Below are 57671 nucleotides of genomic sequence, written 5' to 3'. Positions count from 1 at the left end.
ACCTTGAGGGCTGCTTGCGGGCTGATCGATCGGTAAGCGGATTCGGATCAGGCAGCCTTCCGACACAGGTACAGACTCAATGAGCCCCTGGTGCGCGGTGATAATGCCTTTCGCAACAGCCAGACCTAAGCCAGATCCTGAATCTGCCGTTTTCTTGGTAGCGCTTGAATAAAAGAGATCAAAGATCCGCGCCGCTTCATCGCCCTTGATGCCGACGCCTTTGTCCTGAATATTAATCACAATAAAGGTCGATTCCTGAAACAGCGTGACCACCACGGATTGATGTTTTGGTGAAAAACGTAATGCATTATCCAATACATTAAACAGGGCTTGTTCAATGAGTACGCCGCTCACCAAAATACGGGATAGCTGGCCTTGTACCTGCACCCTGACCCTGTTCCTGGCTTCAGGTAATCGCAAAATGGCCTGATGGACAATATCAGCCAGAGACTCATCATTTCTGGTGATTTTCAGCGCACCATGTTGCAGCTTGGTCGCTTGCAAAAGGTTCTCAATATACTGATGCAAACGATGACTTTCTGCCGTGGCGCTGTTAAGCAATTCACTTTTTTCACCCTCACTGAGTTTGGGCATATATTCATTGAGCGTTGTGAGCGTACCGATAATAGTCGCTAAAGGCGTTCGAAGATCATGGGAAACCGAGAGCAAAATACTGTTGCGCAGTTTGGCTTTTTTCAATTCATCCTGCTGGCGCCGATAATGTTCAGCAAGCTGGCTGGTTGTCAGTGCCACGAGAATAAAAACAACCAGATTAATAATATCTTCCGCATGGAACATCTGAAGTGAATAACGGGGTGTGGTAAACAAGAAATTGAAGCTCAAGGCTTCTATCACCGCAAAACCATAGGCAAAACGCGATGTGCATTGCAAAGCCACCACCACAACGGCAAGTTGTAGAATCAGCAGAACAGCTATCGTAGAACCAAGCGCCAGATCAATCAGCCACGAGGCCAGCAACGCACTCGCCAACACCATGAAAGAAAAAAGAAAATAGCTGTTTCGCCAGTGAGTAAACATAGTTCAGAGTCAATCAACAATCAGTGGGGACACTCTAGCAAATGGCCCCTGAGAGTTCGCGTAAAAAAAGCGTAAAAAGATCGCATTCAGGCTTAGCGATATTGTTTCTCGAAATACAGTGGATTTCGGTTCATAAGCAGAGCGGGTTCATTATTTAACGCGATGCTTTCCCCTTCTTGCGCAAGCCGTCACGCTTAATGAGCCAACTGAGCAGTATGATTCCCGCCAGAGCAGAGAATAAAGAAGCGGATAAAATACCAAGCTTTGCAACATCCACCAGCGCGGGACTCAAGGCCAGATGAGCAATAAACAGCGACATAGTGAACCCGATCCCGGCAAGCATCCCCCCTGCCGCAAGATAGAGCCAGGACAAATCAGGCGGCCGCACTGCTAGTTTGGTATACGTTGCCAGCCCGCTGAATAAAATAATGCCGACGGGCTTGCCAATGACAAGACCGGCAAAAATAGCCATATACAACGAGCCGGACTGCTCTGAAAAAGAAATGACAACACCAGCATTAGCAAAGGCAAAAAGCGGCATGATGACAAAACCGACCCAGGGATGCATCAGCATTTCCAACCGCTCCAGCGGGGAAAGGGCCTCACGCGCCGCCGCTTCTGCGGTCTTTAAGATTTGGCGATCGTTCACATTCACATCATGCTGGTTTGCCAAAGGCAAGGGCACGACACATTCCATAATTGTCAACAAACGCTCTTCGTTGACCCACCGGCCTGTAGGCGTCATCAGCCCCAGGATCACGCCGGTAACAGTTGGATGCACGCCTGACGCATCCACCGCCAGCCAGATAAGGCCCCCCATTAACGAATACACAGCGATACTGCGTATACCGAGCGCAGCCATCACCCTCACCGCGATAAACCCGATCACTGCAAGCCCAATATAATAAAAACTGATGTTTTCCCCGTAACCGACAGCCACGACTACAATGGCACCAATGTCATCAATGATCGCTAAAGACAGCATAAATACCCGCAGACTTTTCGGAACGCGTGGCCCGAGTAAAATGAGGCAGGCAATAACAAAGGCGGTATCTGTCGCCATCACTATTCCCCAACCATTTTGCCCGGGCTGGCCCTGTAGAAAAGCCAGGTAAATTAATGCCGGAACCAGCATGCCACCGAGTGCCCCTGAAATAGACAGCATCGCTAAACGCGGATTTTTTAATTCTCCCAGTACGATTTCACGTTTAAGTTCCAGTGCAACCAAGAAGAAAAACAATGTCATAAAAGCGTCATTGACCCATTCCTGAAGTGAACGCTCAAACTCGACTGACCCCAGTGTTATCCCTATGGATATGTCCCACAGGGACAGAAAAGCCTCCCCCCAGGGGGAATTTGACAGGGCAAGAGCAACCAGAGTAAAGAAAAGCAGAACAGCACCAGCGGCAGCCTCAATGCGTAGAAATCGGGTTATCGGTTGCGTGATCCAATCGACATATTCTTTGGGCAGTTGAGTCGGATGCCCTCGCTCATGGGGCCGAAAAGCGGTTTTCTTCATGGGCTTTCCATCACAATGGGATCGCGTATAAGGAGTGTATCCTGTCAAGAAACTTAAATAAGTTACCTTAAGCGGACAGTTGCAACGTGATATTGTCTGCTTTCACCGCTCGGCAGACTTGCAGAGTCTTTGAAACTCATACAGACACACTGCCTGAGGCTAGTTCAACACATGGCATATCCCATATTCAGGTAAAACTACATAAAAAATAGGCTATGACCATATATGCTGCAATGTAGGCAGGAAACAGCGTTAAAGCTGAGGCGCGAACATCCGGGCCGGTTTAAGAAAATTAATCCAATGAGAACAATTATAAAGGAAATGCTGTCTCATGCAGATGACGCCAGATCACCTGATTATCCGCCCCTAACTCGAACACCACGGTAGAAAAACGCAGCGTTGCGTCCAGGCCTGGTAGTTGCTGTTTCTCCTGATAAGTCACGGTAGCCCCTGTCGCACTGTTAGCAATCAACTGCATATTGTCGATTTCAATCTCCAGCCCCGGTTTAACGCCACGTTGTGTACGGAAAAACGAAGTTAACGATGTGTAATCAAGTTGGCCACCGCCTGGCGTCACCATGGTATAGGCCGGGCTGAAACGCGCCAACAAATCATCACACACCTCGGCGGGGCTGCTGGCATCGCCGAGCCAAAGGCGGATCAGTACGTGAGCATCTAAGACTTCCTGAAAGTAGCGATTCATCATTTCTCCTGATTGAACGTAAGAATGACTCTGCTGTTAGCTATCCGTCGGCAGAGCAAGATGGGAATGACAGCGCTGATGGCCGCCAGTGCAAAGCACAGATGATAAGCCTGGGTTTGCTGAATACCTGACATGTTGAGTAGCACGTTCAGTAATAAGCTGATTAACGTCACGCCAAAACAGAAACTGAGCTGACGGTTGATGTTCCACAGTGCGCTGGCATCCGCCAAATCGGCATCCTGTACCTGAATAAACGCCGAACTCTGCGCGGTGCTGCTACACAGGCTGCCCCCGAACCCCATCAGCGCATAAGCGACAGCCGTCAAAATCACTTCATCGGCACTGCCAATCAGAGGGAGTAATCCAATACCGATCCCCTGTACCAGGCAACCAATGATAAACAACGGACGCGGCCCGACCTTATTAAACTTTTTGCCCGTGAGGGAGATTGCGGCAAATGAAGCTATCGCCCAAGGAAGCATCATCGCGCCCACCAGGGTGGCATGCATCCCTAGCTGATCCTGCAAATACAGCATCGCAATTAGGCTGACGCCGGTAAAAATGCCCGGAACAAGCTGATAAATCAGCATCGCGGTTTGCAGCATCGGTTCTTGGATCAGACGCAGATTAAGCAACGGTTGCGATTTACGTAAAGAAGCACCTACATACCAGCCCATCAGCGCAATACCTGAGACCAGTAACGCCGCCCCCACGCTCAGGCCACCGGATTCGCCCAGGTAAGTCAAACCTAGCAAAATCATAGTCAGCGCCAGACAGCCCGAGATAAGACCGCTGAAATCCAGCCGTTCGGCACGGGTGGAACGTACATCATTCTTCAGCCAGCAAGCGGCAAGCGCCAATGCGACGAACGCCAGAGGCAAGCTGGCTAAAAATACCCAGCGCCAGCTGACGTTGTCCACCAGCACGCCGCCGATGGCCGGAGAAAGTGCTGGTGCCATTAAAGCGACCAGCATAACGACTGAAGAGAGTTTTGCCCGTTCATGATTGCGATAAAGTGCATAGGTCATTGTCTGACCAACAGGGATCAGCAGCCCCCCGCCCAGCCCCTGCACTACACGCCATGCGATGAGTTGCTCAATCTGGGTGGCGCCAGCCACACCGCAGGTGCCGATGATGAAAATAATCAGTGAGAGGATAAACAGGTGCTTTGAGCCCATTCGTTTTGCCAGCCAACTGCTCAAGGGAATAACCAACGTTAATCCCAGAATATAGCCATTACTCACCCACGCCAGTTGACTGACCGGCGCATTAAGCTGCCGGCCAATATCAGGATAGGCGACGTTGGCGATAAACATGTTGACCAGATCGATGAAAAAAACCAGCAGATAGACGCTGGCGACACGCACCCGATAACTCATAGATTTCTCATGAAAAACAGCATAATGGGCGTAGTATAAAGTTAGAAAAACAAAGATAAATCGACGTTTCACAGTTACACTGTCAAAACCATTTTGACAATAATCCAAGTTCATCAGGAAGATCCATGCTGAATATGCAACGTCTGGAGATATTTGTGGCGGTCGTGGAAGCCGGCAGTTTTACCGGTGCGGCAAATACGCTGGGGCTAACCAAAGCGGTGGTAAGTTTTAATATCAGGCAGCTAGAGGAGACATTAGGCGTTTCCGTGCTCACCCGCACGACCCGGCAGGTAGCCGTCACCGAGGCCGGTGAGCGTTTTTATCTGCGCTGTCTGAAACTGTTGCAGGATGCGGAGAACATCTTGGATGATGTCCGCAGCGATCATACCGGCCTGAGCGGCATCTTGCGGATCACCACCACGCCGGAATATGGGGCCAGAGTCGTAGTTCCCGTGCTCTCGGCATTTGCCGCCCTGCATCCGCAACTACGCATCCAGCACGTTGCTTCATCCCAAAATGATGATCTGATCTCCGGACGTTTTGATGTGGCAATACGTCTTGGCCAACTGGCGGACTCCACGCACCATGCGAAGCTGATCGATAGGTTCGATATTTTACCTGTCGCTTCAAAAGACTATTTAACTACGCATCATGACAGTGCCATCACTGATCTGGAACAGCTACAAAACGCGCGCTGGATTGCTCATAGTCGTCTTGCCGCACCGTTGACCTGGCAGGTTCTGACGCCCACAGGCGACAACGTGCTATTCAAGGCAGACGCTCCTCCCATGATCATGGCTGACAGCGCGGCGTCACTGCTGGCATTTGCCCGCAGCGGCGCAGGCGTGGCATTACTGCCCGCCTGGCTGGTGCAGGAAGATATTGCCAACGGATGTTTAACCCAATTACTGCCTGACCACCGTTTTCCCAGACAAGGTATCTACGCGCTCTACCCCAATACCCGCCATGTCTCTGAGAAAGTCCGGACATTTATCGATTTCTTACAAAGCCAGATCGAAAAACGCAGCAGAAAATAAAGTCACGGACTTATAAAAAATTTCTTATCCGATAACTATGGACACAGGTATAAGTGAACCAAAAATGCCTTTGGGTTCTTTGCTGCTTTCTGAGTCAGTTGCAGGCGCTCCCGGCGCCGACAACCTGAAAATTCGTCCTGAATTTTTCCCTGGGGGAGTGGGAAACTTTAATTACCAGCTCACTTTTGGACTGACATGAGTTGGTGCTCTGGCTCACAAGCGCTTGAATTTGGGCAAAGCCTGACTATAGATGATTTTGCCCAAGCAGTGAATTTTCAAATTATGCTACTTCACTTAATCTCAAGCTTTCATAGTAATCCTCAGCCAAGGCTGTCATTTTAAATTCTGCTTCTATTCCGACTATCTTTTCTACGGCTTCTTGGATAGATGATAGGTCGACATTAAAGAACTCTTTGCGAAGATTTACAGCATTTACACGTCTAGAATTGAACTCTCGGTGTAGCGCTGTTTCAAGAGCTGGTGCGTCATCGGTGTAAATCATGGCATGTACGTCAAATGGGAACGGTACACTTGCATCACCTAGTTCTTTAACCCTGTCCATAGGCTCTAGGCGGCGAGTAAGGCCAATCTTGTAAACATCCTCACCAAACGAACCAATATTACTAATGACGTAAACATGCCCCTTACGGGTTTGCTCTGCCATACTCTTAGCTCGTTCTTCTTTGGCTTCAGCTTCAGCGAGTTGCTGCTCAAGGATTGCTATGCGTTGCTCCATTTCAGAGCGATCTTGGTCAGTAGCCTTAGCAAGTTCTCGCCGTGCTTTATCAAGAAGATTGCGGTACATTTTTTCTTCTTTTTCAGCATCTGCAATCGCTTTTTCAAACTCTTTAATAGCTCGTTGCTCTTCACGGATCTGTTCTTTGATAAGCTTCTGCTCAGCGATCTCTTCTTGTTTTTTAAGTGTGTATTGATATTGAAGCTTACACTCTTCGAACTTAAGTTCGATGTAATCTATGTCAAAGCCGCATTCCAATGTCGCTGCTGACTTCTCTAGTGTATTGGCGAGTTTTTCTATACGCTCAAGAGTACGCCCAAACGAACTAGGCGACACCTTACCGATAAGCAGGTCACATTCAATATTAAAAGCAGTAAGCATGAGCTTAACCTGACCATTTAGAATTTTATTATTGAATGACTTGTCGCTAGATATAAGCGTCGACTCTGGGAAAGTGATCGCAGTTTTATCTTTGATCATATCTTTTTGCTGTTGCCTAACATCCTTGATCTCTTCAGCGAAACGAGTAGATGTTTCGTACAGGTACTGCGGCATTTCAAAGTGACCATGAGCAGTATATTCATCTAGTCTTGAATATAAGTCGATATCACCCATTAACTCTTCTAAATCAAGTTCGCCTTTTTCAATGCTTGAGTTGAGTTCATCTAATATTGATTTAGTCGAATCTAAAGTTGCTTGCTGCTCTTGAATACTTTGTTTTAGTTCGTCATCTTGTCCTTTCAAAGCTTGAAGCTCGGCAGTTTCCTCATTGATTTTATCTAGCTCTCGCTTTGCTGTCTCATTAGCTGCAATGATTGTTTCGCGGCTTATACACGCTGAATCATATTCTTCTTTTGTTTTTGTTAGAGCTTCATCTAGCGACTTGTATTGCTCGATTTTCTTATCGGCTGAGCGTTTCGTTAGAATATAAGTTAATACGACAGCTACTAATGATAAGCCTGCCAGCATCAGTAAATTATTATCCATTGATTACTTTAGAACCTCTTGTATGAATTGCTTCCTCAGAGCGGCTCGCTCTTCGCATCGCTCCTGATACTCGTCTGCGGCGCTAGCTACAGCGTCTTTGAAAGCCTGTTTTGCTGCTGACTTCTTTAGCCTTACTTGTCTCTGTAATTCACGCTGAGCTTCTCGCACTTCTCTCTCGTGCTCTCTTACTGCCTGAGCATGCGCTCGTTCACGAGCTTTCTGTCTGCGCTGGGATTCACGAGCAGCTTGTTTGTTGGCTCTATCTATCGCCTTAACAACCTTTATAGCCGTTCGTAAACCACTACCTCGTCTAGCCAATGCTTTCCTCCATTAAAGTGATGTTACTGGCTTTTCGGATACTATCACAATCAAATGTGCGCAACTGGTAGAGTTATCAGACAGATGGAATATTTTTAAGATTTATTGCGTGTAAAAGTGATTACTTTTAGTAGAGCAAACACACGCAGTCTCTGTCGTAAAGAGTGCTGGCTCTAAACAATTTTGGGGCAATAACGAGTTTCAAACCTAAACATTGCCCTACTCCCAGATAAAAATGCTGAGGAGCTCTCCGAATATAAAGCGCAACATGCAAAATCACCAAATGGCGAATTAGGAATGCCACAACACAGAGAAATTTAAAGAATCAGGAAGTCACTTTTGAAGCAGACAATTGCCAAACGTGTTGTTTGCACCATAAGGTGACATAACCTTCCCTTCGCTTAACTCCTACACCAGAGTGTGTAAGATTTTTTCTTTCACTTAACTTGATTGGTCAGCTGTTCGTCCTATCAGTAATCAGCCCTACCCGTAAATGCACATTTGCAAGCTTAAGCAGTGAATTATTAGCTGGCGCCGTCGTCAGGCAATGAGTTCGGCTCACGCCGCAGAAATAAGCATAATTGTCAATGTGAAGTTATGAGCATTGAAGAATAGTCCGAATAACCTCCTGGAAGAAAGCCGCCGGATCCTTGGGCACCAGCGACGATAGACCATAAGGGAAAGTACTTCTTGCCCTACGCACTTTGCAAACCAATGATTTCAGGCTGACTTATTGTAGGTGTGCTTATGTGCTTTTCTGTGGTTGCCTGCTTTGCTGTCAGCATGATAATGAACATGCGAGGTTTGGCTGTCATCCGTGAAAACGACCAGCATCACCGCAGCCAGCAGGCTGAGCAGGCCCGCACAGAACATCACCATGCCAAACCCTGCCGCCATCGAGGACTGATAAACCGAAATTAGTTCTTCACGCCCCTGCGGAAATTCATGACTGATCACGGCACGACGTGCAATCTCAACAGCTGCCTGCATACTGTCAGCATTCACGCTTTTGGCCATCTCCTGAATCGCATAAAGGCTCATCACGCTGCCGAGCACCGCAATACCCAGCGTCATCCCGATCTGTCGCAACGCATTCATCGTTGCCGAAGCGATCCCTGCGCGCTCAGCGGGCGCAAATCCCATAACCATAATCCCGGTGGCTGGAACGGAGAGCCCCGCCCCTAAGCCAAGCACCGCAAGGATGACGCCGATAAAAATGTAAGGCGTATCAACCGCAAATAATGACATCGCGCACAGAGACACCCCAATCAGCGAGTATCCGGTGACCATCAGTTTCTTCAACGAAAAATGCTGGGCCATCCGGCCAAACAGCAGCGATGCCACACCCATCATTGTGAATTGCGGCATCAGATGCCACCCGGCCATTGCAGGTGTGTCACCCTGTGCCTGCTGCAAGTAAAGCGACAGAAAGAACAGGCTGGCATAGGACGAGAACCCCAGCGCAAAAGAAGCCAGATTGGCCACGGCCAGTGAGATATTCCGAAAGAGCTGGATGGGGAACAACGGCCGCTTGACCGTGAGCTCAATCCAGACAAAAACCACAAAAGCCACTGCGGCACAGGAGAGCGGTAACAGGACTTTCTCGGTAGAGGCCCCATGCTCGCCAATTTCAATCAGCGCATAGCTGAGCATGCCGAGCCAGACCATACTCAACACCTGACCCACAGGATCAAATGCCGCATGCTCAGGATGCTTCCGTTCCCGAATCCCCCAGGCACCGAGCAATGCTGCAATAATGCCAATGGGGACATTCACCAAAAAGATACTTGACCAGCCTATATGCTCAATCAGCAAACCACCGATTATGGGACCCGAGACGAGTGATAAAGCACTGCAGGCCGACCAACCGCCAATCGCAAGGGCGCGCTGACGGGGTTCGGGAAATGCGTGGGTCAGAATCGGCATAGCTCCGGGGATCAGCAGCGCACCGGCAACCCCTTGTACCCCGCGGCCCCACAGTAGGGTGTTCAGATCAGTGGCGAAGGCACAAATCACAGAGCCAATCACAAACAAGGCAACGCTGCCCAGCCACACCCGCTTGTGTCCATATTTATCGCCCAGCGGTCCTGCAGACAACATCACTGCCGAGAGCGCGATCGCGTAAATGTTAATGATCCACTGAAGCCCGGCCATATCTGCATGGAGCGCTTCCTGCAGGGTCGGCAAGGCGACATTGACAATACTGATGTCCAGTGTCGACAGAAAGGTCCCGAGATAGGCCGCGACGACCAGCGCATAAGTGCGGTAGCGTTGCATGAGCATCCTCCTAGTTAATGAGAATAAATCTCAATACTATTTATTGACCGTCGGTCGGTCAATTCATAATTAAGCTTCTCGACTTGGATGGGAAGGAATTGTAATCGCAGGATTCGGCCTGTCGTTATTGATATGCTTACGAAAATTTTTCGATAAGTGAATCTAAGGTGACTTTAGGAGAGTACTCAGATGAAAGCAGGTATCGAACTCAAGATACGACTCAACGGTCATCACTTGGTTCATCTTGGCACTGACGAACTTGAAAAGGTTCTTTACACGGGAGTGTTTGAGCTGACGACGATACATAATCCCTAGCCCGTTTTGTTGTTAAACTACAACAAAAATAGCTTTTGCACGCTTATGGTGCCAATTATGTACGCTTTTAGGGAAATTATGCAGGCTTATGGTGAAAACTACACAAACTGTTGCTTTCACCATAAGCTGACATAAACACGTTCTACATATCAGAAGGTTATCGAACAATTTGCACCATAAGTTGACATAGAAATGAAGCATAAGGTGACATAACCTTCCCTTCGCTTAACACCTGCTCCAGAGTGTGTAAGATTTTTTCTTTCATATCGTCATTGCGACGAAACTATGTCCGGGCTGTGGAAAATCACAACACGGTTCTGGACATTTTCGAGTTAAAGTCCCAACTCTAAATTGTCAGTTTCGGATTAAAATTTCTATGGGTTAACGCTCGCATCACAGGAGACAACAGAGCAGAGCTAATTGTGGTAAAGTGGTGAAGCGCACCACAATTTTCGGCGCGTAGATGGCTTCCTGTGCATGCGCTTGTTAAGCGTCTTTTGAAAAAGGCTATAATTCAGAATCACCTCTCGAGGTGATTTGTCCTTCAATTTTCTCAACAAAGGTTGCAACACAGTGACGTAGATCAGATAACTTATCTGGTGTGATTTCAATATGACTACCGTCCTTTGTTCTTCCTCCCCTGTGCACAATATCATGGCGAATTACAATGTAATCCATTAGCTGTTCAATTTCTGGCCTTTCGATATCCAGCGAACTCGAAAAAAGCGGAATAACCCTGTCAAGACGATGCCAGACAGTTTTTTGTATGTATTGCTCAACCTGTTCTCTTAGCACCTCAAGACGGTTAAATATAGTTGATAGCGATAATTTTTCTTTCTTAAACTCTGAGCAGTTTGATACGAATCTTTTAAAAACATCCTCATCGGTTTTAATCCAATATGACATAGTGTCTGACAAGTATGTCTCTAGAGCAGCAATCAGATGTGAATAGAGGAGTTGGCGTAGCAGTACTTTATGCTCAGAATTTAGAGCCGCTGCATTTAATGAATCAATTTCAGATAAACGTTGGAGAAATTGTTGGTAAGGCGAGTTTTCCGATTCAACTTCGAAAGAAAAGTATTCATCGTAATCAGGTTCAGTATGTATTGGAGCCCATTCATATATCCCATCAGACTCCACATCGTCAATTACAGCGCGCACTATCTCATCATCAAATAAATCCCCGAATCTGCCATACAACTCTTCTTCTGCTTCGTAAGGACCACCATGAATATAGAGATATCCTCCTTCGCGACCATTGTACGGTGTATCATTCGCTGGGTCCCAAAAACGACTCAGGAACCATTGCCGCATTGCCTCATGACGCAGGTCAGGCGGTGCCGATGAAAGCCATACGGTATTAGGTTCGAAGCCTGACCTTGTGTTAACTCCCGCCTCTTTTGGCAATTCTGGATGGTACTCTTCAAAGTGGTCGTTATGACCCATCGTTTACCTCGATAAATTTCTTTATGGTTCAGCTCGGGTTAATGCCGAAGCCGCTTAACGCCCGCCTAAGGGGCTGGCAACGCAATACCACTAAACTCAAACACAACAACTGTAACCACTGTGGCTTAATGGGACAGGAAACGCCACGCGTTGACAGTCCCTCTGGAGGCGTTTGTTAGGCTAAAACTCCGGCAAGTTTTCTAAGTTGTCTTCCTCTTTACTATTATCAGTAGTTTTGAGGTAACTAATTCCATTAACCTTGATCACAAAAACCTTTTGACCCTTGTTGTACTTGCCTTGGTTATTTTTGTAGATAGTTACAAATGTAATTCCTTTTTCGATGGCATCAACTATCGCTTGCCTAGTATACGAAGCTCCTTCACCAACATTTTCGCCTTTGTCCTCATGTGCATATAGATGTGTTATGTGAGTGTGCCCAGGGTTATATCTTACTGCGGAAATTAAGTAGTCAGCCCATTTAGCCATATTTAGGCCTCGTTTGTGTATGGCTCTAAACTGTAACCGACTAAACTGATAAAAAATATGAACAAACACACATAGTAGGGTACGCATCCTTTAGCCTAACATTTTAGTAGTGCGTATGCGCGTTTTCCCAAACCTATTACCCAATCCATGAAATTTATAAACCATTGATTTTAAAGATATTTGTTCAGAATGAAATGCAAAAATGCGCACGAAGTTATGATAAGAATCGTCATAATTTGAATATGACTGTATGCCTGTCCAGCTTTTAGGAATTGCAACATTTGAGTTATATGGATGAAAACTTCCAGGTTAAAATATCTGCTTTCTGACTATTCCGCAAACAACTTGTTAACTCACTTTGGGGCATAAGCTTGCCAGCAATGCCTGCATGTTCAGCTAGATTTGAACTCGACAGGTTACAAGCATACACTACTGATGCTTGCTATGAGAAACGCGGCTTCGGCTCCACTCGTAGACAGATGAATTCAAATAGCCCTGTTCTCTTCCGCTCATCGAGTATTGACCGCAGGTAGCGCGTAATAGGGCCACTTCTAGTGGCTCTTGTCGTATCTGGGTGTTAGATAAGCTAAGATACCTCCCTTAAAATTTGCCGCGTTCATATGTGAGTCGTAACAAACTTTGGGGCATTTTCATGTTAGAAACGGCAGCATCTGCCCGATGTAAACACTGCCATTTTAGTATGGGACTTATTACTCTCCCGCACTTCCCCGCCGGTGATTAATCTTCAACTCGAAGGATTAGTTTGTCTTCCCTGCAAGCCAGTACAGGGCGGCGCTGGGCTCGACTGAGCGTTCCCCTCAATAAATGCTGACAAATACCGGTTTCCCTACTGGCGACCTTTAAGGCTTCAGCGTCAGTCACTAGGGTATCATCTGTTCGTTCCACTGAAGATAGTTGCTGCCATGACCGATGGAAAACTTTCACATGTGAAAGTTCCTGAACGCAAGGATTACGTGGGGCGAAACGCCTCAGGATAGCCACTGAAAGGCTCCATTGGGGACTTAGGAATAAAGATTCATCCCAAGTATTAAAGTATCATACTGATTAATATAGTTTCATACCGATATTTAACGAAAAAGCCGGCTTTTGTGAATGGGCGTGATCAGGCAGCAAAGATCACTTAATTATGATTCCGTGCGTTTTTGGGCCCTGCATGTATTAAGTGTTAGTGTTACCTCCTTATCTTGTGCTAGCACTTGCTTCAAATCTTCCATTTGTTGGCGTTTCAATTGGTAGGCGTGGCACCCGTCTCTCTCGCGTACGGCTAGCTTTAAGTTGGAGTAGTGGCGTTTGGCTAAGGGAACTGCTGCAATGGCTGCCGCAAGATAGATAAGAGCAAGCTCCAACATCTGAAATTCCTTCGGTTTCAGTGATTTTAGTCCTCCTCGAAAGACTGATAATAGTTGGAGAGGTAGTCTACCAATGCACGAACCGCCGGCAGTAAGCCTCTTCTGGAAGGATAAACTACATGGATGATGTCTCTTTTGGGTTGCCACTCGGGCAATAGGTGTATCAGGGAGCCATCTTTTAATTGCTCGGTCACCATTAAAGAAGGCAGTTGTACTATCCCAACACCTTTTAGCGCGGCTTTGCGCAGTGCTATCATATCCGTTGTGACATAACGTGGGGTATGGGGAACGACAGCCTCTTCGCCGTCAGGTCCGTAGAGAGTCCAATTATATTGGTGCTGCGGTTCTCCTAACCCCAAACTGGGCCAGCCAGACAGGTCTCCCGGGCTGCTCGGCATGCCTTGCTTTTCTACCAGGCCCGGGCTTGCTAACAGGCACAGACCACGCTCCGATAATACCTTGAGGATTAGCTCGCTGTCTTCAAGTGGGGCCGGGCGTACCCGAATAGCCACATCAACTCCTTCGGCGATAAGGTCCACGCGACGGTTGCTCGCTTCCAGCTGAATATTGACCTTCGGGTATAGGTCCATAAAGTCAGCCAGTACCTGGCCTATATGTACATGTAACAGGGCGATCGGGCAGGTGACCTTTATGGTGCCGCAAGGCTCTGCATGACTGAACTCGATTGCCTCCCGGGCCGCATCGGCTTCGACCAGCATGGCCTTGCAGTGGGTTAAAAAGGTTTGGCCTATCTCAGTCACATTAAACTGTCGGGTCGAGCGGTAAATCAGCTGAACTCCCAGCCGTTCCTCTAACCCCGCTATTCGACGGCTGAGCTTGGATTTAGGTATTCCGAGCGCTCTTCCGGCTGGGGCAAACCCTCCGTGTTCAACCGTTTTCACGAAGTAATACAAGTCGTTCAGATCCTGCATTGATTTCAAACCTGCCGTTCTAAATATAGAACTATCATACCTATTTTCACTACCTACTCAAATATTGGTTCTATAGCTAGTATGAAAAATATATTTTTTAGTCGGGATTTAGAGTGATGAAAGAAGTCTTGAGTATTTTTTCCGCCCCTCATCCTCTTTGGGTGGGTGACGGTTTTCCTGCAAAAACGCTGTTTTCGTACCAGAGTCACGGCCAATCCATCAGTCCTTTTCTTTTGCTCGATTATGCCGGGCCAATGAAGTTTTCGCCCTCCGATCGGCTACGCGGTGTCGGGGAGCATCCCCATCGCGGTTTTGAAACCGTGACTCTGGCATACCAGGGCGAATTGGCTCACAAGGATTCTACCGGAGAGGAAGGGCTTATCGGCCCCGGCGATGTGCAGTGGATGACGGCGGCTAGCGGTATTTTGCATGAAGAGTTCCACTCACCCGCATTTTCTCGAAGTGGCGGTACGTTGGAGATGGTTCAGCTTTGGGTCAACTTGCCCAAAAGTCACAAAATGGATCCGCCTAAATACCAGACCATAACTGCAGAGCAAATCCCGCATATAGCCGTGCCCGATGGCAGAGGGTATATGCGGCTAATCGCCGGGGAGATGGCGGGCTTAAGCGGGCCTGCAGCCACCCACACCCCTATGTTGATGATGGACGGCACGCTTAAAGCGTCTGGTCGTTTCAGTCCGCCAGTCATAGAAGGTTGGAGTGCGATTGTGGTTGTCAGAAGCGGGCAGGTACGAGCCAACGGGAGATTGCTTGCTGCGGGTCAGACCGTCATTTTTTCCCAGCGCGGTGGTGGCCTAGAGCTGGAGGCATTGCAAGACAGCGAGCTGCTTGTATTGAGCGGAGAGCCAATTAATGAGCCCGTGGTGGGTTACGGCCCTTTTGTTATGAATAGCGAAGGGGAGATTAAGCAAGCTATTACCGATTTTCAAACAGGAAAATTCGGTATTTTAGGCCACATTTAGGAGTGGTTCTAGGTGTTATCTATGCATCATGCATTAAACCTAATGAGGAGAAATACAATGAGTAAACCTTATGTTCGTTTAGACAAAAATGACGCAGCCGTTCTTTTGGTTGACCATCAGACGGGTCTGCTGTCGCTGGTCCGCGATATCGACCCGGATAAGTTCAAGAATAACGTCTTGGCCCTGGCCGACTGCGCACAATACTTCGAGCTCCCGACCATACTGACCACCAGTTTCGAGCAAGGTCCGAACGGCCCATTGGTGCCCGAGCTGAAAGAAATGTTCCCCGATTCACCCTACATCGCACGCCCGGGTCAGATCAATGCCTGGGACAATGAAGAGTTTGTTCAGGCGATCAAGGCAACCGGTAAGAAGCAACTTATCGTGGCCGGCGTGGTAACCGAAGTATGCGTCGCATTCCCTGTGCTTTCCGCCCTTGAAGAAGGATTCGATGTTTTTGTCGTTACCGATGCGTCGGGTACGTTCAATGCAATGACGCGCGATGCCGCCTGGGATCGCATGTCGGCGGCGGGCGCTCAGCTGATGACTTGGTTCGGTCTGGCCTGCGAGCTTCACCGCGACTGGCGTAACGATGTTGAAGGTTTGGGTAATCTGTTCTCGAATCATATTCCGGATTACCGAAACTTGATCAACAGCTATATCACCTTTCAACCGGAAGAATAAATGATTTTTGGGGCGCCGTGCGGCGCCTCTGTCTTCCCGGCGTATTGAAGGCAGCATGGAAAAACGGGAAGTTTAGTCAGAACAAAAGGGGGAAACATGAGTAATTCAAATCTAGCAGTGGAAGAGTACTGCGATTTAATGGCAGGTTGCGGTGCAATCAGGCAATTAATACAGCCAAAAGATAAAGATCTGGGTGGTTTTTGTGTCCGAAGAACTTTGCCGAATCAAGTTATAAAAAGTGTTGGCCCCTGGATTTTTTTCGACCATATGGGACCTGCTACGTTTTCTCCCGGAGAAGGAATAGATGTCAGGCCCCACCCTCATATTAATATCGCTACGGTGACCTATCTTTTCGATGGGGAAATACTGCATAGGGACTCAATCGGAAGCAATCAGGTGATTCGACCAGGCGATTTAAACCTGATGGTTACCGGGTCCGGTATAGTTCACTCGGAGCGTGAGTTGCCGGAGGTCAGAAACAGCCATCATTCAGTACACGGTTTGCAGCTCTGGATGGCCTTGCCCGAAAAGGATGAAGAAACTGAACCTGCCTTTTATCATTATTCGGCCGATGAGTTACCTAAGGTAAATATTGAAGAGGTTGATATCAGGGTCATGATGGGAGAGGCCTATGGTGTAACCTCACCAGTAAAAACATTCAGCCCGACACTTTACATAGAGGCGAAGCTTAATAAAGGGAAAATGCTCGTCCTACCTAATGCTGCTCAACGTGGACTTTACGTTGTAAAGGGTGATGTGTGGTTGCGAGATACCCTGGTTCAGCAGCATACCATGGCAATAATAGATGAGGCCAAGGATGTCACCATTCGCGCCGAACAGGACGCGCAGATAGCCCTTGTAGGAGGCGACGCGTTAGGCCACCGTTATGTCGACTGGAACTTCGTCTCTAGCAGAGAAGAACGCATTGAGCTAGCCAAACGACAATGGAGTGAAAGAAAGTTTCCCGACATTCCGGGTGATTCTGAAGAGTACATTCCATACCCAACGTTCAATGGCTAAAGTCTCCTTATCATTACAAAAGCTAATCCAAGAAATTTAGTCCGCTAAACCATAGAACTCTTGTTCTAACCAGAAAAGGGGCAAATCTGAGTTATTTCAAACAGTACTCTACCCGCATTCAGCCTCTAAGCGATGCTGAAACTTCTGGCCATCTCGCAAGAGGACAAAACAGCAAGCCGAATCCTTAACTCTGATACCCTAAAGAGCCGGTTGGCCGCCCAAACAGATGCTAACAACCTTCACTGAAACCTAATATGAAAACACCCCAGCAATCGCTGGGGTGTTCCAATGAACCCTGCCTTTTCGGCAGGTCTGACTATGCTTGTTGCGGATGCTTACTTCTTGGCCTTATCTCAACTGCCTATCCGGCAGGTCACATAGGAGGTATTTCATTGAGGGATTCATGGCATTTCCCAGCTGCCTTCACGGCAGGTCACCGTTAAGTATAGGAAAGAATCTATGATTCAACAGGGAGTTATGCGTCATTCTTATCTTTAACCCTATTTTCGCCCATGTATATAACCCATTGATTCTATTCACCTGAAAGTTCCTTAGAAAATTAGGGTACGCAACGGCTTAAGTCAGGAACCGTTCCTCTGTATTCTTTATTCGTCGCTAGGCCATAACGAGAGAACTGGCTCTCAGTCCTCGAAACATTTTCTTCCTTTTGGATATGGAGTAAATAGTGCTGCTGTGAACTTTGGCTGCTCATGAATACACGATGAAATGGCTCCATTTCTCGATCGGTAATACTCAGCTCTGGCTGGAATAATTCACCTCTCGATTCTGCTCTACGCATAGCTCTGGCAAGCCTTCTGCGCTTGTCCCCAGAAAAGCACTTCGCAATGATCTGATTCCGTTTAAATCTGACTTCTGGCAGCTCCTGTGGCACTTTCAATATAGGAGATACTTCAAACAGACGATCAGTGCTCATCATCTGAAAATAGGGATGCTGACGAAAATAGTTCAGTGCCTTCGCATTATGAGAAACGAAAGCGATTGTTTGCCCGACTGACTCTATATTCCACTGTGGGAAAGACACTCCGACGTCATCGTAAAAGACATGATCCTCGGCGCTCAAAAAACCATGCAATACCTTGATACAGCGACCTGCCAGCAGACCAACATCAACGTCTCGTGGTAAAAAACGGATCCAAAAATAGTGCCGCTCTCTCATCACTGGCCTCCTCGTTGAAAGAGACCCGCTTTACACAATACAGCCATCAGATAGTGAATATGTGGCGGGATTTCTCCACCGTTATCACGTACCTTCCGTAATTGCCGGATAAATACAGCGGTTTGTGTCAATAATGTATAAAAGTCTTGCTTGTTCTTTGGGTGACGCCTTGCAATCAAATATTCCCGATCAGCACCATATTCATGAGTCCTTAACCGCTTATCTGCTTCAACATCCCACCAATCATCAATCATTTGCAAAGCAGCACCGACTTTTTCAGCATGAAAGCAAGCTGCCTGCCGACCATCCTCACACTGAACTGTCGCATATTGTTTGGATGACTCTCCCGGTTGATGCCCATCAATAAATTTTTGGCTTGGGTGAATCTCCTGGCAAAAACCCGTTTTTAATCTGGCTGTGATATCTGCAAACCAATATTGCCTGGGTTCAGATAATGCTACCGCCATTTCTGACGCCAGACCTTCCAGCACAGCTTGTTCCTCTTCCGGCCATACCGCATTCCAGTCCAAGTAACGGGCATCAGAAATAACATAGCGGTTCTCATTCGAAGTCAGCACCTCAACAAGCGTCCCTCTGGTATGGCTATTTCGCCACAACCAGGCCCCCAAAAGAATGTTTTGACAGTAACGTCGGGCCAACTCGTGATAACCACCTGTTTGAGCGTAAGTGAATGCAAGTTTCTTCAGATAGCGCCTGACTTTTTCATCTTCACAACTATCTGGTTGCATCGAGTTAGCTTCTACGCGAAGAGAAAAACGGCACTGTATTTCTGAAACATTAGGCGGGACATAACATGCGTCAATACACTGAGGGTTACTGTATGCCAGATCTTGCGGTGCTAAGTTTTTTAGTTTTTGGTTCTTGTCGTAGGCTTCGCTGAAACCACTTTTCGCTGCACGAATCCTGTTCGTCTCGACTTGTATCGGGATAAAGTCACGCTCTGGCGTTTGGTAGAAGAATACTGCTTTACCCGGTGACAACGAGCGAACATAGTTCAGATGGCGGCAAATTTTCATTTTGCTTCCCTCAAGGTGCTTTTTTCATAAGCATAGCGTCCATTGCGGTATCAAAGTGCCAAAATGCTGATTCAAAGAAAGCTTTCTTTCCTGCGAGCCTGACATCAACGGGATTCATACACCGAATTACACCAATACAAGGCTCAGCATAGCAATGTAACGGCGATAGACTGTTCTTTCGCTCTATCGGCTGCTCCAAAGGCAGAAATCCCATGCCTATCGGTCTCAAATCAGGTTCAGCCTTTAACCGAAATGCCAGCGCTTCAAATGAGTCTACGCCTTTATCTTCTGGGTATATCCAGCAACCACTTCTGGGTAAGCGAGACAAAACTCGAAACAATTCGGCCTTATCTCGGTAGATATTTAGCCAGTTGACCTGTTCATAAAGCGAAGGCGGATGCATTATCCCGCCTGCAAAACGTGACGGAAAAGCTGCCTGATAACACATCAGATCGGGTAATTGTGTGGCATCCGAAAAGCGTATCTCCAGAACCAAATCCATCTCGAGATCACCGTGCACCCCGTCAATAATTCCCGGACGTTGAACATTGGAGACTTTACTTCGATGATGGAACAGACTTGGTTCCGGCAGCTGTTTTCCCGCCTGAATATGATATTGAGAAATGAACCATGCACCTTTTACTACAGTACAGGGTTTCTCCAGCATATCAGTCAGACGACGCTGATAGTGATGCATGAGCCCACCCAAAGCCGTCAGCGATGGGACACCGGCGACATAAGGGTTCGACATCAAAGAAGCGTCATGAACTTTTAGCTGTCGGATGTGGATAAACACACTCTGTACGCCATCTTGGCTCATCCGCTCCTCCGGGCGTGCTAAGTAGCGTAACAACCAGCTCAGTTGATGCTTCAAAGGAGCCATCAGATTTGGATGGTAAGCATATCTCGCAGCATACGTTGCTTTCTGTAATCCAAGGTGCAATTGAATATTTAATTCATTCAGAACAGTCGGCAACTGCTCAATGGGAAGGTAGAGTAATTTTTCTTCGAGAGCATGAATGCTGCTGACGTCAGCCTGTTCTGAACCGAGGCTATCTCGCAGCTCCATCATGGGTGCAAGCCAAAGTGCAAGTTGCTTACGAATATATCGTAAAGCGGATATCCGTAGTTGCCTGCGCTGCCTGAGGACGAGCGCTGGATGCTCACCTGCGATACAACTAAGAGCGTTGATGAAACTACGACTTTTCAGCACAGAATGGTCATAGACAGCTAACCCATTCTCTCCTCTGCGATCAAAAAAAGACTTTGCACCGGCACGCCTGACACATGGCGGATAAAAAAGGACGCGGGTATTCCCACCAACCGAGGCGACAAGACTGCCAACACTGGCTGGATGACTATGTTCAATGAGCTTCGACTGAAACTGACGGCCATAAATCAATTGATGCAGGTAAGCCTGCATACTATGGCTGACAACAGGAGTTAAAGCACAATAATCATCATGAATAGTGACTCGTATCTGCTTCGAAAATTCACTCACTTCCTCAGGCAACCGATTCACCAATTGCAATTCTAATACTTGGCGCTTCAGTTCATTCAATTGACCAGGTGCCACTCCAAGCGCCAGAAATGCGTTTTTCCATACATTGTCCAAATTCGCTAAGGCATCGAGTAAAGTCTTGTTTTCCCCTCTCCAGATAAACTGAATCAAAAAGAGTTTTGCTGGATTTACCTGAGCGCTGTTATGTGACCACCCGAGCTGGAATGGTAGATTTGCCCCACTAATCACACCAGAACAAAGCCCAGGTGAGTGAGCAAGAATTCGCTGTTTTGACACCCTGGCATCGGGATATTTCAGGTTATGCGTATGAAACCACTGAACCTCTTCAATACAGTGCTTGAGGTGGATTTTATTCTGAAACAATGACTTTGCTAGTGATACATCCCTCAAATCTTCGACCTGAGATCTGGCCAAAGTTAGATTCGCCGCGACCGTCAGGAGTTCAAGTTCACAGCCGGACACCTCAACATTTTCTGTAAACGCCACGAACGCTTTTCTGAGCTGTTGGTTTCTTTCAGCTATATCGCTGATTTGAATGAGTTCGGATAAATGCATCGGCTTTACCATGAGGGCAAATACACTGTGTTCGCACTGTAGTCAGACGCTATACCAGCACTGCGAAGTTCAATAATCTGGCGGAGATAAAACACAGCATCATCAGGTGACAACTTTGAATGCAATTTCAATCGTTTAGAACACTGTAAGTAGCCTTCTTCATATAACCGATACACTTGCTCAGTCGACGATGACAATAGCGCTGAAGCCTCCAGAATCGATAACTGTAAATCAGCAATGTTAGCTTCACCTTTCTTGGGGTTCGACCGGACTAACTGCTCCAGGTAATCAACAATGGTTTTCAGGACGAAATTTCGGTGTAGATCACTCGACGGCAGCTTTCGAGCCGAAGTCAGCAAATCGCCAAACACATCTGAGAACTTGGTATGGTTATAGTTTTGGGTTAACTTCAGCGCTACTCCTTGCACGATTTGATCAAGCTCTTCAATCATTGCAACTGGCCACCGTGAGAAGAAATCAACCGCCTCTGACAACATGGTTTCATCCATGAAGTCTCGCTTGGGTAACGATTTATATCGCCTTGAAAACCAGAGTAGCGCTCCTAACCAATGAGAAATTGAACTGTCCCGATTGCCCTCCTGATCGCCACTTACAACCAGTTTTGATATCGCCACCAGGTCACCACTCGCTGGTTTAGTCGCAACTTTGCTTAACTCACAACCGCAAGCGCATACCGAAATCTGTTCTGCTTCCTGATAATTGAGTGGCTGTTGACATTCAGGACACTGATACAGCATTTTCACACCGTGTATATGGCAGGCTTGATAAGGGATGATGTGCCAGAACTGGCGAATAAAAGATTGCTCAGCCAAACACTGAGAGCACACAGGGATACATTGCTCTCTGAGAAAACACCGAGGAATGTGTAAGCCATCCCGAAAAACTGCCGCCAATCCTGGAGAAAACGTCACCGATGAATGCAATACCGCATGCCCCATGAATGGCTTGATATCCCCTTCAAATAGGGAATCCAGTAGTTGCATTGCACGAACCCTGAATCCACTTGAATGCTTCGCGTGGTACAGGTTTATCTGGCTTAACTTACGTGGCAATGCCCCAGCAGCCTGATGATCATTCTCGACTAACCACGCCCATAGAACACCGCTAAGCAATTGAAATGATTCATAGCCATTACATTCACAAACCCGGATTAGAAAACTTTCAAGGGACTCGTCTGCATACTGATTGTCTGGTGTAATCAGGAACATAGCCAACCTAAACTAAGGATAACTTAGTTTAGGTATAGCAGATGGAGGACGAAGGGGCTATCTCAGTTTCGGACTGTTCTGAATTATTAAGTACGGGTGATGCTGAATGTATAAAGCCTTTCTTTATCAAACTCGCCATTTAACTGCATGAAGTCTGAAAATTCTGTAACCATTGGAAGTCTAGAATTATGACTTAAATCCAAAAAAACGCTTCACTCGATTCCATACAGATGCTATCAACCTGAATAAATCGAAAGTATTGTGCTGTTCATTACGCTCTCTGATATATCTTTGCTTATCAGAAAGATCTTGTTGTTCCACTCTTTGAATTTGAGCAGGTGACATTCCTTTGGCCCAAAGTACGCCATTATCCTGAATAAAGTAATGAGATTTACATCGATACTTCCAATTTCCAATAGATGGAAACAACGAAACACCATGCGAAGTTATTGTGTACCTCCAATCGACCGGTGAAAGAGGTGTTACCACCTCTTCACCACAACCGCAGCAGCATTTGTGAATTGCTATCTCGTATTCATCACTGATATAAAGCTTTCCGCTTTCTATCTGTTCAGGAATGAATTCAACAAAAACGGGCGTGATCTGTTTTACTCGCATTGTTCCTCACTTCTGGAGATGGATTGAAAGGACTGGGTATAAACCATGTTGTGAGGGTTGTCACATTCTCCCTGATAGAAAGACTTGTACTGCTTCCATAAGCCGACAGCCAGCATAGCGTTCATTCCATTCATATCAGCAACCTGAATATTGCTCTTATAAATAGCCTCATCCGGGTCATCATCTGAAAAAACCAGGTGTTTAGATAAATGATCATGCTTTTCCGAAGTTGCTAACGTTACTCGGCAACTGCCGCGCAATATAGCCTCCCCGTCGTCCAGTTCAAGACGTTCAATCCCCAACCCGGCATCAATGAAAGGTATACCAATATCCACAAGGTAATCAGTCAAAAGCTTTCTGGCACTACCACTATCAAGAGCAAGAAAAACAAAGTCACACTCCTTTAATATCGATACATTTTCAGCAGTAATAAACTCATCAACGATCTCGATATTCTTATGCATTTGTGAATACAATGCCTGATAGTACTCAACTTTTTTAGGCTTCTTCTCAAGATCCTCAAATGCAATCGCTCCAGGCGAACGAAAAGCGTTATGAGGTTCCAGAATATCTCCGTCACATAGCAGAATGGAACTAACTGGCGTTTTGGCCAGCTGATCTAGTATGTAGCTTCCGGTTCCCCCAAGCCCGATAATCGCAAGTTTATCACCTTGTAATTTCTGACTCAGTGCTGTAATTCCGACCCGGGATGAAGCGGTATCTGGATACTGAAACACAGATTTGCAGTCACGCTCCCGGTGAATACATCCCGTTCTGGCATCAGCGTTAGGATTGACAACTCTAGCTTGACTAACGAACAAAGTATCATAGTGAACGACTTTGTCATAAAAGTTATTAAAGGTCTGACCGTTAGGTTTATTGGAAAGGTAATGCTGAGTCGTAAAACCCTGAAACAATTGCTGGGGTCTCGAATGATTGATGACCTGAGACATTTCCCGACCTGTACTCATAAATGGTTTATTCCCCTGAAACCACATTGTATGGTCTCTAGGTCGTGTATCTTGATCACCCATAGCATTATACGGACAAGCAAACACACCTAATTCAACAACACCCTCTGAATTTAAATAAGGGATGGAATGAACCAACAAATGTTGGTTCACAATTTCCACATCATAGCCTTCTTCAATTAAGCGGAGGACAGATGGATTACGATCGGTTAGTTTTGTTGACATTGAACTTCACCCCATTTCTGATTTCCACAGACTGACCTTCCGTCAAAGTGCCATCCGGCATTTGAGGGCCCATGTAAGTCACTGTAAATACAATCCCTTTGTTGGATTCACCGGGATAAGCAAGCTCAACGACTTCTGTGTAAGAAATAGTGTCGCCTTCAACTTTCTTTGGGCGACCATTAACGATGATGTTTGTCAGTTTACTTTCTAACATATTGAATTACCTTTCTGTAAGGCGGGCTTAGCCCGCCTGAGTTTTCAAATTATCGTGGTAGAGAACGTTTATGCTTGCATACGTGTTCCAAGCGGCCAAAGCGGCGACGCACATATGCACAGACATCAACGAGTTTCGGTCGAATACTCATGTGAGATTCCTCCAATTTGCATCAAAAGAGGGAACTCAACGTTTGAAGTGAAAGCTTTAGAAAGGTAATATCACAATTGTCACCGAGTGATTGGGTTTCTAAGCAGACCTGAGACCTCTTAGTGTTGGGTCTTGTAACCGTTCACGCTAATGTTTGATTACAGTTCACTTCACTATAAAAAGGCACTTTTGTGCCTTTTTATTCTTTTGATATTCCTTTAAACGGCTTCTTGTCGCTCTTTACGTCCATAAAACGCCCAGTTTCAGCGTCCCTTTTTACCCAATTCCCAGCACCAGTCTGAGTTTGAGAACGGTTCTTTACCGCACCCTTTCGATAATCATTACCTGTATTTTTCGCCATTTGGCCTCCTCATTAACGCTTAGCAATACATACTCTTTCTCCGTTAAACTAATCTACCACCAATCAGATCAAAAAAGCAACAGCACTTATAAAAAAAAGACGAAGTCCTCATACTCATGATACGACGTGTGGCTAAATTGTAGATGTTCGCTTATGATATCTATGAAGACCAACACGAGATTATGATGATGCTGAGCTACGATGAACTAAAAGAAGAATTTAAAAATAATGCCGATCGCTTTGCTTACATCGACTTCATGCTACGTTTTACTGGCACAATCAAACGTTCAGATATTGGTACCCAGTTTAACTTGTCGGAAGCGGCAGCCTCTAAAGTGCTGAAACTCTACAATGACGCACGCCCCAACAATATGCGATACGATCATTCCATACGTGCCAATATCCTAGAAAAAAGCTATGAACCTTTACTCGAGTGGAGAGCAGAAGTAGCTCTAGGGATGCTCGCAAACGGATTTAACAAAAATAAGCTTTCTGAAACTATTAAGACTGTCATTCCTTACGAGAAAATCACATCACTTCCTGATCAAATGAAAGTAGAAACTGTCTCAGCAATAACTCGTGCTATTAGTGGAGGCCGCTCAGTGATTTGCGAGTACTACTCCAAAAGTGGACAAGGACGCTCAAAAAGAGAATTAGTGCCACTTGAAATATTAAATGATGGTGAATTTTGGATGTTCAGGGCCTACGATCGTTCAGAAACATCCTCAAACCGAAGTAAGTTTAAGTTTTTTAATTTCTCTAGAGTTCTTTCTCTGGTAGGAAACCCACATGAAACAACTTCGAAAAGAAAAGAGTATGAAAATATCAAATATGATACCGATTGGAATCTAGAAGTACCATTAGATCTAAAGCTGCATGAAGATTTGGAAGAAAAAGAACAAGAAGAAATCCGAATAGATTTTGGCCTAAGTAGTGGTGTCAACCAGTTGATTATATTAAAAAGAGTAGCATTTCTTTGGATACTAAAAAACAAGTGGAAGATAGATACTCGAACGCCAGAAAAAATAGAAGAAGAGAAAATTCAACATGCAGAAGTTAAGAAACAGCTTGGAGATAACTATATGATAAAAAGAAAAAAATACAAATTTAGACTCTGTAATCTCGAAATGATTCAGATGCTTCTAGAGCAAAATAACAGCTTTTCCAAGCTACATGATGAATAAACTGTAAATAGTAATTTCAATACATAATTTAGGTGTTTTTAAGTACTTTGATGCATGATAGCCATTATTTATGATCATGTCATAATGGAGCTCAATCTAGCTACATTTACTGAATAATGGCTTTCATCCATGTTGATTATCTCTACTCTTCTCCCTGATCAATGCAAGTACTTCTTTTTTGCCTTGACTATCCAACTTTGATAATGAACAGATCAGCTCCGCAAGCAAGTCATCATCACAATAAAAGTAAGCCACAGGCACACCAAGTTCGTCAGCTATGCGCTTCATAGTTTGGTAGTCAGGCGTGTGCTTTCCCTTTTCATACTGGTTCATGCGTGCGCTTGCTGTATTCGGTTCCATTCCCAGGACAATCCCGAGCTGTTGTTGGGTGTATCCTGCTGCTTTTCTGGCAGATTTAAGGCGAACAGGAATTGGGTTGGTCATAGCAAGCTCTTAGCAAAATCTCGATTTAGCTAAGATTGTCTTAGTATGAACAGGTTAAGTGTACTAAGGATTACTTAGTTTTCCTACTTTTCCGCAGTAACTGTGATAATGGAAGGAGATCGGTGTACTGGGTTGGGATAACGGCATCAAACTTATTCTCTGCACCAACGTCGTAATGCGATGGCACCGCAACTTCAGTCCCTTCGATTTCTTCGGCTGACAGCAAAAAGGGATTCTTGGCTGATGGAAATAACATGCCAAATACTGAAGCAACATGATGTTGGTTAACGGTTGAAGCTTCTTCGGCCAGCGCCTGCTGTACGGCCAAATTCAATATCTGTTTCAAGCGCCGAATCTGGCCATGAGATGCAGAAAACAATGCCAAAATCATCTGCTTGCCGTCCAACTGAGGAGCTTCAATAAAAGGCATACGTTTCAATAACCCCTTCACAAAACGTATGAATTGCTCTGGCTCTTGAGAGAGCTTGAAGTAGAGTAATTCACGGCGTATCAGGAGTCGTGATGACCACTGTGGTTCTTTAGCAATCTTAGCTGCCCAAGGCATTCCAACCAGAACAATCGGGACTGTGGCTTCCTCACTAATGTATTTCAATCGGGTCGCTATCTCGCTCAAAGCTCGGCCAGATTGAAATTCCACAAGTTCTTGAAACTCATTAATGATGATGAGTTCTGTATTTTTGGACTTTAAAGACCTGAGCAGTGACTCGGTCAAAGCCTGATCTTTGCTCTTTCCCTTCCTGTAAACGGCACCAAACTGTCCCAAATCATTCATCAACTCAATAATCGTTGAATCGAGTGTCGGTTTGCTAGGGATACGACTAGATAGAACAACGGCCGGATTCTGTGACGCTTGTGATACCCGCCGGCAGTACTCTTGGATTAGAAATGACTTCCCTGAACCAGTATCGCCTGTAAGCAACATACATTGCTGATCACCACCGAACTTCCGGTTGTACCTGAGCCGGTCAAAATCATTCATCACCGTCGTGGCGATTGGTAATTCAACAAACACATCGACAAACTTTTGATATTTCAGTTCATTTTCAGGCGAAAGCGAGAACATTAATAAGGATCCAGTTTAGAGATGAAATCATCCCATTCATCAGAATCTGGAAGTGCCTTTTGCGGATTCTTTTGCTCTTTTACGTTCAATGCCGGGAGTTCTTCAGGTACACAGGAAGCGTCGCTATCACTCATGACACCATTATGTTTGGCTAACCGAGACATACCGCCCGTCGTTCGTTTTGAGCGGCCACGCTGAAGTTGGTTTAACTCTTCTGTTTCTTTTTCGATCCGCTCATGAATGTACATCCGTACCCTTGCTAACCCTTCCAAATCAACTTGTTGGTTGATGTAATCCCGATGAAGCCGCTGATTAATTCGATGCTGGGTGAGTGATAATTGCCGGGTGTATCCAATTGGGTCGATGCACGGGACTTTTAAATACCGCTGGTGACGATCTAAATAGACATAAATGCTTGATATATCATCAGGGTTTGTCTTGGTCAGGACTTTGGTATCATGAGGATTCATGCGTCGATAGTCAGCCAACTCATGACTGTCATAGCGTAAACCATGAAGATGAACTCCTCCACGCCGGTGCTTACGTTTAGCCATAACGCCTAAAACTACAGATAATTTTTCTAAATCATCTTGTTCGTACCGAATGGGAGGCATAACAGACACACCTTCCTGCCATTTTAAGAATGGGATAGAACGTTTACGAGAATCCGAGTCATAATGATACTCATCAATAATCCACTTATGAAACAGCTCATTGAATGTGGAGAAATGCATGACAGCATCTTTCCGTGGGTCATAGCCTTCTCGCTGCAACAAGTTGGAAAATGTTTTTCCAGGAATCGTCACGATAAGCCTACTACCTATAGTTCTGAATATTCGTTCAACTAAAGGTTTCAACCAAGGCTTTCTAACTGGATTAAATTGGACATGAATCCCTACTTCCAAACAAGCTTGTTCAAGACTCCCACTCCAAAATTCTCTCCCATTATCAACGACTAATGATTCCATTTTCCCCTGGCAATACCATTCATGTTCTATGGAAGGAAACCGTTCAGACACATAATCTTTTGGCTTAATTGCATTCAATATCGCTTTCATCACTGAATAATAACTGGGGTTTTCAAACCCCAAGTGAAAGCCAACGATGCTTTTACTAAATTGATCAATCAGCAATGTGAGATATGGCCTGCCTATGGGAATATCCAACTCGTCATCAAGCAAAATGAGATCAAGCGGCGTATGGTCTATTTCTACTTTTTCTAACACACGTGTCGCCGGGATATGGGCATCAATCTTATCAAACGCCATATCTGCCTGATACTTTCCATACCGGGACAGCATCACTTCATACGCGGGGAGCTTCTTCACTCGGTTATAAAAGCCTTTATATGAGAGTGGCTTAATTTTCCCACTCACGAGGCTCTGATTTTCAATACGAATCAAATCTGCGTAGTATTCATAAACTGCAGCGATTGATGGACGTTCAGGCACAAGGTATATCTCAATCGCTCGTTCGAAGAAAACTGAGTCATTGGCAACTTTTTGTTTTCTGTTTCCTTTATTTGAATTATTTGGCAACAGAGACATCAGCGAACAATTTGCTTCTGAATAACTCTTCCACCATCTAGCTAATGTTCTACAACTTGGAGGTTCAAGTTTCAACTCTATTGCAGCTTGTCTTATCAATGAATTAAGGTTCTTCTCCGTCCATCCACCTTTAACTCTTTTTAGAATCCACTCAATGAATCGATAACGCCGCATTACTTCTGATTGAATTTCTGTAGAATATGAAGCCAAGTCCCTATTAACAGTTCCATGAGTTGTTAAGGAACCTTCGGAGTGCTTATCGAATTCGATAACTGTCTGAAATTCATCACCAAATACCCCTACCTCCTTCTCATAACTCATAAGATTTACTCCATACAACAGAGTTTAAACCCAATTCCTCATTTACCAAATTAGCAGAAATAACTCCTGATGATATTAGACTTAGTGCTGTTTTTAATATAAGTGGACGCTCAATCATTAGCTGCTTCGCAGCTTCATTGATACTCACTCGACCGAGTCTTTGAACCAGTGATAAAAAGAGGGTATGTAAAGGAGTAAAAGACTGAAAACCAGAATAACGATGAAGAGCTTTAAGATTATTTAGCACAGGATTTACTCTGATTTGTTTCTCTGTAATTAATACCAATGTGATACCAAGTTCTGCTGCCTTTTGTTGCTTAGCAGGAAAACGTAACAGAAAATCTTCTTTCAGCGTTTTTTCCCACGGTTTTACCTCTATATATTTGGTAACTCCTTTTTCAATTATTTTGAAATCAGGCGTATACGGGCAGTCTCGGTTAAGGTATTGATAAAAAAAGCCGACAGGCTGAGCTTCAAATGATTGGATATGAGGAGAGTATTCAAGGTGAAAGCATGTATCAAACTCAAGAGAGCCTTCAACAAGAAGTACACGATTCATCTTGGCACTGACAAATTTAAATAGATTTTTTACACGGGAATGCTTGAGATTACGCTTGTACATGACGCAACCATTTTTGTAGTAAAACTACATAAAAAGTAGGCTATGACAGCTTATACTGCAAATTATGACAAGAAATTGGGCAGATATGTCAGCTTATGGTGCAAGCAACACAAACGCCAGATGGGTGGAGACCCCCACCAGCCACATCCCGGCACACACGTCGCTCGCTGCGGCTGCTCCCTTCCAGGCCTGACCGGGTTCACGAGTTAGTGTTGCGGGAGGACCAATGGGGGCCTCCATAGATTCGATGTCTCACTGGTAACCCTTTCAGGTCATTGCGAGAACGGGACGGATTATCCACTAACCCCAAAGACAATGCAAGGCATTGGCAAGCCGCGTGCTGCTGACTGCTGGATTATTGCCCATCTGCCGGGTTCCCTTCAGCTGCTTTCGAGTTCGTTCAGTAAATATTCGGCCAGCGAGGCGCTGCCCAGCACCAGCAGCCAGGCGACTAAAACAGGATTAGGCACATCAAATTCGGGGATCACCACCAGGGTGGCAAAGGCAATCGCCGGTAATACCCAATTGAGCCTTGTTACCCAAACCAGCTGATTCTGCTGATACAGGGTCTGAAGTGCGACGATGACACCTATGATGCACAGTACAACCAAGGCGGCCGGTGTCAGCCCACCAAGCCATAAAGGCACCGCCAGCAGTAATGGCCAGCCATAATTCGCTTTAACCGGCCGCCAGTAACGAGCGGCAAGCCAGATGAAACAAACCGCCAGCACCTGCAGCAAGGTATACGCGGCCTGACCCGCCAGCTTCTCTTCACCCTGCAAGGCCAGTAAGCCGGCATCCATGGCGATCACCACAGCAAAGAGTAAGGCCGCGACCTGCCAGTTGCCCCGGGGTGAGAAAGAGACAGTCAGGACAGGGAGCATCATCAGCAGGCTCACCGAGAGGGCGAGCGGCTGAAAAGGTAATACGGCGCCAAACATGCCGATACCCAGTAACAGCAACACAGCGGACACGCCGCCTTGCGGCAACAGCCACAGCGCGGGGATGGCCACGGCAAGCACAGTTAAATGATGCTGTGCGAGCCCAAGGGCACTGACCCCGACAATGGTCAGTAACATGCTCATGACAGCCAGGATTGTGGTATATAACATTTGCACCTCCCTGTACAAATTGTTACCCAGGATCCCAATATGGACGACTTTAAGAATCAAATCTACAGCCAGATCGCGCAGATCCCTGACGGCAAAGTGTCGACTTACGGTGATATTGCCCGCTTTGCGGGCTTTCCCGGTTATGCCCGTCATGTGGGAAAGCTGTTAGGCCAGTTGCCGGAAGGATCTACGCTGCCCTGGTTCCGGGTGATCAACAGTCAGGGGAAAATCTCACAGCAGGGTGATGACTTCCTGCGCCAGCGGCAATGTCTGATTGCTGATGGCATTGAGGTGTCTGTTACGGGCAGAATTTCTCTGAAACGTTACCGCTGGGATGGGTATCCGGTGGCGTAGAAGGAAGAAAATCCCCCGAAACTTGGTGCCCTGAAGACCCCCTCCTAACCTCCCCCTCCACGAGGGGGAGGAACATGAGCAAAGTACCCGACATTGAATACCGAGCTTTTCCCTCCCCTTTTCAAGGGGGAGGAACAAGAGCAACAGCCTTGAATGGCACCTAAATGCAAAAAGCCCGGCAATCGCCGGGCTTTGGAGATTCTTATTCAGAGATTACTGGCTGACGCGTACCAGCATCAGATCCAACTGGGTGGTTTTGGAAGGATCAGTAATCACATGATTGGCGGTATCTGTGATGAACAGCAGTTTACCATTCACTTCGATTCGCGCGCTCACGGCATAGGTATGAGATGGCTTAATCTCTTCTTCCATATACTGCAGGCTGAACGAAAAAGGTACCTGCTTGCCTGCAGCCAGATACGACTGACGGCTGATCACTTTCGCGGGCACATCCATCAGAGAAACATCTGACAAGGTTACTGTAATCAGCGCATCATCCGGAAGCGCCATACGCTCACGATACGTCAGATTACCTTCAACTTTTCCGACACCTGCTTCTTTATTGATCATATTTGTACATGCTGAGATAACCATAGCCGTGACCAATAAGCTTAGTAACGCAAACATCTTTTTCATAGTTGTACCCTGCCCTTGATATTCCTCCCACAAACTGATGGTTCTAACACTTCAGAACCTTTCGCCTTGAGTTTATGGATAACTAACTGTAAAAATTTGGCTAATAATAGCATTATAACTGGAGCTCCGATGAGCAAAGAACTGAACGAACTTCTCAATCTGTTGCACTTAGAACAACTGGAACAAGGTTTGTTCCGCGGTCAGAGTGAACATCTTGGTTTACCCCAGGTCTATGGTGGTCAGGTCATCGGACAGTCCTTGTCAGCAGCAAAAGAAACTGTGCCGGAGAACCGGTTTGTCCATTCCTTCCACAGCTACTTCCTGCTGCCGGGTGATCCGCAAAAACCGATTATCTACGATGTCGAAAACCTGCGTGACGGCAAAAGCTTCAGCACCCGTCGGGTAAAAGCGATTCAGAACGGTCGCCCTATCTTTTACCTGACAGCGTCTTATCAGGCGCTGGAAGACGGCTTTAACCACCAATTCCCAATGCCTGAGGATGTCCCACCACCCGAGTCTCTGAAATCAGAACAGGACCATGTCAAAGCCATCGCAGACCAGCTGCCCCGTAAATTTGTCGAGACCTTTGGCTGCGAGCGACCGATTGAAGTTCGCCCGGTCACTGTGATCAATCCGCTCCATCCTCAATCAGAGGCGGCCAAACAATACCTTTGGATAAGAGCCAATGGTGAAATGTTGAACGATCCTCGCATTCACCAGTACCTGCTGGCCTATGCCTCAGACTGGGGTTTCCTGGTCACCGCCCTTCAACCGCATGCCGTCACCTTGCTGACCCCGAAAATGCAGGTGGCCACTATCGATCACTCCATGTGGTTCCACCGCCCGTTCCGTATGGACGACTGGCTGCTGTATGTCATTGACAGTCCATCAGCCAGCGGTTCACGCGGTCTGGTCCGGGGGGAGATTTATAACCGTGACGGCGAACTGGTTGCTTCCGCCGTGCAGGAAGGTTTGATGCGTAAACGTGAAGACTGATTTATCCGGAAGACGATCATCTAAAAGACGTTCATCTTGCAGACATTCACCTTACAGACCATGAGTGCTCACTAACGGCAAAGCTCCCGGAATGGCAATATGCCACCATTATCCCGGGAGCCATTTATAGTGAATGACTTGTACATTTTTGTCAGGCTGATGTCAATTTTCTGCTGTCTCGGCAGAAGCTTCTTCCAAATGGTGGAGATGATCACTTACCTGCTGCAACTGGTACATTTGCCAGTACTGTTTGCGCTCAGAAAGCAGGCTGAAATGCGTGCCTCTTTCAATCACTTCGCCGTGGTGCAATACCACAATTTCATCGGCATCCATGATGGTTGAAAGCCGGTGCGCAATTACCACAATGCTCATGTTCTGACGCAGCACCGAGAGCGTATGCTGAATTTTTTGCTCTGTCCCTGAGTCTATATTGGCGGTCGCTTCGTCCAGTATCAGCACTTTCGGCTGCTCCACCAGTACACGGGCCAGTGCCAGTAACTGCTTCTGTCCGGCAGACAGGTTCACTTCCCCGCCCCCCAGCACAGTGTCTAAACCAAACTCATACTGTTTTATCTGTCCGGCCAGGCCGACCGTTTCTAAGGCATGCCAGATCTGATCATCAGTCATCTCCCGACCCAGGCTGACATTTTCCCTGACGGTATCACTCAGTACGTGCGGATCCTGCTGGACCATGGCGATGCCTTGACGAAGCACAGGCCGGCTGAGGCTTTCCAGCGGACGACCGTCTAACTCGACGCCGCCTTCGGAGCTTGGGTAAAAACCCATCATGAGCGAGGCCAGGGTACTTTTGCCGCTGCCCGTATGCCCGACCAGTGCCAGAAACCCCTGATGCGGCAGTTCGAGATCAATGTTGTCCAGCACTCTCTGCTTGCCGTCATAGCTGAAGCTCAGCTTACGGCACGCCAGATGTCCGCTGGCCAATGGCCTTTCATCCTCACCGTACGCTTGCTGGCGTGAATCGATCAGCGCAAAGATCCGCTCGCTGGCCACCAGTGCCTGCTGAAGCAAAGATAACTGCTGCGTCATTTCGATCAGCGGCTCGGTGACCCGGCCCAGATAACTCAGAAACGCGTACAGCACCCCGACCCCGATCAGCTCGGTGCCACCAACACCAAACAGCGCCACCAGCGTCAGCAAGGCTATCCCGGACAGCAGATCAATAAGGGGCCGCAGTAGGATGCTGTTCAGCTTGGTGACCCCGATCTGCGCCCTGAGGTGCTGATCGGTCAGCCCGCCAAAATAGGCACTGAAGGCTTTTTCCTGCCGCATGAGCTGGATCAGACTCATCCCCTGGATGGACTCGCTCATCGAGGAGTTAATGTCGGCCAGCAAATCGCGCATGCGCCGGTAGGCACTGGCACTTTTGTGCTGGTACACCACCATCACGCCCACCACAACCGGCAACAATGCCATTACCACCAGAGTCAGACGCCAGCTCATGATAAACATCACAGTGAGCATCACCACAATCAAAGTGACGTTCTTTAAAAAGGTCGCAATCACAAAAACGTAGAAATCTTTAATCGATTCAGTGTCATTGGTCAGCCGGGAGATCAGCTTGCCGCTGGGCATGTAATCAAACGCCGACAGAGGCTGGTTCATCACCCGGGCAAACAATTGCTTGCGGACTTTCTGCACCACGCCGATGGCAATCTGATTAAAACGCAGTGACTGGGCGTATTTAAACGCCCCCGCCAGAATCATCAGCGCAATATAGGCCGCCACTAAGGCCGCGACATCGGCCGCCGGAAACTGATCAACGGCGATATAGTTATCGATGAAACGCTGCAATAGCCAGGGGCCGGACACATCCGCCAGCGAGGCTACGAACAAGAGCGCGATAGCAATGAACAGGTTGCGCTTATCGTCCAGCGCGTACCTGAGCAGCCGTTGTAATACCGCCCGGTTAACTGCCTGTCTTTTCATTGCCCCTCCTCAATGGCTTGTTCCAGTTTCTGGTAGCGGTGCATCTCGGCGTACCAGTCATCATTGATCAGCAAAGCAGCGTGCGTTCCGCGCTCGCTCACCTGACCGTGCTGCAGCACGACGATTTCATCGGCCTGCTCCAGCGCGGTCAGGCGATGGGCAATGACAATTACTGTCTGTCGCTGGGGCTGACTGCGCAGATTATGCAGGATCCTGTGCTCTGTTTTGCCGTCGACGGCCGACAGCGCATCATCCAGCACCAGAATTTCGGCATTGAGCAGCAGCGCCCTGGCAATCGCAATGCGCTGTTTCTGACCGCCGGACAGCGTAATGCCCTTTTCCCCGACCAGAGTGTTATACCCGTCGGGGAACAGCATGATGTCTTCATCAATACAGGCTAATTCGGCAGCGTGACGGATGGCATCCATACTGGCATCCGGCCTGCCCAAGGCTATGTTATCGGCAATCGAGCGGGAAAACAGAAACGGGCTTTGACTGACCACCGCAAACCGGCTGCGCCATTGTTCCAGGACTGCATCGCGGATACACACACCGCCATACGCAATGCGCCCATGGCTCAGCTCCTGCTGGCGTAAAAGCAGCGCCAGCAAGGTAGATTTACCGCAACCTACCGGCCCGGCCAGCCCCAGCATCTGACCCGCCGGCAGATGGATCGCCAGCTCCTGCAGGGCAGGCTGGCGCTGCTGCGGCCAGGAAAATGCCTCAATCCGGATATCCAGCGCCTGACGGGTGTCTGGCAGTGTTTTAGCGCCGCTGACGATAGTCGGGGCCTGATCCAAAATTTCCTGCAGGCGTTTCCATGCCGCAGAGCCGCGCTCAAGAATATTGAACAGCCAGGCAATGGCCAGCATCGGCCAGATCATCAAGCCCTGATACAAAGTAAACGCGGTCAGATCGCCCAGGGTCAGCTCACCCTGATGAATTAAATAAGCCCCGCCGCCGACACTGAGGAAAAAGGACATCCCGATTGTCAGCTGGATCACAGGGTCAAACTTGGCATCTACTTGCACCACCCCGAAGTTCTTTTCACCGGCATGGTCAACGACTTTCTCAAACGCGGCCTGCTGCCTTTGCTCCAGACCAAAGGCGCGGATCATCCTGACGCCGTTCAGCGATTCCTGCGTGGTGTCCGTCAGGGCAGAAAAAGCGGCCTGCGATTCGCTGAACCTGTCATGCAGCTGGCTGCCAAAGCGCGAGACCAGCAAGGCCATCACAGGCATAGGCAGGAGCGCTAAAATGGTCAGTTGCCAGCTGAGCTGGGTCGTCATGATCAGCAAAACCGCCAATCCGGTGATCAGCGAATCCGCCGCGGTCAGTACGCCTTCTCCGGCTGTCATCACCAGCGCATTGACATCATTGGTTGAACGGGCCATCAGATCACCGGTTTTGTGGCGCTCAAAAAAATTCGGCGCCTGCCGGGTAAAATGGCGATAGAGTTTGTCTCTGAGCACAGTGCCCAGTTTCGCGGCACTGCCAAACAACCACAGACGCCAGACTATCCGCAACACATACACCAGCACCCACATTGCGGCCAGCCCGCCCAGCCACATCAGCATGGTATTGATGGTCATTTTGCCTTCAACCACACCGTCGACTATCCAGCCCACGGCCCGGGGTGGGATCAGTTCAAAAAAAGCAATAATGACAAAAATAGCGATCGCGCCGCCATATCGCCGCCACTCTTGCCGAAAGTACCACCTGAGTTGCCAAAAAACCTGCATGTTTCCTCCAGCAAAACACGGTCTGCTCACGAGAAGTAAGCCGAAGAACAGAAAAATATTATAAAGTCGGGTGGATCGAGAGGATAAAATCGCCTGTCACACTGAGGTGACAATCTAGCAACATATTGGCAAAAAGGCAGGCTGATTATCAACCCAAATGTAAGGAATGGCAGCAAAACAGCAGGTGATGCTGCCTATTTTCACAGCGTTAACGGAATATTTGTTTTTATACAGTGCTTTTTCAATACAAATCAGAGATTTATAAAGGCAGCGCTGTGGTGTATTTCAGGGGTTCCATGGCAAAGGTCGAAGTCACATTGGTTAATCCGCTGATACTGTTGACCAGTTTTTTATAAAAGCTGTCAAACGCAGCCATATCTGCCATCTGAACTTTCATCATGTAGTCGTATTCTCCGGCCATGCGGTAGAACTCCATCACTTCCGGAAATTCACTCACTGTTGCGACAAAACGGTGATACCAGTCCTGCGAATGATCGCTGGTTTTTATCTGGACAAAGGCAATGAATGACAGGCCTAATTTGACCGGATCCAGCAAAGCTACCCGCCGCTTCAGTATCCCCGCTTCTTCCAGCCGTTTTAACCGTTTCCAGCAAGGTGTGGTGGTCAGATTGACCGCTTCTGCTAGATCATTGAGCGACAGACTGGCATCCATTTGCAGCAAATCCAGCAGTAATCGGTCCGTGGTATCTATTTCCGCTACATTCCTTTCAGCCATATTTTTCCCTGAAATATCTATTTTGAAGAAAAAATTTCTATAATTAATCAAAGCAACAATAATAATAGCAAAGAAATTTCCTCCCGTTAGCGTAAACTTTCATTGAGTTAATCAGCCAATTTTCAAGGATGTTTCATGCGTCACGATCCACTCTGGGTGAACCAGGCCATCAGAAAAATCGAAGCCGACTTTCAGCGCTCAGCCGATACCCATCTCATCAAACTGGACATTCCGGCCATTGAAGGGATCGACCTGTATCTGAAAGATGAAAGCACTCACCCGACCGGCAGCCTGAAGCACCGTCTGGCCCGTTCTCTGTTCCTCTACAGCCTATGCAATGGCTGGATTGGCGAGCACACCACTATCATCGAATCCTCGTCTGGCAGCACCGCGGTTTCTGAAGCCTATTTTGCCCGCCTGCTGGGCTTGCCGTTTATTGCCGTGGTCCCCCGCCGGACTGCCCGTAAAAAAATTGAACAAATTGAATTCTATGGCGGCCAGGCACATTTTGTAGATGACCCTTGCCAGATTTATGACGAATCTCGTCGTTTGGCTGAAAACCTGAACGGTCATTACATGGATCAGTTCACCTACGCGGAACGTGCCACTGACTGGCGCGGCAATAACAATATTGCCAAGAGCATTTTTGAGCAGATGCAGTTAGAAGCGCACCCGATCCCGACCTGGATCGTCATGAGTGCCGGCACAGGCGGCACCTCCGCCACCATAGGCCGCTATATTCGTTATCAGATGCACGACACCCAGCTGTGTGTGGTGGATCCTGAACATTCGGTCTTTCACGATTACTACCTCACCCGGGATCCCGCCCTGAAAGGTGAGCGCGGCAGCCGTATTGAAGGGATTGGTCGCCCGCGTGTCGAGCCAAGCTTCATCCCGGACGTGGTCGATGACATGCGCACCATTCCGGATGCAGCCAGTATCGCAACCGTTCACTGGCTGGAAAAACTGCTGGGCCGAAAAGCGGGCGCCTCTACCGGCACCAACCTGTACGGCGTGCTGCAACTCGCCAGCGACATGAAAGCCCGCGGTGAACAAGGTTCCATCGTGACCTTGCTGTGCGACAGTGGCGAGCGCTACCTGGATACCTATTTCGACACCGATTGGGTGGCCAGTAACATCGGTGATATTCAGCCTTACCTTGAGCAACTGGCAGCCTTTGAACAGACAGGGCAACTCAGTTGAACCTGCTCTCCCGGTAAGCGCTTGTAACAAGACAGTTGGCTTGGCATATCCTGACTCTCAAGGTAGGATGTGCCTTCTTTTTTGAACCAGATTCGGAGCAACACCATGCGCAAAGCCGTTGTCGTTTTCAGTGGCGGACAGGACTCTACCACCTGTTTAATTCAGGCTATGGCCAATTATGATGAAGTCCATTGCATCACTTTTGACTATGGTCAACGCCATAAACTGGAAATCGAAATTGCAGAGGCCATTGGCAAAGACTTAGGTGTTGCCGCGCACAAGGTGATGGACGTCGGCCTGCTCAATGAACTGGCCATCAGCTCACTGACCCGGGACAATATTCCGGTGTCCCATGCGCTGCAAGAGAACGGCTTACCCAATTCCTTTGTGCCGGGTCGTAACATACTGTTCCTGACGCTGGCAGGCATTTACGCTTACCAGATAGGCGCAGAAGCCGTTATTACCGGCGTGTGTGAAACCGACTTCTCCGGCTACCCGGATTGCCGTGATGAATTTGTGAAGTCACTCAATCAGTCACTGGTACTGGGCATGGATCGTCCGCTGAAAATAGACACCCCACTGATGTGGCTGAACAAAGCCGAAACCTGGGCGCTGGCCGATCAGCACGGTAAGCTGGATTACATCCGCAATCAGACCCTGACCTGTTACAACGGTGTGATTGGCGACGGCTGCGGCAACTGCCCGTCCTGCGATCTGCGCCGTGAAGGCCTGGAATCTTACCTGAATGATAAAGACGTGGTGATGAAAGCACTGACCGACAAGCAGGCTGCAAACCGGGCGTAAATGAAAGCCTGGGGCATCACAGCCAAAGCCGGCCGCATCATGCGGTCGGCAGCCACAAACCTCAATGCTGTTTCACACAGACCCAACCTCCTCCCTTGAGAACGCTTTCTCCGCTCCCATTCTGAACTTGAAAAGAACAGCAGCGAATCAGCTCATCCGACTGTGCTCGAATCGAACAGCGATTGACACGATCCGGATTGTTTCATCTCAACCAATTGATTGAGAAGATGCCTGTGCATCGCATCATGAGCAAAGTTGCCTGAACTGATCCGTTTCACTCCCAAGCCCGCCAACACCTCAAAGCAAGGGAGATCAGGCATTGCCATTACATTCACCGGCAGCGAACTTGCTGCAACAACGGCTTTGATATCGCCAGCCTGTGTGAGACAGGGCACAAATAAGCCATCAGCACCTGCCATCTGATAGATTTGGGCGCGCTTCACCGTTTCGGCGCAAGCATGATCTAAACCCAGTAAAAATGCATCGCAGCGGACATTGATAAACACCTCAACCTGACGTTGCCGCAATATATTGCGCACTGCCGATAATATCGCTGCAAATTGATCGACATCCACTAACGTTCGGGATTCATCAACACGGCTATCTTCAATATTAATTCCGACCACACCCAGCCCGGTCAATTGCTGTATATGATCGGCAATATGCTCCGGCTCACGACTATACCCGGCTTCAATATCCACACTGACAGGAAGCTTGCTGACTGCGGCAATGCGCCGAACCATAAAAACTAACTCAGCAAACGGCATTTGTTCGCCATCCTCATAGCCCAGCAGACTGGCGATGGCTGCACTGGAAGTCCCTAACGCCTGATAACCAGCCTGCTGGGCGCAACGGGCACTGGCAGCATCCCAAACATTTCCGATGATGAAAGGCGTCGTTTGCTGATGTAATTGTTTAAATTCTTGCATGATGTCTGTCTCCTGACTGGAAAACCACGAATGGGCCGGGCTGCTCCCTGCATGCCCATTTTGTTTCCGGTCGCGGTTCAACACCAACGATACAAATCGACTTTAAATATAAGAAAAACTTATAATATTGCACCCGAATACAGACAAGACGCCCCTATTTTGCTGAAAAATATCAATCTACTGGTCACCTTTGAATGCGCCGCCAGACACAACAGCTATAGTCTGGCGGCCGATGAACTCTGTATTTCCCAGGCCGCCGTCAGCCAACAAATGCGACAGCTGGAACAGAGTTTAGGATGCCGCTTATTTGTCCGGAAAGGCAAAAGAATGCTGCTGAGCCAACAAGGCCAAAGCCTGCTCAAGTGCGCGCAACAAGCTTTGGCCATCATTCATCAGGGGGTGAACCAACTTCATCAGGAAGAGATTGCTGGTGAGCTCACCATCAGCTCAACACAGGCTTTTACCACGCTCTGGTTGATGCCAAGGATGCAACGCTTTTCCGAACTGCATCCGGAAATCCAGATTCGTGTGATCTCGTCCGCGGGGTTTGATGATCTCAGACAAGCGCATATTGATCTGGCAATTCGTTTCGGCACGGAGGTGGAAAAATACACACAGGACAGCCTGTCCTGTGAGTACTTCGGTCAATCCGCCGTCTATCCGGTTTGCTCTGCGCAACTTGCCCGTGATCTGCCACTCAGCTCCCCCGACGATCTTCTGTCCACCTGGTTAGTCACTCTGGAAAACCCCGGCGCCTACGATTGGCAAAGCTGGTTTGAAAAAGCAGGAGTGCAGGCCAGTAACCAACACGCCAAGTGGACTCGGGTCAACAGCACAGATATGGCACTGACTGCGGTGTTAAACGGCCATGGCGTCACGCTGGCCGTACCCTATTTATATCAGAGCCAGCTTGACGCAGGGCAGCTGGTGATCCCTTTTCAGTTGCCTCACCCGAATCCGGTCAGGCGCTATATGGTCTATGACCCGAACTCAGCCAGACTGGCACGGTTAAAGGTGTTCATGGCGTGGCTGAAAGCTGAAATGGCCGGTGCTTAACCTACCGGACCGACTTGAACAGCCCAACCCAATGATTCTATCGGGCCCTTCCCTAGTCTCTGAGCTTACTGAGCAGATTCGCTTTCACCGCCGGCCACTCTCGGGCAATGCTTCCTGGATTCAGCGCCTGCAAGCGGCGCATGGCAGAGCATCATAAATCAATATGAACTAAGTTTCATTAATTCTGATGGCGAACGTTTTCTCGTGGTGACTCTGAGATCACCAGAGAACATCAGCACTGGTTTAACGATGACCGCTGTCGTACTGAAACGGTGAAAATAAAAAAGAGCCAGCTAGATAGCTGGCTCTTTACACAAAGACTGTCCCTGAACATCAGGCGACCAGCGCTTTGGGCGCAACACGCCGGAGCGTATCTGCCAGGCTGGCGTAGACTGCTTCTGTCCCGGAGTACCCCAAACTGAAACGCAGGGTATTTTTTGCCAAATCATCACTATACCCCAGCCCGGTTGCCACTTTCGACAAGGCTGATTTCCGGTCTGAGCAGGCCGAACCGGATGACACCATGATGCGGGCATCATCCAGAACCGTCTGCAAAGCTTCCCGGCTGACGCCGCCAATAGCACAGAAAGTCAGTCCTGGTACTCGCGGTGCCGCTTCGCCGATAATGACGGTTCCGGGAAAGTGGTGCTTCAGCGCTTGTTCAAAGCGTCGCTGCACCGCGGTAACTTCCGCCTGATTCCCCATCTGCTGTTGTGCAAGCGGCAAAGCAATGGCCATAGAAGCAATACCCAGATAATTCTGGGTACCTGCCCGCAGGCTGGATTCCTGTCCGCCGCCCAGCAACAGCGGGCTGAAATGCCAGGAATTTTTCACCAGCAGAAAACCGGTACCGGGTAAAGCGCCAAACTTATGACCAGAAGCGACGGCATAATCCACTTCGCTTCGCTCGAAATCAAACGACTGCTTGCCAATCAGTTGCGTGGTATCACACAGATATTCCGCATCATATGCATGGCACAATTCAGCAATCTGCTGATAGTCCTGAATCACCCCCGTTTCATTATGCGCAGCCATCACCGCCACCAGAACCGCTTTCCCCTGACAGGCTTTCAGTGCGGCCTGTAACCCGGCCAAATCCAGCAGCCCGTTTTGTTCATGCGCAAGGACAATAGAATCAGCACCTTTCGCACGACAGTAACGAATGTTTTCCAGCGTCGCAGAATGTTCATAGGGCGAATGCAGGATCACTGCATCCTGATAACTGTGGTGCTCAAAGAAACTGAAAAACACATTTCTGATCCCTTCGGTTGCACCACCATTGAAGATCAGCTGGTGGCTGTCACAGGACAATACCCCGCACAATGTCCCCCTCGCCATCTCAATCTCCTGAAACAATCTGTTTCCGATGAAATGATTCGAGTTCGGGTTGCCAAAACGTTGTTCTGAAAACTGCTTTTTCAGGTAATCAAAAACCTCGGGCTTGATCCAGTCAGACCCGCTTACATCCGCATTAATCATTTTTCCACCAATCGGTTTGGATCAGCCGATAGCCATCGACATGATTTTAATAGAACTCAGCAGCACGAAAATATTCACGCAACGCGCAAGCATCTTTTCGTTCAACCGAAAATACAGGTAGCTACCGAGCTTTGCGCCGACGAATATGCCCGCCACCAGATAACCACAGAGCGTCCAGTCCAGAGTGTCTGAAGCCGCACGTCCGAAAAACAATGAAAAAGAAGAGATAATCCCGATCACAGGCGCTGTCGCAATAGCCAGTTTGGGCAGGCAGCCGAAGAGAGCAATCATCACCGGCAGATAAATAAAGCCGCCACCCTGGCCGACAATCCCGCAAGTAAACCCCAGCAACAGACCCATGATCGGCAATACCACAGAATCTAACCGGATTTCGCCCAGCCACTTTCGCCAGAATTCCGGGCCTAAGGTCGTGATCACCACGGAACTGATCGCCAGCACAGAGAACGTGATTAAAATCACCTGGTCGGATAAATGAAACGTGAACAAAGAAACCGCCAGACTGGCGACGCCCATAGGGACGCCGAAACGGTAAATCAGATTTTTATCCCGTTGCTGATATTTTGAGTGATGAAACAGGGCACTGACGGAACCAAAGAAGCTCTGGGCGACCGTCAATCCGGTAATGGTCACCATCGGCAGTGCGATTCCGTTTAGCCAGGGCATGCAAATAATCAGTAAAGGTGCCAGCAAAATGCCGCCACCGATACCCAGTAAACCCGACAAACTGCCTGTGATGATCCCTAACAGGCCAACGATAATTTCCTGACTCATTTGATGATGATCTGCCCTTGCCCTGCGCTGATTGTCCCGATCACATAATGGTCAGACTGTTCCGCTTCAAACAGCGGCAGAATATGATCCCGATAGGTTTCCTCGTCGACGGTAAACAATAATCCGCCGTTCGTCTGCGGATCGTGCAGAATCAGACGAAGCGCATCGCTGATGTCGGATTCATATTTCACAAACCGGGCATAACGGCTGATATTGTTGTAAGTACCGCTCGGATTCTTCGTCACCGCCAGGCTCAGAGCTTCCACACCTTCAATGACAGGCACCGCATCCCCATCAATGCTGACGTTAAACCCAGTGTTGTCCACCAGCTCACTCAAATGTCCGGCGAGACCAAAACCGGTAATATCTGTCATCGCACTGACACCAGGATACTGAGCCAAAGTGTAACCAATCCGATTCACACGACTCATGATTTCGAGCGTTGACTCGGGTAACTCTGCTTCGCTCAATCTCCCCACTTTCAGGGCGTTTGAAATAATGCCAATCCCCAGCGGTTTGGTGATAATCACCAGATCATGATTTCGGGGGGTATTATTTTGCCGGATATGCGCATCCTCAACTTCACCAATCACCGCAAAGCCATACAAGGGCTGAGCATTTTTAATGGTATGGCCACCGACCACAGTTGCCCCGCATTCCGCCATCACTTCCTGGGCACCCTCAATCATTTTTTCAATGTACGGCATGGGGATATCATCGGGTGGAAAAGCCAGGATGGAATTGACAATTAAAGGACGGCCGCCGGTCGCATAAATATCACTCAGTGCATTGGCTGCAGCTATTTTCCCGAACAGATAGGGAGAACTGACGGTTGAACTAAAAAAGTCAGTCGAAAATAATAGCTTTTTACCACCGAAATTATAAATGGCGCAGTCATCAGAGGTTTCAAAGCCCAATAAAATATCGTTATTCTTAACGGTGTTTTTCTGCTGTGTTGTTTTCAGAATATTCGTCAGCATCTGAGGCGGGATTTTACATCCGCAGCCACCAGACTCTGAAAATTCCAATAAATTGCAAACTGACATATCAGACACTCCATGTTTTTATTGTTTCACGTTACAAATTATTTTCAGAATCATGACAGATTTGAGTCAGGAAATTTACACCGGTCAGATGACAGTTTTATTTCAAAAATACGTCACAGAAATGACAGAAAATAACAATAAAAACAATAAGTTAAAACAATTCTATCAATAGCATTCGGTTGAGCCGCACTCCGGCTCACTTTTCAGTACCATCCTTTGAGACAATCGGAAAAGAAAAAAGGAAAGTCACAGTAAAGTCACTTTCCTTTTTATTGCGGTCTGTCACATCAGCCAGTCTGCTGAATCAGGCTCAATGCGCTTGCGCTCGTTCAATTGACCTGATCAGTGCGCTATGGCTCACTCATTCGTCAATAAACTGCCAGGTATCCGCCCCATCAAACAACCGGATACGAATCGGTCTGATCTCCCGGGCTGAAAACATACTGTAATTTACTGCGAGCCGATCACTGCCGGAGGCTGGCTCCGAGGAATAATGTGTCACGCAGCCACAGCGTTTGCAGCGATGAAAATGAATGCACTTATCACCATGTTCATAATATTCAGTGCCGGACTCCCCCACCTGAATCTCCACCTCAGACTCAGCCAGATATCCCCACAATGCCCCATAACGGTGACAGAGCGAACAATTACAGCGCGTGGCGGTTTCGGTGAGCCGCGCAATGGTTAACCGGACATTGCCGCAATGACACTGGCCTTGATACATAACTGACTCTCCTTGTCTTGATTACATGCCGATGATGGCTTTACCCCGGCCAGTGCGCCAGCAGAAACTGCCAGACCGCCTGCGATGCTTTGGTCCGTTCGCCGACACAGACCAGCTGTATCGGGCTGCGCTCTGGATGGCGCCAGTCTGTCAGCACAGGCACTAACAGGTTCTGCTGACATTCCTGCTGCACGAAAGCAGGGTCAACCATCATAATCCCCAGCCCTTCACACGCCATATCCACCAAAGCCCGGCTGTTGTCGGTTTTGATTGCCGCAGTCACTTCGACCGTTTCTGTGTCGTCGTTCGCGTCCTGAAAAGGCCAGAAATTAAAGCGACTGGTCGTATTTTCAAACACCAGGCAATCGTGCTGCGCCAGCTCATGCGGCGCTTGAGGGCAGCCCCGCTCAGCAAGGTAACGCGGCGAGGCAAACCATCCCCAGTGCTTGTCTCCGATTTTTCGGGCAATCAGGGAAGAGTCCGGTAGCTGACCGATACGAATGGCAATATCAATTTTCGCATCCAGCAAGTCGACCGTCTGATCATCCAGACTCAGATCAATCACAATATCCGGATACGTCTGGCGCAGCTGTTTCAGTACCGGCACCACAAAGCGCTGCCCCATCAAAATACTGGCACTGATTTTCACCCGCCCTTTCGGCGTCTGTTGCGTTTCGTCAATGATCCCATGCAAGTTCGATAATACCGCCCTGAGATCACCAGTGCCCAGCAACAGGTTGCGGCCAACATCCGTCAGCTGCAGTTGCCTGGTGGAACGGTGCAGCAAAGGCTGACCAATAAACTGCTCGAGCTGGCGAATTTTCTTACTGACCGAAGATCGCGGTAAATGCAGTTCAGTCGCTGCTGCCTGAAAGCTGCCACGCTCTGCCACCAGATGGAAGACGTGCAGCAGCGGCAAATTAAGGTAAGACATATCCATCCCTGTGTGTTTATTTCCATTTTGGAACCAGTCTGTAGCCATATTGGTGTCTTATTGGCAACAGATCAAGCTGATACGCTGTCCACACAGCTAGAGATAAGCTCACAGACAGGAGAAATACCATGAAAGGAAAGACATTTTTAATCACTGGCGGTACAGCCGGTATCGGGCGGGCATTGGCGGAACATCTGGTTCAGTCCGGCCATCAGGTCATCATCACTGGCCGTGATCAAGCCAGAGTTGATACGGCAGCACAGGCCATTGGCTGCGCCGGGTATGTGGCAGACAGCGCCCGTTCAGAGCACATTAAACAGCTTGCGGCCACGCTGAAACGTGACAATATTCAGCTCGATGGCCTGGTGCTCAACGCCGGTGTTTTCTATCCCGAATCCATGCTGACGACCACAGAAGAAGCCTTTGATCTGACCATGGACATCAACACCAAAGGGCCATGGCTGACGCTGCAGCAGCTCCATCCGATCCTCAATAATCCTTCCAGCGTGGTGTTTGTTTCCAGCATTGTCGTCAACAAGGCGTTTGCCAACAGTGCGGTGTATTCTGCCAGTAAAGCCGCATTTGAAGCGATTGCCCGTGTTGCTAATCTCGAATTCGCGCCGCAGGGTATTCGGATCAATTCGGTTCGCCCCGGTGTCACCGCGACAGAGATTCAGTCTAAAGCCGGAATGACCACAGAGCAGCAACAGGCGTTGTTTACCTCACTGGATAACACGCCATTGGGCCGGGTGATGTCCGCAGAAGACCAAATCGGTGCCATTGAGTTCTTGCTTTCCGATCAATCGCTGGCCATGCGTAATGCCGTGCTGGACGTCAATGGCGGGTACGGGCTGTAAATAAGCCGGCCTCACCGGAAAAACAGCCCTCCGTTTTGCGTGATCTGTGTACTGCCCTTCAGCCATAGCCTGAAGGGCGTTTTCTTACCGGGTTTGTTTGATCACTGCTTTATCAATGACCATTTATGCGTATAATCGCCGCTCTGTTACGTCATACCAACGAGTGATGAGTCTCCAATGTCAAAATTTTTTTTCAAAGGCCGCAGGGATGTAATGCAAAACCATGCGCAGTCGGGCTATAACGTAAACCGTGGCGTCAAGGCAGGCACTGAAGAAGCGCCCGTTTCTGTCGTGGTGAACACAGAAGCACGTAAAGCGGAGATTGAAGCGCTGGTTGCTGAACACGCGCTCGTGGCCGATATTGTCGTCGATGCCACTCAGGAAGAAAACACGGTTGAGCTGGATACGCTGCTGAACAAGCCCGCCACCATCACCTTTGAAAAGACACCAAACCGCAACGATCCTTGCTCTTGCGGCAGCGGTAAAAAATTCAAAAAGTGCTGTGGCTAACGCGACCTGAGTCGCTTTGCCTGAGCATCTATACCAGAGCATCTTTCAGCGACCTGCCTATGAACGACAAAAACCTGATGTTCATACGCAGGCGGCTCCGCTTCTTTTTCAGCGACCTGTGGCTTTTTCAGCGATCTGTTGCGAATTTCTGCTTGTCTTCCAACGCTTCCAGCGCACGTTGCAAGGGTGACTCAAGCTGTTTGGGATGAGCCTGGGTCAGAGACACTGTGCTGCACGCCTGAAAATGACAAAACTGCGCGACAGCCGCAGCAAAGGCCGCAATCAGCGGCTCTTGATCAAAGCGATGGTTTTCAATATGCAGGGATTTGATTTCCAGGTGGCTGATTTTTCGGTGCGCCTTGCAATCCATCCGTCCGATGAATTCACCGCGATACAGTAGCGGCAGACAGAAATAGCCATACTTTCGTTTGGCTTCAGGCACATAGCATTCAATCTGATAATCATACTGAAACAGTACTTTGAGCCGGTCGCGCTGAATGACACTGTTATCGAAGGGCGAGAGGATCAACATTCGGTTGTTCAGCCTGGGGATCGGGCGTTCCAGTGCACCGGTTTCGAGCACAAACACCTCACCGCTGCTGACGCGCACCTGCTCTAAATCCTGTCGCGCTAACTTTTCCTCCACCAGCGCCTTAACCGCTTTGCGAAGATCATTGTTACGCCGCAGGTAGGTCAGCCCTTTGAGAGAAACAAAACCATGGCAGCGTAATTGCTGGTCCAGCAAGTGCGCGGCAAACTCTGCCAGGCTGGGCATGTGCGTATTAACATGGGAGGGCAGTACCCGCTCAGTTAAATCGTAGCTTTTCTGAAAACCCTCGCGATTACTGACCATCAGCTCACCTTCCATGTACAGCTGCTCGAGGGCTTTCTTGGCCGGCTTCCAGTCCCACCAGCCTGCCCGTTTGCCGGAATTGGTTTCCACATCACGCGAACGTATCGGGCCTTCGGCGCGAATGCGTGCCAGCAGTTCTGTCATGAGTTTGCTGTCGCGCTCTTTGTACCAATGCGTCTGGCCGCTTTGAATCGCGTGTTTGTAGGGCAAGGAGAAGCGAAAATCTTCAATGGGGATAAATGCCGCCGCGTGGGTCCAGTACTCAAAAATGTCGCCATCGAGCAACAGCTGATGAGTCATGTCCGGCCTGAAATTCGGTACCCGGGCGTGAAAAACATGATGGTGCGCGCGCTCCACCACAGAGATGGTGTCTATCTGCACATACCCTAAGTGGTTAATCGCTTTGCGTGCTCCGGCCAGGCCGCGTCCGTAAGGCTGAGCCTGAAGTAATCCCTGTGCAGCCAACGCCAGGCGCCGTAAACGCACCAGATCCTGCGGCCGTTTTATTTCTATCACTGTCATCCTTCCCTAACGTGTGATTTCACTGCCTTATCGTATCAGGATCAGCGCCCGATATTGAGAGTGATGAAGCACTATCAGCAATGATGGCTTTCGCCGGTTGATAAATCCCGCCATCAAACTCAGCACTTAGTTATTAGGACTCAGAACTTAGCACTTAGTCCTCAACATAAAAAACGGAAGGCAAAGCCTTCCGTTCGATTTATGTAACAAGGTAAAACTTTGCTTATACCAGCTCGGCCAGCATGGTATCTGAGTATTCGGTCAGTGCTTCACCGGCCCGGACTTTGGCAACATAATCCGGATTGGCAATCAAGGGACGACCAATCGCCAGCAAGTCGAACTTGCCGCTGGCAATCGCCTGACTGCCGCTTTCCGGCGTAAAACCGCCCACGCCGACCAGCGTCTTGCTGTAACGCGAGCGCATATACTCAGAAGCCGTGCCGCCCAGATAATCAAATTCCATCTGGTCGTCAAACACGCCCACATGCAGGAACGCCAGATTGCGGGTTTCCAGCTCACCCAGCAGATAGTCAAACACTTCGCGATCGCGGGCATCGGTATCAATATTGAAGTAAGCCCCCGGCGACAGGCGCAGTGCAGTACGGTCTTCACCAATGGCATTCACCACCGCATCGACCACGGCCAGCGGGAAACGCGCCATGTTTTCTGGGCTGCCGCCAAATTCATCTTCTCGTACGTTGCTGCTGTAGTGCAGGAACTGATCAATCAGATAACCGTTCGCGCCATGGATCTCGACACCGTCAAAACCCGCTTCCAGCGCATTGATCGCCGCCTGCGCATAATCGGCAATCAGCTCTTCAATCTCTTCCTTGCTGGCCGGTTTGGGCACGACATAAGTCAGCTCACGCATCCGCGGCACTGTGCCTTCCACACCCAGCGCAGAAGGAGCCAGCACATAATCGCCGCCGAAGAAATGGGGATGCGCCACACGTCCGGTGTGCCATAACTGAGCAAAGATTTTGCCGCCGTTGTCATGCACTTTATCGGTGACGTTACGCCAGCCCGCAATTTGTGCCGGCGTGAACAGCCCTGGCGTGTTCGGATAGCCCTGCCCGTCCGGACGGATGATAGTGGCTTCACTGATAATCAGACCAATATCCGCACGACGGGCGTAGTAATCGGCCATCGCCTGAGTCGGCACCAGCTCATCATCCGCCATACAGCGGGTTAAAGGCGCCATCAGAATGCGGTTTTTCAGTGTGATAGAACTATTCAGTGCGAGAGGTTGAAACAAATTTTCCATTAGGGACACCCTGTGATCATTTCTTGAACGCCCATTCAAATTAGTCGATCTTGAATGCGCGTTCAAGTATTTTTTGAATGCACATTCAAGATCGGATAAAATCCCTGCAGGCCATATGGATAAGAGAAAATTAATGCGCAGCGCCGAATTTGACCGCGAAACGGTGTTACATTCCGCGATGGATGCCTTTATCGCCAAGGGTTACAGCAAAACCAGCATGCAGGATCTCAAGCAGGCCACCGGGCTGCATCCGGGGTCGATCTACTGTGCGTTTACCAATAAGCGCGGCTTGCTGGTAGCGGCACTGGAGCAGTATCAAAAAGAACGGGATCTCGCGTTTCAGGCGCTGTTCGACAATCAACCTTCTGCGCTGGCGGGTATTGCAGCCTATCTGGAGCAAATGGTGATCGAATGCGAGCAGGAAGAGATTAAAGATTGCCTGTTGCAAAAAGCCCTGAGCGAACTGGCACAGGACGATAAAGAAATTGAGCACCTGATCAGCCACAAGCTGAAAGACTGGGAACAACGCTTCGCCTGCAAATTTGCACAGGCCATTCGCGATGGGGAAATAGCGGGTAACCGCAGCGCGGAAGAATTAGCCCGCTATCTGGTAATGGGCATTTACGGCATTCGCGCCTATTCTCACACCTGCCCCGCCCCCGGGGTGTTGCGCGAGCTGAGTGAAGAGTTGTTGAGAAATATTCGGGGACGATAATGTCTGATTGAGGGCAAATCCTGTTTCTGTCCAATGCTGAAAACAAGATCTGCCCCAATCTGAACGAATACCGCTCAATTCGCCCGGAGAATCACTATCAACCGGGGTTGCCGATTAACGCCAAGGTGCTGTTGATTTCATCCTGCTCATAACCCTGCTGCATCAGTTCATATGTAACCTGCTCGCGCAACTTTTCTGCAGCTTCACGGTTGCTATCCAGCCATTGCGCTAACCCATAATCCTCACACCAGTCGCGGACACTCTCCGCCCAGCACTCGCCCCGCGCATGAGTCAGTCTGGCTTGTATCACCGGCAGGAAAACCTCAAAGCCGCCGTAAATACCCTCTTTGTATCGGCAATAATGATCAAACAGATCATCAATTTGCTCTCCGGTCCCTTTGTACTCAGTGATGACAGACAAAGCTTTCAGGTATTCGACATAGAGCGGAATATAGCGGCTGTGTGCTTCGGCCAGCATACCGGCGGCATAATGACCATAAGGCAGATCTTCGATGTAAAACGCCGAACTGACCTGATTGTCCTGATACCAGCGAATCTGATCTTTCAGATAGGTTTCCAGCACTTCCCAGGCACCCAGCGCTTTGGCTTTGTCGAACAGGCAGTAAGGAATCGCAGAACCATAAATTTTAGGCTTTTTCAGATTGAGCTGTTCGAGCAGGCTTTTATCCATGGATTGCTCCAACTGGCGGATCTCCTGTCCCATGAATCGCAGTTCAAACCGTTTTTCGTAGTCGTAACAAAGAGGATCCGGTGAGACACGCGCATCAGGATGACGAAGCTCTTCCTGCCAGCGGCTCAGCGCTGCTGCCATTGCCGTTGGAGAGTCAATACCGGCAATCCGGCTGAGTTCCAGCTGATAAAGCTCATGGCGCTGCAGATACAGCGCTTGCAATAACTCAGCCTGGGAATGTTCTCTCAGGAGTGCCTGCTGCGCAGGATCCTCAATGTTCAGCATCTCTCTGATTTCATCAACACGCTCTTTGGCATCCGCTTCACTGCGATTATAACTCTCGGCATCAGCCTGAACGGCAGCGATGAAATCATCCACTTTATTGTTCTGATACAGCCAGTCACGGATTGGAAGCACCTCACACCAGTGTGCAACATCCTCCCAGCCACACTGGTCTTCAGCATACGTCAGACGGGCAAGAATGATCGGATAAGTGTCTGCAGTGATCCCCAGCTCAGGGATGATCTCGCGCAGAAATTCACCCACAGTTTCCTCTGGCACAGCCAGACGGTGTGTGGTCAGGTACTGCGCATAAAGCGGACCATAACTTGCGTCATGGCGCAGCAAGGCTTCTGCGGCGTAATTGCCATAAGTTGTCTGATCAACATACCAGGCGTTCCCTTCGCTGTTTTCATCCAGCCACTGAATTTGGGCTTTCAGATAACGCTCCAGCGCGTCCCAGCATTGCAATGCCTCCGCTTTTTCGAACAAGGCATCCAGATAAGTATTGATATCCAGATCATAATAATTACCTTCCGAGACAGCGAAGCTGTCCATCGAGTCGGTAAAGTAGCTTTCGACCTCTGCCTCCAGGGCCAGATGCGCTTCGGTTTTGAACCGTTGACGAAAGCGCGAGGTGTAATTAATGCTGGCAATCTCCGGATCAATATAAGCCTGATGGCTTTCGTTCAGCCACTCATCAAGCAGCTCGCCAATCTGCGCCTGGCTCTCAGCTTCATGTACCCGATCAATCTGGTGCTGGTAAGCGTCCCTGGCTTCTTGCTCTTTGACAGCGAGTTGCGCCAGCAGCTCAGCAGGTATGCTGGCACGTACTTCATTTTTAGAACGCCGGGGAGCATCATTGTCCTCTTCGTCTTCGTCTTCGTCTTCGTCCTCATCCTCAAACTCAAAATCTTCTTCGTGGCAGGCCATCGTGTCAGGCAGAGACTGATAGAAGCTGTCCCATTCAGGGCTATTGCCGTGGCGTGATTCCAGCAGGCGGATTCCCTCCCCGGTAAAAAACGCTTCATGATCCGGGTCGATGGCATTCAGGTAACGACTAATCAGCGGCAGCCAACGACTGTCAGATAAGCCAAGATGCAGTGCGCAATCTGCCAGTGCCGGTTTTTCATTTTCACTGAAACAATAATCAGCGCCTTCGTAAGCGATAAAACTGTTCAGAATATCTGCCATCAATTCTGCAGCTGATTCAAAAGGCAGCTGTATCACTGTGCTGAAAAACTGTGCTTCATTCCAGACTTCTTTGCCGTCTGTAAAAGCGAGGATCAGGTGATTGCCGGTACAAAAGTTCGCCATATCACTGCATTTCAGCGACAGGTAATAGAGCGCAGCCCCCAGCGCCTGTTCAGAACCGAAATCGGCAACTCTGGTCTTTCGCTTTCCCAACAGCGCCAGATGCAGTTTCTGCTCGTCACTTTGCTTGTGCGGCTGAGACCAGTCATCTCCCCAGTCACAGACCTCTTCCTGCACCGCAGACCAGTCCTCAAGCTCTGCACTTGGACTTGTCATTGCCAGAGCGGCCAGCTGTTGTGTCGATAACCTCAGGGTATATAAATCATGCCAGCCGCCCAGCAGAATCCTCGGCTTGGTCGGAGAAGGCATCGCCTGCAGCAGGCTTGTTTCACTTCGAGAAGTACAGCCTCGCTTGAGATCCACGTTATCGGCAACGGCAAGAACAGGAGAACGCCATCGGCCATCCAGGGCCGTTTTGCGCACGGCATGATCTTGCCAGCAAACCCAGAGGGCATCGTCCTGCTCACTGAACTGCAAACTCGTGATGCGTTGGATAAATGCGGCCTGATCTCTTTGATTTTCCGGTTCAAAGCGACCGCCCAGCTCCTGTACGGTATAGCAACGCACAGGTATCCGAAACATCAGCTCTTGCACAGGTAACGGCGCTTCTCCTGCTGGCGGAATACGGTTCAAATCAATCAGGTTTACCTGCTGGTGGTAGCCTGGCTGGCCCATGTCGTGATCGGCTGCCGTTTCAATCGCCATGCCGGGCACTGCCAGCAGACCACGTTTGATATCCACGGCAATACAGCACTTCTCCGGGTTCCACTTCTTCGGCGGCGTCTCCAGCCGCTGAACACGAATACTGGCCTTCCCCTGGGGCAGGTTCAGATCGATCCGCATCAGAAACTGCAGCGGACGGTTTTTCAGGTCGGTAAAACTGCGCTCACCGCAGGCATAAAGAATCAGACTGTTGTCCGGCCCCGCGAAGAGAAAGTCATCAAATTGAATATCGTACAGGGGCATCAGATTGCCCGATGGATCGTCTTCGTCAGCAGAACAATCCAGCTCTATCGGATAAGAACGACTCAGTTTGGTGCCGGTAAACTGCCAGAATTCCACTCTGTGGTTGTCAGCCCACTCCGGTTCAAACAAAACAGCCAATGTCCGGCCATCAGAGAGAATGACCGCCCGGATATTATCGATGCCGTAGTCATAAATAAAATCTGCCTGGTGATTTTTCTCATCCACCAGATATAAACAACCACTACGGTCATATGCGATACGGCACCGCTCATAACCGGGTTCGGCACTGAAAAAACCGGTCAGATTGATATTACCTTTGGCTTTCAGCAGCGCGGTGGCCCAAACCAGATTTAAATTCGCTTCATCGTTATTCGGGCTGAGGTAATAAACCCGTGGCGCACCATGTTCAGGATCGATATAGATCAGTTCTTGCTTCCCGCTATCCGGATCAAGGCCCGCATTAATAAAGTTACTCATGATTTGTTCCTGCTTACTTTTTTTGCACCCATTTTTATGCCGGATGCGAGATAACAACATTCTCTTCATCGATCAGCCGAACTGACGGAGGGGTTCTGTAAAAAGAATATCTTCTTGGTAATAAGTGCACTGAAAGGTGAGCATATCTGAATTTTCTGTCTTCATCAGACTGGGGGCCATCAAAGTTTCTTTTATTGGATCGCCATACCAATAGTGAATGGTAAACCTGACCGAATGAGCGACACATATTAGGGTTCACGTTCAGTAAATCTAATACCAGATATTCCCATAACGTCAGAGCATTGCGTGAATCATAATATTGCGGCATGTTCGATTGCAGCATTGAGCCCGCTCTGCAAGCTCGAGTGAAATAACAACAGGACCATTGTCGATACAAAGCTTATTGGAGGTTCTGTTCGGATTACATATGGCTACATCGCCACTATGCCAAAGATTTCCCTGAGTACGTAACCGACCAGAAAGGCCAGCGAGGCGGCGACGCCACCGGTGAGAAGCGTGCTGATTCCGGCAAAAAAGACGGGCTTGGCGAAGAGCCGGCTTTTTAAAGCGCCAATTGAAAAGAACATGAGTGCGGCAAGACAGGCGCTGCCGGCAAACTGCACAGACTTTTCTAAGTCGGGGATCATGAAGGGTATTAACGGCACAGAGCCAACAAGAACAAACGACACAAAAGTGGCAATGGCTGCCTTGACAGGATTTCGGTTGGTCTTTTGCACCCCATGCTCCTCAATAAGCATGGTATCAATCCATAACTGCTGATCGGCGCTGATGGTGTCCACAATCTTTTCCAGCGTCCCCCCGGAGAAGCCTTTATTTTTGAATATTTGCCGGATTTCTTCCCTTTCGCCTTCAGGTATCTTTTCAATGTGATCTTGTTCTTGATCGCGAAGGCTTTTAATAAATTCGCCCTGAGTCTTAATCGATTCATAGTTGCTGACAGCCATACTAAAACCATCGGCGATCAAATTTGCAAACCCCAGAACCAGAGCAACAACAGGCGAAAAGCCCGCGCCAACCACGCCAGAGACCACAGCAAAGGTGGTTACGCAGCCATCAATACCACCTAGAACCACGTCTGAAGCAATATTTTCCTTCGCGGGTATTTTAAGCCTTTCTCTTATCTCTTCCGGTCGATGCTCTCTGGAGAGTTTTTCATTGCTTTCATCAGCCATGCACCTGCCACCCCATCCGATTCTGCAATGCCTCACGTATCGCAAGCGTTGCCCGTAAGACTTGCTCAGTAAGAATAGACCAGGCCATTGTTTCATGCTGTCGGGGTCATGTATCGGGGTAATTGCCGGGGTCATGCGGCCGGGTAAGCCAGCTCAGATAGCTGCCACAGTTCAGAGGAAATATCAGAGGAAATACGATGCGTCGCGTGTGCGGTATCGCTGCTCGGAGATGGTGACAAAGGAAGTAATGACAAAGACAACGCAAGCGGCAAACACTTCGCTGGGCCGCTTGCGATGAACAGAAGGCAAAATGGACACTACAAGCTGAGGTTAGTCGTAAACAGGAGCGTCAAAGTTGTACCCTTCATCGGAATAAGCGGTCACGATTGCATCGTCAACCAAGCCTGATTCTGCTTTCACCTGAGTTTCGAAAAAGTGTTGAATTTGTTGCCGGCGACCATGCGCAGACCAGTCTTCTGCACTTGCCCAGATTTCGTTAAACACGATGGGATAGTCGTTTCTCGTCGCACTCGGGTGGTCGATCTGGCGGGTCAGTGTGTATTGAACGCAGCCTTGCTCGCGAAGCGAATCCGGCTCCAGTGCTTTCAGCACGTCAAACAGTTCGGCTTCTTTGCCTGCTTTGGGTTTAAATTGTGCCAACACATAAACGCGACTTGTCATTCGATTTCCTTTCTATTTCTGAACGTTAAGAGGATGTCGTCAGCAAACGATAGCATAGAAGTGAGAAAGTTGAAGGCCGCCAGGTGCAATGTGGAGAAATGGCGTCAAATCGCGAACCAAGCGGAGTCATCCAGCTTCAGTTCATTGATTGACGCCATCTTCAGTCTGTCCTGAACAGAACAGAGTAAGCTATTGATTTATCATTACGCGCCGGATTCTTAATCGCTAGCGTTGGCACCTGACTGGCGCTGAACAGCGGATAAAAATTGACGAAGGACTTCGTCTTTACATTCCCGGAAGTGCTTGTTGTCTGGCTTGCGGAAAAAGGCGCTCAGTTCATGCTTGCTTAAGCTCACACCGACAGTCTG

At 48.5% G+C, this 57671-nt stretch carries 52 protein-coding genes and 1 other RNA gene (2 of these 53 only partly in view); 13 read left to right on the top strand and 40 right to left on the bottom strand.

The window, feature by feature from the left end; all coding sequences use genetic code 11:
* From P0Y67_RS01465 to P0Y67_RS01450, 4 genes are all read right to left on the bottom strand, one after another.
* A protein-coding gene (locus P0Y67_RS01465; protein ID WP_342390430.1) for a sensor histidine kinase crosses the window boundary here: on the bottom strand, positions 1 to 1038 show its 5' portion. It extends 12 nt beyond the left edge of the window; only the first 1038 of its 1050 coding nucleotides appear in the window; it begins with the start codon at positions 1036 to 1038; the stop codon falls past the left edge of the window.
* A gap of 154 nt (positions 1039 to 1192) precedes the next feature.
* Positions 1193 to 2557: a Na+/H+ antiporter NhaA gene (gene nhaA, locus P0Y67_RS01460; RefSeq protein WP_342390429.1), complete on the bottom strand. Its 1365-nt coding sequence runs from the start codon at positions 2555 to 2557 to the stop codon at positions 1193 to 1195.
* A 310-nt stretch (positions 2558 to 2867) separates the two neighbouring features.
* Positions 2868 to 3260, bottom strand: coding sequence for a DUF4440 domain-containing protein (locus P0Y67_RS01455; protein WP_342390428.1), 393 nt, complete (start codon positions 3258 to 3260; stop codon positions 2868 to 2870).
* Positions 3260 to 4639, bottom strand: a complete 1380-nt coding sequence (locus tag P0Y67_RS01450) for an MFS transporter (protein ID WP_342390427.1) — start codon at positions 4637 to 4639, stop codon at positions 3260 to 3262. The genes P0Y67_RS01455 and P0Y67_RS01450 overlap by 1 nt, the downstream gene beginning before the upstream one ends.
* Before the next feature lie 125 nt (positions 4640 to 4764).
* Here P0Y67_RS01450 and P0Y67_RS01445 point away from each other — a divergent pair, with 125 nt between their 5' ends.
* Positions 4765 to 5676: a LysR family transcriptional regulator gene (locus P0Y67_RS01445; protein ID WP_342390426.1), complete on the top strand. Its 912-nt coding sequence runs from the start codon at positions 4765 to 4767 to the stop codon at positions 5674 to 5676.
* A 280-nt stretch (positions 5677 to 5956) separates the two neighbouring features.
* Here P0Y67_RS01445 and P0Y67_RS01440 read toward each other — a convergent pair whose 3' ends face one another.
* From P0Y67_RS01440 to P0Y67_RS01415, 6 genes are all read right to left on the bottom strand, one after another.
* Positions 5957 to 7399: a DUF4041 domain-containing protein gene (locus P0Y67_RS01440; RefSeq protein ID WP_342390425.1), complete on the bottom strand. Its 1443-nt coding sequence runs from the start codon at positions 7397 to 7399 to the stop codon at positions 5957 to 5959.
* 1038 nt (positions 7400 to 8437) lie between these two features.
* Positions 8438 to 9994: an MFS transporter gene (locus tag P0Y67_RS01435; protein WP_342390424.1), complete on the bottom strand. Its 1557-nt coding sequence runs from the start codon at positions 9992 to 9994 to the stop codon at positions 8438 to 8440.
* Positions 9995 to 10816: 822 nt separating this feature from the next.
* The gene (locus tag P0Y67_RS01430; RefSeq protein ID WP_342390423.1) at positions 10817 to 11755 is read right to left on the bottom strand and encodes a HEPN domain-containing protein; all 939 of its coding nucleotides are present in this window, start codon (positions 11753 to 11755) and stop codon (positions 10817 to 10819) included.
* Between the two features lie 180 nt (positions 11756 to 11935).
* Positions 11936 to 12241, bottom strand: coding sequence for a DUF3892 domain-containing protein (locus P0Y67_RS01425; protein ID WP_342390422.1), 306 nt, complete (start codon positions 12239 to 12241; stop codon positions 11936 to 11938).
* Between the two features lie 1145 nt (positions 12242 to 13386).
* Positions 13387 to 13611, bottom strand: a complete 225-nt coding sequence (locus P0Y67_RS01420; protein WP_342390421.1) for a hypothetical protein — start codon at positions 13609 to 13611, stop codon at positions 13387 to 13389.
* Between the two features lie 26 nt (positions 13612 to 13637).
* On the bottom strand, positions 13638 to 14543 hold the full coding sequence (locus tag P0Y67_RS01415) for a LysR family transcriptional regulator (RefSeq protein WP_342390420.1): 906 nt from the start codon (positions 14541 to 14543) through the stop codon (positions 13638 to 13640).
* A 116-nt stretch (positions 14544 to 14659) separates the two neighbouring features.
* Here P0Y67_RS01415 and P0Y67_RS01410 point away from each other — a divergent pair, with 116 nt between their 5' ends.
* The 3 genes from P0Y67_RS01410 to P0Y67_RS01400 all read left to right on the top strand — a co-directional run bounded on the left by P0Y67_RS01410 (position 14660) and on the right by P0Y67_RS01400 (position 17230).
* Positions 14660 to 15526 carry a pirin family protein gene (locus P0Y67_RS01410; protein WP_342390419.1) on the top strand — a complete coding sequence of 289 codons (867 nt, stop codon included), beginning with the start codon at positions 14660 to 14662 and terminating at the stop codon, positions 15524 to 15526.
* Between the two features lie 57 nt (positions 15527 to 15583).
* The gene (gene ycaC / locus P0Y67_RS01405; protein WP_342390418.1) at positions 15584 to 16210 is read left to right on the top strand and encodes an isochorismate family cysteine hydrolase YcaC; all 627 of its coding nucleotides are present in this window, start codon (positions 15584 to 15586) and stop codon (positions 16208 to 16210) included.
* A gap of 96 nt (positions 16211 to 16306) precedes the next feature.
* Positions 16307 to 17230 carry a pirin family protein gene (locus P0Y67_RS01400; protein WP_342390417.1) on the top strand — a complete coding sequence of 308 codons (924 nt, stop codon included), beginning with the start codon at positions 16307 to 16309 and terminating at the stop codon, positions 17228 to 17230.
* 559 nt (positions 17231 to 17789) lie between these two features.
* Here P0Y67_RS01400 and cas6f read toward each other — a convergent pair.
* The 8 genes from cas6f to P0Y67_RS01360 form a co-directional block, all read right to left on the bottom strand.
* Positions 17790 to 18407 carry a type I-F CRISPR-associated endoribonuclease Cas6/Csy4 gene (gene cas6f / locus P0Y67_RS01395; protein ID WP_342390416.1) on the bottom strand — a complete coding sequence of 206 codons (618 nt, stop codon included), beginning with the start codon at positions 18405 to 18407 and terminating at the stop codon, positions 17790 to 17792.
* Positions 18407 to 19444: a type I-F CRISPR-associated protein Csy3 gene (gene csy3 / locus P0Y67_RS01390; protein WP_342390415.1), complete on the bottom strand. Its 1038-nt coding sequence runs from the start codon at positions 19442 to 19444 to the stop codon at positions 18407 to 18409. The genes cas6f and csy3 overlap by 1 nt, the downstream gene beginning before the upstream one ends.
* 10 nt (positions 19445 to 19454) lie before the next feature.
* On the bottom strand, positions 19455 to 21521 hold the full coding sequence (locus P0Y67_RS01385; RefSeq protein WP_342390414.1) for a type I-F CRISPR-associated protein Csy1: 2067 nt from the start codon (positions 21519 to 21521) through the stop codon (positions 19455 to 19457).
* 5 nt (positions 21522 to 21526) lie between these two features.
* A complete protein-coding gene (locus P0Y67_RS01380) occupies positions 21527 to 22750 on the bottom strand; it encodes a TniQ family protein (protein WP_342390413.1) in 1224 nt (407 codons plus the stop codon).
* 186 nt (positions 22751 to 22936) lie between these two features.
* Complete coding sequence (locus tag P0Y67_RS01375) at positions 22937 to 23368, bottom strand: DUF6527 family protein (protein WP_342390412.1); 432 nt, start codon at positions 23366 to 23368, stop codon at positions 22937 to 22939.
* Positions 23359 to 24564, bottom strand: a complete 1206-nt coding sequence (locus tag P0Y67_RS01370; protein WP_342390411.1) for a ThiF family adenylyltransferase — start codon at positions 24562 to 24564, stop codon at positions 23359 to 23361. Before P0Y67_RS01370 ends, P0Y67_RS01375 begins: the two co-directional genes overlap by 10 nt.
* Positions 24539 to 24778, bottom strand: a complete 240-nt coding sequence (locus P0Y67_RS01365; protein ID WP_342390410.1) for a multiubiquitin domain-containing protein — start codon at positions 24776 to 24778, stop codon at positions 24539 to 24541. The genes P0Y67_RS01370 and P0Y67_RS01365 overlap by 26 nt, the downstream gene beginning before the upstream one ends.
* A 349-nt stretch (positions 24779 to 25127) precedes the next feature.
* A complete protein-coding gene (locus tag P0Y67_RS01360) occupies positions 25128 to 25289 on the bottom strand; it encodes a hypothetical protein (protein WP_342390409.1) in 162 nt (53 codons plus the stop codon).
* A gap of 143 nt (positions 25290 to 25432) precedes the next feature.
* On the opposite strand from P0Y67_RS01360, the gene P0Y67_RS01355 reads away from it, so the two are divergent.
* A complete protein-coding gene (locus P0Y67_RS01355) occupies positions 25433 to 26473 on the top strand; it encodes a WYL domain-containing protein (protein ID WP_342390408.1) in 1041 nt (346 codons plus the stop codon).
* Between the two features lie 123 nt (positions 26474 to 26596).
* Here P0Y67_RS01355 and P0Y67_RS01350 read toward each other — a convergent pair whose 3' ends face one another.
* The 6 genes from P0Y67_RS01350 to P0Y67_RS01325 all read right to left on the bottom strand — a co-directional run bounded on the left by P0Y67_RS01350 (position 26597) and on the right by P0Y67_RS01325 (position 31603).
* On the bottom strand, positions 26597 to 26917 hold the full coding sequence (locus P0Y67_RS01350) for a helix-turn-helix domain-containing protein (protein ID WP_342390407.1): 321 nt from the start codon (positions 26915 to 26917) through the stop codon (positions 26597 to 26599).
* Between the two features lie 70 nt (positions 26918 to 26987).
* Positions 26988 to 28001 carry a TniB family NTP-binding protein gene (locus tag P0Y67_RS01345; RefSeq protein WP_342390406.1) on the bottom strand — a complete coding sequence of 338 codons (1014 nt, stop codon included), beginning with the start codon at positions 27999 to 28001 and terminating at the stop codon, positions 26988 to 26990.
* Complete coding sequence (locus P0Y67_RS01340) at positions 28001 to 29869, bottom strand: transposase family protein (RefSeq protein ID WP_342390405.1); 1869 nt, start codon at positions 29867 to 29869, stop codon at positions 28001 to 28003. Before P0Y67_RS01340 ends, P0Y67_RS01345 begins: the two co-directional genes overlap by 1 nt.
* Entirely contained in the window at positions 29859 to 30491 is a 633-nt protein-coding gene (locus P0Y67_RS01335) for an endonuclease (protein ID WP_342390404.1), read from the bottom strand. Before P0Y67_RS01335 ends, P0Y67_RS01340 begins: the two co-directional genes overlap by 11 nt.
* Positions 30492 to 30623: 132 nt before the next feature.
* Positions 30624 to 30720, bottom strand: an RNA gene (ffs, locus tag P0Y67_RS01330) — signal recognition particle sRNA small type.
* Between the two features lie 151 nt (positions 30721 to 30871).
* Positions 30872 to 31603: a hypothetical protein gene (locus tag P0Y67_RS01325; RefSeq protein WP_342390403.1), complete on the bottom strand. Its 732-nt coding sequence runs from the start codon at positions 31601 to 31603 to the stop codon at positions 30872 to 30874.
* A 39-nt stretch (positions 31604 to 31642) separates the two neighbouring features.
* Here P0Y67_RS01325 and P0Y67_RS01320 point away from each other — a divergent pair, with 39 nt between their 5' ends.
* Entirely contained in the window at positions 31643 to 31957 is a 315-nt protein-coding gene (locus P0Y67_RS01320) for an MGMT family protein (RefSeq protein WP_342390402.1), read from the top strand.
* A 213-nt stretch (positions 31958 to 32170) separates the two neighbouring features.
* Here P0Y67_RS01320 and P0Y67_RS01315 read toward each other — a convergent pair whose 3' ends face one another.
* Positions 32171 to 32593: a YbaY family lipoprotein gene (locus tag P0Y67_RS01315; protein WP_342390401.1), complete on the bottom strand. Its 423-nt coding sequence runs from the start codon at positions 32591 to 32593 to the stop codon at positions 32171 to 32173.
* Between the two features lie 129 nt (positions 32594 to 32722).
* On the opposite strand from P0Y67_RS01315, the gene tesB reads away from it, so the two are divergent.
* Positions 32723 to 33589 (top strand): acyl-CoA thioesterase II, encoded by an 867-nt coding sequence (gene tesB, locus P0Y67_RS01310; protein ID WP_027254010.1) that lies wholly within the window; start codon positions 32723 to 32725, stop codon positions 33587 to 33589.
* A gap of 162 nt (positions 33590 to 33751) precedes the next feature.
* Here tesB and P0Y67_RS01305 read toward each other — a convergent pair whose 3' ends face one another.
* The 3 genes from P0Y67_RS01305 to P0Y67_RS01295 form a co-directional block, all read right to left on the bottom strand.
* Entirely contained in the window at positions 33752 to 35536 is a 1785-nt protein-coding gene (locus tag P0Y67_RS01305) for a SmdB family multidrug efflux ABC transporter permease/ATP-binding protein (protein ID WP_342390400.1), read from the bottom strand.
* A complete protein-coding gene (locus P0Y67_RS01300; RefSeq protein ID WP_342390399.1) occupies positions 35533 to 37278 on the bottom strand; it encodes an ABC transporter transmembrane domain-containing protein in 1746 nt (581 codons plus the stop codon). Before P0Y67_RS01300 ends, P0Y67_RS01305 begins: the two co-directional genes overlap by 4 nt.
* 259 nt (positions 37279 to 37537) lie before the next feature.
* Complete coding sequence (locus P0Y67_RS01295) at positions 37538 to 38014, bottom strand: Lrp/AsnC family transcriptional regulator (protein ID WP_342390398.1); 477 nt, start codon at positions 38012 to 38014, stop codon at positions 37538 to 37540.
* 135 nt (positions 38015 to 38149) lie between these two features.
* Here P0Y67_RS01295 and P0Y67_RS01290 point away from each other — a divergent pair, with 135 nt between their 5' ends.
* Complete coding sequence (locus tag P0Y67_RS01290; protein WP_342390397.1) at positions 38150 to 39217, top strand: PLP-dependent cysteine synthase family protein; 1068 nt, start codon at positions 38150 to 38152, stop codon at positions 39215 to 39217.
* 105 nt (positions 39218 to 39322) lie between these two features.
* Complete coding sequence (queC, locus tag P0Y67_RS01285; protein ID WP_342390396.1) at positions 39323 to 40021, top strand: 7-cyano-7-deazaguanine synthase QueC; 699 nt, start codon at positions 39323 to 39325, stop codon at positions 40019 to 40021.
* A gap of 152 nt (positions 40022 to 40173) precedes the next feature.
* On the opposite strand, the gene P0Y67_RS01280 is transcribed toward queC, so the two are convergent.
* A complete protein-coding gene (locus tag P0Y67_RS01280; RefSeq protein ID WP_342390395.1) occupies positions 40174 to 40950 on the bottom strand; it encodes an isocitrate lyase/PEP mutase family protein in 777 nt (258 codons plus the stop codon).
* A 159-nt stretch (positions 40951 to 41109) separates the two neighbouring features.
* Between P0Y67_RS01280 and P0Y67_RS01275 the strand changes: the two genes are divergently transcribed.
* Positions 41110 to 42006 carry a LysR substrate-binding domain-containing protein gene (locus P0Y67_RS01275; RefSeq protein WP_342390394.1) on the top strand — a complete coding sequence of 299 codons (897 nt, stop codon included), beginning with the start codon at positions 41110 to 41112 and terminating at the stop codon, positions 42004 to 42006.
* Positions 42007 to 42339: 333 nt separating this feature from the next.
* Here the strand turns inward: P0Y67_RS01275 and P0Y67_RS01270 are convergent, their stop codons facing one another.
* The 5 genes from P0Y67_RS01270 to P0Y67_RS01250 form a co-directional block, all read right to left on the bottom strand.
* Positions 42340 to 43485, bottom strand: a complete 1146-nt coding sequence (locus P0Y67_RS01270; RefSeq protein WP_342390393.1) for a cysteine desulfurase family protein — start codon at positions 43483 to 43485, stop codon at positions 42340 to 42342.
* Between the two features lie 21 nt (positions 43486 to 43506).
* Entirely contained in the window at positions 43507 to 44277 is a 771-nt protein-coding gene (locus P0Y67_RS01265) for a sulfite exporter TauE/SafE family protein (RefSeq protein ID WP_342390392.1), read from the bottom strand.
* Positions 44274 to 45323, bottom strand: coding sequence for a selenide, water dikinase SelD (gene selD, locus P0Y67_RS01260; RefSeq protein WP_342390391.1), 1050 nt, complete (start codon positions 45321 to 45323; stop codon positions 44274 to 44276). The genes P0Y67_RS01265 and selD overlap by 4 nt, the downstream gene beginning before the upstream one ends.
* Positions 45324 to 45684: 361 nt before the next feature.
* Complete coding sequence (locus tag P0Y67_RS01255; protein WP_342390390.1) at positions 45685 to 46047, bottom strand: GFA family protein; 363 nt, start codon at positions 46045 to 46047, stop codon at positions 45685 to 45687.
* Positions 46048 to 46087: 40 nt separating this feature from the next.
* Complete coding sequence (locus P0Y67_RS01250; protein WP_342390389.1) at positions 46088 to 46981, bottom strand: LysR family transcriptional regulator; 894 nt, start codon at positions 46979 to 46981, stop codon at positions 46088 to 46090.
* A 128-nt stretch (positions 46982 to 47109) separates the two neighbouring features.
* On the opposite strand from P0Y67_RS01250, the gene P0Y67_RS01245 reads away from it, so the two are divergent.
* Together P0Y67_RS01245 and P0Y67_RS01240 are read left to right on the top strand one after the other, a co-directional pair.
* Entirely contained in the window at positions 47110 to 47838 is a 729-nt protein-coding gene (locus P0Y67_RS01245; RefSeq protein ID WP_342390388.1) for an SDR family NAD(P)-dependent oxidoreductase, read from the top strand.
* Positions 47839 to 48015: 177 nt separating this feature from the next.
* Complete coding sequence (locus P0Y67_RS01240; protein WP_027254000.1) at positions 48016 to 48348, top strand: PBPRA1643 family SWIM/SEC-C metal-binding motif protein; 333 nt, start codon at positions 48016 to 48018, stop codon at positions 48346 to 48348.
* Between the two features lie 127 nt (positions 48349 to 48475).
* Here the strand turns inward: P0Y67_RS01240 and P0Y67_RS01235 are convergent, their stop codons facing one another.
* Positions 48476 to 49717: a winged helix-turn-helix domain-containing protein gene (locus tag P0Y67_RS01235; RefSeq protein WP_342390387.1), complete on the bottom strand. Its 1242-nt coding sequence runs from the start codon at positions 49715 to 49717 to the stop codon at positions 48476 to 48478.
* A 229-nt stretch (positions 49718 to 49946) separates the two neighbouring features.
* On the bottom strand, positions 49947 to 50987 hold the full coding sequence (locus P0Y67_RS01230) for an alkene reductase (RefSeq protein ID WP_342390386.1): 1041 nt from the start codon (positions 50985 to 50987) through the stop codon (positions 49947 to 49949).
* 133 nt (positions 50988 to 51120) lie between these two features.
* On the opposite strand from P0Y67_RS01230, the gene P0Y67_RS01225 reads away from it, so the two are divergent.
* Complete coding sequence (locus P0Y67_RS01225) at positions 51121 to 51702, top strand: TetR/AcrR family transcriptional regulator (RefSeq protein WP_342390493.1); 582 nt, start codon at positions 51121 to 51123, stop codon at positions 51700 to 51702.
* A gap of 97 nt (positions 51703 to 51799) precedes the next feature.
* Here the strand turns inward: P0Y67_RS01225 and P0Y67_RS01220 are convergent, their stop codons facing one another.
* The 4 genes from P0Y67_RS01220 to P0Y67_RS01205 form a co-directional block, all read right to left on the bottom strand.
* Complete coding sequence (locus P0Y67_RS01220) at positions 51800 to 55429, bottom strand: hypothetical protein (RefSeq protein ID WP_342390385.1); 3630 nt, start codon at positions 55427 to 55429, stop codon at positions 51800 to 51802.
* A gap of 431 nt (positions 55430 to 55860) precedes the next feature.
* Positions 55861 to 56622: a VIT1/CCC1 transporter family protein gene (locus P0Y67_RS01215; protein ID WP_342390384.1), complete on the bottom strand. Its 762-nt coding sequence runs from the start codon at positions 56620 to 56622 to the stop codon at positions 55861 to 55863.
* Positions 56623 to 56952: 330 nt separating this feature from the next.
* The gene (locus P0Y67_RS01210) at positions 56953 to 57303 is read right to left on the bottom strand and encodes a putative quinol monooxygenase (protein ID WP_027253994.1); all 351 of its coding nucleotides are present in this window, start codon (positions 57301 to 57303) and stop codon (positions 56953 to 56955) included.
* A 218-nt stretch (positions 57304 to 57521) separates the two neighbouring features.
* A protein-coding gene (locus tag P0Y67_RS01205; protein ID WP_342390492.1) for a DUF1456 family protein crosses the window boundary here: on the bottom strand, positions 57522 to 57671 show its 3' portion. It continues 321 nt past the right edge of the window; 150 of the gene's 471 nt are visible here — the last part of the coding sequence; the start codon falls outside the window, past its right edge; its stop codon occupies positions 57522 to 57524.

Origin of the sequence: Photobacterium sp. SP02 (assembly GCF_038519165.1) — a bacterium.
In the GTDB taxonomy this organism is placed as follows: domain Bacteria; phylum Pseudomonadota; class Gammaproteobacteria; order Enterobacterales; family Vibrionaceae; genus Photobacterium; species Photobacterium halotolerans.
This window is presented reverse-complemented; position numbering and strand designations above follow the sequence as displayed.

Bases quoted from the DNA above. Each gene is read 5' to 3' on its own strand.
- P0Y67_RS01400 (WP_342390417.1), top strand. From the start codon at position 16,307: ATGAGTAATTCAAATCTAGCAGTGGAAGAGTACTGCGATTTAATGGCA.
- nhaA (WP_342390429.1), bottom strand. From the start codon at position 2,557: ATGAAGAAAACCGCTTTTCGGCCCCATGAGCGAGGGCATCCGACTCAA.
- P0Y67_RS01255 (WP_342390390.1), bottom strand. From the start codon at position 46,047: ATGTATCAAGGCCAGTGTCATTGCGGCAATGTCCGGTTAACCATTGCG.
- P0Y67_RS01265 (WP_342390392.1), bottom strand. From the start codon at position 44,277: ATGAGTCAGGAAATTATCGTTGGCCTGTTAGGGATCATCACAGGCAGT.
- P0Y67_RS01320 (WP_342390402.1), top strand. From the start codon at position 31,643: ATGGACGACTTTAAGAATCAAATCTACAGCCAGATCGCGCAGATCCCT.
- P0Y67_RS01410 (WP_342390419.1), top strand. From the start codon at position 14,660: ATGAAAGAAGTCTTGAGTATTTTTTCCGCCCCTCATCCTCTTTGGGTG.
- P0Y67_RS01415 (WP_342390420.1), bottom strand. From the start codon at position 14,543: ATGCAGGATCTGAACGACTTGTATTACTTCGTGAAAACGGTTGAACAC.
- P0Y67_RS01245 (WP_342390388.1), top strand. From the start codon at position 47,110: ATGAAAGGAAAGACATTTTTAATCACTGGCGGTACAGCCGGTATCGGG.
- P0Y67_RS01315 (WP_342390401.1), bottom strand. From the start codon at position 32,593: ATGAAAAAGATGTTTGCGTTACTAAGCTTATTGGTCACGGCTATGGTT.
- P0Y67_RS01360 (WP_342390409.1), bottom strand. From the start codon at position 25,289: ATGGCGAAAAATACAGGTAATGATTATCGAAAGGGTGCGGTAAAGAAC.
- P0Y67_RS01335 (WP_342390404.1), bottom strand. From the start codon at position 30,491: ATGTACAAGCGTAATCTCAAGCATTCCCGTGTAAAAAATCTATTTAAA.
- P0Y67_RS01450 (WP_342390427.1), bottom strand. From the start codon at position 4,639: ATGAGTTATCGGGTGCGTGTCGCCAGCGTCTATCTGCTGGTTTTTTTC.
- P0Y67_RS01365 (WP_342390410.1), bottom strand. From the start codon at position 24,778: ATGTTAGAAAGTAAACTGACAAACATCATCGTTAATGGTCGCCCAAAG.
- P0Y67_RS01355 (WP_342390408.1), top strand. From the start codon at position 25,433: ATGTTCGCTTATGATATCTATGAAGACCAACACGAGATTATGATGATG.
- tesB (WP_027254010.1), top strand. From the start codon at position 32,723: ATGAGCAAAGAACTGAACGAACTTCTCAATCTGTTGCACTTAGAACAA.
- queC (WP_342390396.1), top strand. From the start codon at position 39,323: ATGCGCAAAGCCGTTGTCGTTTTCAGTGGCGGACAGGACTCTACCACC.
- P0Y67_RS01420 (WP_342390421.1), bottom strand. From the start codon at position 13,611: ATGTTGGAGCTTGCTCTTATCTATCTTGCGGCAGCCATTGCAGCAGTT.
- P0Y67_RS01445 (WP_342390426.1), top strand. From the start codon at position 4,765: ATGCTGAATATGCAACGTCTGGAGATATTTGTGGCGGTCGTGGAAGCC.
- P0Y67_RS01290 (WP_342390397.1), top strand. From the start codon at position 38,150: ATGCGTCACGATCCACTCTGGGTGAACCAGGCCATCAGAAAAATCGAA.
- P0Y67_RS01210 (WP_027253994.1), bottom strand. From the start codon at position 57,303: ATGACAAGTCGCGTTTATGTGTTGGCACAATTTAAACCCAAAGCAGGC.
- P0Y67_RS01455 (WP_342390428.1), bottom strand. From the start codon at position 3,260: ATGAATCGCTACTTTCAGGAAGTCTTAGATGCTCACGTACTGATCCGC.
- P0Y67_RS01380 (WP_342390413.1), bottom strand. From the start codon at position 22,750: ATGTTCCTGATTACACCAGACAATCAGTATGCAGACGAGTCCCTTGAA.
- csy3 (WP_342390415.1), bottom strand. From the start codon at position 19,444: ATGAAAATTTGCCGCCATCTGAACTATGTTCGCTCGTTGTCACCGGGT.
- P0Y67_RS01250 (WP_342390389.1), bottom strand. From the start codon at position 46,981: ATGTCTTACCTTAATTTGCCGCTGCTGCACGTCTTCCATCTGGTGGCA.
- P0Y67_RS01220 (WP_342390385.1), bottom strand. From the start codon at position 55,429: ATGAGTAACTTTATTAATGCGGGCCTTGATCCGGATAGCGGGAAGCAA.
- P0Y67_RS01350 (WP_342390407.1), bottom strand. From the start codon at position 26,917: ATGACCAACCCAATTCCTGTTCGCCTTAAATCTGCCAGAAAAGCAGCA.
- P0Y67_RS01300 (WP_342390399.1), bottom strand. From the start codon at position 37,278: ATGCAGGTTTTTTGGCAACTCAGGTGGTACTTTCGGCAAGAGTGGCGG.
- P0Y67_RS01340 (WP_342390405.1), bottom strand. From the start codon at position 29,869: ATGAGTTATGAGAAGGAGGTAGGGGTATTTGGTGATGAATTTCAGACA.
- P0Y67_RS01295 (WP_342390398.1), bottom strand. From the start codon at position 38,014: ATGGCTGAAAGGAATGTAGCGGAAATAGATACCACGGACCGATTACTG.
- P0Y67_RS01305 (WP_342390400.1), bottom strand. From the start codon at position 35,536: ATGAAAAGACAGGCAGTTAACCGGGCGGTATTACAACGGCTGCTCAGG.
- P0Y67_RS01280 (WP_342390395.1), bottom strand. From the start codon at position 40,950: ATGCAAGAATTTAAACAATTACATCAGCAAACGACGCCTTTCATCATC.
- P0Y67_RS01385 (WP_342390414.1), bottom strand. From the start codon at position 21,521: ATGCATTTATCCGAACTCATTCAAATCAGCGATATAGCTGAAAGAAAC.
- P0Y67_RS01345 (WP_342390406.1), bottom strand. From the start codon at position 28,001: ATGTTCTCGCTTTCGCCTGAAAATGAACTGAAATATCAAAAGTTTGTC.
- P0Y67_RS01225 (WP_342390493.1), top strand. From the start codon at position 51,121: ATGCGCAGCGCCGAATTTGACCGCGAAACGGTGTTACATTCCGCGATG.
- P0Y67_RS01435 (WP_342390424.1), bottom strand. From the start codon at position 9,994: ATGCAACGCTACCGCACTTATGCGCTGGTCGTCGCGGCCTATCTCGGG.
- P0Y67_RS01425 (WP_342390422.1), bottom strand. From the start codon at position 12,241: ATGGCTAAATGGGCTGACTACTTAATTTCCGCAGTAAGATATAACCCT.
- P0Y67_RS01440 (WP_342390425.1), bottom strand. From the start codon at position 7,399: ATGGATAATAATTTACTGATGCTGGCAGGCTTATCATTAGTAGCTGTC.
- P0Y67_RS01370 (WP_342390411.1), bottom strand. From the start codon at position 24,564: ATGTCAACAAAACTAACCGATCGTAATCCATCTGTCCTCCGCTTAATT.
- P0Y67_RS01215 (WP_342390384.1), bottom strand. From the start codon at position 56,622: ATGGCTGATGAAAGCAATGAAAAACTCTCCAGAGAGCATCGACCGGAA.
- P0Y67_RS01430 (WP_342390423.1), bottom strand. From the start codon at position 11,755: ATGGGTCATAACGACCACTTTGAAGAGTACCATCCAGAATTGCCAAAA.
- selD (WP_342390391.1), bottom strand. From the start codon at position 45,323: ATGTCAGTTTGCAATTTATTGGAATTTTCAGAGTCTGGTGGCTGCGGA.
- P0Y67_RS01240 (WP_027254000.1), top strand. From the start codon at position 48,016: ATGTCAAAATTTTTTTTCAAAGGCCGCAGGGATGTAATGCAAAACCAT.
- ycaC (WP_342390418.1), top strand. From the start codon at position 15,584: ATGAGTAAACCTTATGTTCGTTTAGACAAAAATGACGCAGCCGTTCTT.
- P0Y67_RS01270 (WP_342390393.1), bottom strand. From the start codon at position 43,485: ATGATTAATGCGGATGTAAGCGGGTCTGACTGGATCAAGCCCGAGGTT.
- P0Y67_RS01375 (WP_342390412.1), bottom strand. From the start codon at position 23,368: ATGCGAGTAAAACAGATCACGCCCGTTTTTGTTGAATTCATTCCTGAA.
- P0Y67_RS01230 (WP_342390386.1), bottom strand. From the start codon at position 50,987: ATGGAAAATTTGTTTCAACCTCTCGCACTGAATAGTTCTATCACACTG.
- cas6f (WP_342390416.1), bottom strand. From the start codon at position 18,407: ATGAGAGAGCGGCACTATTTTTGGATCCGTTTTTTACCACGAGACGTT.
- P0Y67_RS01325 (WP_342390403.1), bottom strand. From the start codon at position 31,603: ATGTTATATACCACAATCCTGGCTGTCATGAGCATGTTACTGACCATT.